At 60.9% G+C, this 56775-nt stretch carries 53 protein-coding genes and 2 rRNA genes (1 of these 55 only partly in view); 38 read left to right on the plus strand and 17 right to left on the minus strand.

Annotation, left to right across the window (positions count from 1 at the left end; translation table 11 throughout):
• Both ACW5XD_RS11495 and rrf read left to right on the plus strand, forming a co-directional pair.
• A 23S ribosomal RNA gene (locus tag ACW5XD_RS11495) occupies positions 1-156 on the plus strand; the annotation flags it as partial.
• Between the two features lie 123 nt (positions 157-279).
• A 5S ribosomal RNA gene (rrf, locus tag ACW5XD_RS11500) occupies positions 280-394 on the plus strand.
• A 1114-nt stretch (positions 395-1508) separates the two neighbouring features.
• Here the strand turns inward: rrf and ACW5XD_RS11505 are convergent.
• The 5 genes from ACW5XD_RS11505 to ACW5XD_RS11525 all read right to left on the minus strand — a co-directional run bounded on the left by ACW5XD_RS11505 (position 1509) and on the right by ACW5XD_RS11525 (position 6601).
• Complete coding sequence (locus ACW5XD_RS11505) at positions 1509-2495, minus strand: helix-turn-helix transcriptional regulator (RefSeq protein WP_456494996.1); 987 nt, start codon at positions 2493-2495, stop codon at positions 1509-1511.
• A gap of 295 nt (positions 2496-2790) precedes the next feature.
• Positions 2791-3177, minus strand: a complete 387-nt coding sequence (locus ACW5XD_RS11510) for a SirB2 family protein (protein WP_456494997.1) — start codon at positions 3175-3177, stop codon at positions 2791-2793.
• The gene (locus tag ACW5XD_RS11515) at positions 3174-5030 is read right to left on the minus strand and encodes a monovalent cation:proton antiporter-2 (CPA2) family protein (protein ID WP_456494998.1); all 1857 of its coding nucleotides are present in this window, start codon (positions 5028-5030) and stop codon (positions 3174-3176) included. The genes ACW5XD_RS11510 and ACW5XD_RS11515 overlap by 4 nt, the downstream gene beginning before the upstream one ends.
• A gap of 64 nt (positions 5031-5094) precedes the next feature.
• Complete coding sequence (gene kefF / locus ACW5XD_RS11520) at positions 5095-5694, minus strand: glutathione-regulated potassium-efflux system oxidoreductase KefF (RefSeq protein ID WP_456494999.1); 600 nt, start codon at positions 5692-5694, stop codon at positions 5095-5097.
• 64 nt (positions 5695-5758) lie between these two features.
• Positions 5759-6601: a LysR family transcriptional regulator gene (locus ACW5XD_RS11525; protein ID WP_456495000.1), complete on the minus strand. Its 843-nt coding sequence runs from the start codon at positions 6599-6601 to the stop codon at positions 5759-5761.
• Positions 6602-6743: 142 nt separating this feature from the next.
• On the opposite strand from ACW5XD_RS11525, the gene ACW5XD_RS11530 reads away from it, so the two are divergent.
• From ACW5XD_RS11530 to ACW5XD_RS11555, 6 genes are all read left to right on the plus strand, one after another.
• Complete coding sequence (locus ACW5XD_RS11530; RefSeq protein ID WP_456495001.1) at positions 6744-7466, plus strand: SDR family oxidoreductase; 723 nt, start codon at positions 6744-6746, stop codon at positions 7464-7466.
• 85 nt (positions 7467-7551) lie between these two features.
• Positions 7552-7875 carry a hypothetical protein gene (locus ACW5XD_RS11535; RefSeq protein WP_456495002.1) on the plus strand — a complete coding sequence of 108 codons (324 nt, stop codon included), beginning with the start codon at positions 7552-7554 and terminating at the stop codon, positions 7873-7875.
• Positions 7876-7923: 48 nt separating this feature from the next.
• Positions 7924-8355, plus strand: coding sequence for a DUF411 domain-containing protein (locus ACW5XD_RS11540; RefSeq protein WP_456495003.1), 432 nt, complete (start codon positions 7924-7926; stop codon positions 8353-8355).
• 236 nt (positions 8356-8591) lie between these two features.
• Entirely contained in the window at positions 8592-10745 is a 2154-nt protein-coding gene (locus ACW5XD_RS11545) for a S9 family peptidase (protein WP_456495004.1), read from the plus strand.
• Between the two features lie 415 nt (positions 10746-11160).
• Positions 11161-12132: a TAXI family TRAP transporter solute-binding subunit gene (locus tag ACW5XD_RS11550; protein WP_456495005.1), complete on the plus strand. Its 972-nt coding sequence runs from the start codon at positions 11161-11163 to the stop codon at positions 12130-12132.
• Positions 12133-12238: 106 nt separating this feature from the next.
• Positions 12239-14791: a TRAP transporter permease gene (locus ACW5XD_RS11555; RefSeq protein WP_456495006.1), complete on the plus strand. Its 2553-nt coding sequence runs from the start codon at positions 12239-12241 to the stop codon at positions 14789-14791.
• Positions 14792-15093: 302 nt separating this feature from the next.
• Here the strand turns inward: ACW5XD_RS11555 and ACW5XD_RS11560 are convergent, their stop codons facing one another.
• Entirely contained in the window at positions 15094-15234 is a 141-nt protein-coding gene (locus tag ACW5XD_RS11560; protein WP_456495122.1) for a hypothetical protein, read from the minus strand.
• A 188-nt stretch (positions 15235-15422) separates the two neighbouring features.
• On the opposite strand from ACW5XD_RS11560, the gene ACW5XD_RS11565 reads away from it, so the two are divergent.
• Positions 15423-16049: a lysoplasmalogenase gene (locus ACW5XD_RS11565; protein WP_042868534.1), complete on the plus strand. Its 627-nt coding sequence runs from the start codon at positions 15423-15425 to the stop codon at positions 16047-16049.
• A 120-nt stretch (positions 16050-16169) separates the two neighbouring features.
• Here the strand turns inward: ACW5XD_RS11565 and ACW5XD_RS11570 are convergent, their stop codons facing one another.
• Entirely contained in the window at positions 16170-17723 is a 1554-nt protein-coding gene (locus ACW5XD_RS11570) for a DHA2 family efflux MFS transporter permease subunit (protein ID WP_456495007.1), read from the minus strand.
• Entirely contained in the window at positions 17723-18775 is a 1053-nt protein-coding gene (locus tag ACW5XD_RS11575; RefSeq protein ID WP_456495008.1) for an HlyD family secretion protein, read from the minus strand. Before ACW5XD_RS11575 ends, ACW5XD_RS11570 begins: the two co-directional genes overlap by 1 nt.
• A 99-nt stretch (positions 18776-18874) precedes the next feature.
• Between ACW5XD_RS11575 and ACW5XD_RS11580 the strand changes: the two genes are divergently transcribed.
• Together ACW5XD_RS11580 and ACW5XD_RS11585 are read left to right on the plus strand one after the other, a co-directional pair.
• Positions 18875-19777, plus strand: a complete 903-nt coding sequence (locus ACW5XD_RS11580) for a LysR substrate-binding domain-containing protein (RefSeq protein WP_456495009.1) — start codon at positions 18875-18877, stop codon at positions 19775-19777.
• 119 nt (positions 19778-19896) lie between these two features.
• Positions 19897-20211, plus strand: a complete 315-nt coding sequence (locus tag ACW5XD_RS11585; RefSeq protein WP_043557072.1) for a putative signal transducing protein — start codon at positions 19897-19899, stop codon at positions 20209-20211.
• A gap of 14 nt (positions 20212-20225) precedes the next feature.
• Here ACW5XD_RS11585 and ACW5XD_RS11590 read toward each other — a convergent pair whose 3' ends face one another.
• Positions 20226-21509 (minus strand): dicarboxylate/amino acid:cation symporter, encoded by a 1284-nt coding sequence (locus ACW5XD_RS11590; RefSeq protein WP_456495010.1) that lies wholly within the window; start codon positions 21507-21509, stop codon positions 20226-20228.
• Positions 21510-21717: 208 nt separating this feature from the next.
• On the opposite strand from ACW5XD_RS11590, the gene ACW5XD_RS11595 reads away from it, so the two are divergent.
• Positions 21718-21963, plus strand: coding sequence for a YecH family metal-binding protein (locus ACW5XD_RS11595; RefSeq protein WP_042868543.1), 246 nt, complete (start codon positions 21718-21720; stop codon positions 21961-21963).
• A 101-nt stretch (positions 21964-22064) separates the two neighbouring features.
• A complete protein-coding gene (locus ACW5XD_RS11600; protein ID WP_456495011.1) occupies positions 22065-22664 on the plus strand; it encodes a YhgN family NAAT transporter in 600 nt (199 codons plus the stop codon).
• Between the two features lie 75 nt (positions 22665-22739).
• On the opposite strand, the gene ACW5XD_RS11605 is transcribed toward ACW5XD_RS11600, so the two are convergent.
• Entirely contained in the window at positions 22740-23708 is a 969-nt protein-coding gene (locus ACW5XD_RS11605) for a LysR substrate-binding domain-containing protein (protein ID WP_456495012.1), read from the minus strand.
• 274 nt (positions 23709-23982) lie between these two features.
• On the opposite strand from ACW5XD_RS11605, the gene tatA reads away from it, so the two are divergent.
• The 3 genes from tatA (at position 23983) to ACW5XD_RS11620 (ending at position 26013) form a co-directional block, all read left to right on the plus strand.
• Complete coding sequence (tatA, locus tag ACW5XD_RS11610; protein ID WP_043141356.1) at positions 23983-24144, plus strand: twin-arginine translocase TatA/TatE family subunit; 162 nt, start codon at positions 23983-23985, stop codon at positions 24142-24144.
• A gap of 14 nt (positions 24145-24158) precedes the next feature.
• Positions 24159-24461 carry a YfcZ/YiiS family protein gene (locus tag ACW5XD_RS11615; protein ID WP_042868550.1) on the plus strand — a complete coding sequence of 101 codons (303 nt, stop codon included), beginning with the start codon at positions 24159-24161 and terminating at the stop codon, positions 24459-24461.
• A 127-nt stretch (positions 24462-24588) separates the two neighbouring features.
• Positions 24589-26013 (plus strand): transglycosylase SLT domain-containing protein, encoded by a 1425-nt coding sequence (locus tag ACW5XD_RS11620; RefSeq protein ID WP_456495013.1) that lies wholly within the window; start codon positions 24589-24591, stop codon positions 26011-26013.
• Positions 26014-26028: 15 nt separating this feature from the next.
• On the opposite strand, the gene ACW5XD_RS11625 is transcribed toward ACW5XD_RS11620, so the two are convergent.
• On the minus strand, positions 26029-26175 hold the full coding sequence (locus ACW5XD_RS11625; RefSeq protein ID WP_456495014.1) for a hypothetical protein: 147 nt from the start codon (positions 26173-26175) through the stop codon (positions 26029-26031).
• A 78-nt stretch (positions 26176-26253) separates the two neighbouring features.
• On the opposite strand from ACW5XD_RS11625, the gene ACW5XD_RS11630 reads away from it, so the two are divergent.
• Positions 26254-27507 (plus strand): phospholipase D family protein, encoded by a 1254-nt coding sequence (locus ACW5XD_RS11630; RefSeq protein WP_456495015.1) that lies wholly within the window; start codon positions 26254-26256, stop codon positions 27505-27507.
• A gap of 484 nt (positions 27508-27991) precedes the next feature.
• Here the strand turns inward: ACW5XD_RS11630 and ACW5XD_RS11635 are convergent, their stop codons facing one another.
• Complete coding sequence (locus ACW5XD_RS11635) at positions 27992-29110, minus strand: fatty acid desaturase (protein WP_456495016.1); 1119 nt, start codon at positions 29108-29110, stop codon at positions 27992-27994.
• Positions 29111-29259: 149 nt separating this feature from the next.
• Here ACW5XD_RS11635 and fabR point away from each other — a divergent pair, with 149 nt between their 5' ends.
• Together fabR and ACW5XD_RS11645 are read left to right on the plus strand one after the other, a co-directional pair.
• Positions 29260-29880 (plus strand): HTH-type transcriptional repressor FabR, encoded by a 621-nt coding sequence (gene fabR / locus ACW5XD_RS11640; protein WP_043139764.1) that lies wholly within the window; start codon positions 29260-29262, stop codon positions 29878-29880.
• 19 nt (positions 29881-29899) lie between these two features.
• The gene (locus ACW5XD_RS11645; RefSeq protein WP_456495017.1) at positions 29900-30265 is read left to right on the plus strand and encodes a YijD family membrane protein; all 366 of its coding nucleotides are present in this window, start codon (positions 29900-29902) and stop codon (positions 30263-30265) included.
• 38 nt (positions 30266-30303) lie between these two features.
• On the opposite strand, the gene ACW5XD_RS11650 is transcribed toward ACW5XD_RS11645, so the two are convergent.
• Both ACW5XD_RS11650 and rsmD read right to left on the minus strand, forming a co-directional pair.
• Positions 30304-30615, minus strand: a complete 312-nt coding sequence (locus tag ACW5XD_RS11650; RefSeq protein ID WP_456495018.1) for a DUF1145 domain-containing protein — start codon at positions 30613-30615, stop codon at positions 30304-30306.
• Positions 30616-30722: 107 nt separating this feature from the next.
• Complete coding sequence (gene rsmD, locus ACW5XD_RS11655; protein ID WP_456495019.1) at positions 30723-31352, minus strand: 16S rRNA (guanine(966)-N(2))-methyltransferase RsmD; 630 nt, start codon at positions 31350-31352, stop codon at positions 30723-30725.
• A 111-nt stretch (positions 31353-31463) separates the two neighbouring features.
• Between rsmD and ftsY the strand changes: the two genes are divergently transcribed.
• From ftsY to hutH, 10 genes are all read left to right on the plus strand, one after another.
• Positions 31464-33263, plus strand: coding sequence for a signal recognition particle-docking protein FtsY (gene ftsY / locus ACW5XD_RS11660; protein WP_456495020.1), 1800 nt, complete (start codon positions 31464-31466; stop codon positions 33261-33263).
• Between the two features lie 69 nt (positions 33264-33332).
• A complete protein-coding gene (ftsE, locus tag ACW5XD_RS11665; protein ID WP_043139753.1) occupies positions 33333-34001 on the plus strand; it encodes a cell division ATP-binding protein FtsE in 669 nt (222 codons plus the stop codon).
• Positions 34001-34954, plus strand: coding sequence for a permease-like cell division protein FtsX (gene ftsX, locus ACW5XD_RS11670; RefSeq protein WP_042868569.1), 954 nt, complete (start codon positions 34001-34003; stop codon positions 34952-34954). The genes ftsE and ftsX overlap by 1 nt, the downstream gene beginning before the upstream one ends.
• Before the next feature lie 452 nt (positions 34955-35406).
• On the plus strand, positions 35407-36261 hold the full coding sequence (rpoH, locus tag ACW5XD_RS11675; RefSeq protein ID WP_456495021.1) for an RNA polymerase sigma factor RpoH: 855 nt from the start codon (positions 35407-35409) through the stop codon (positions 36259-36261).
• Positions 36262-36386: 125 nt separating this feature from the next.
• The gene (gene can, locus ACW5XD_RS11680; protein WP_042868573.1) at positions 36387-37046 is read left to right on the plus strand and encodes a carbonate dehydratase; all 660 of its coding nucleotides are present in this window, start codon (positions 36387-36389) and stop codon (positions 37044-37046) included.
• Between the two features lie 11 nt (positions 37047-37057).
• Positions 37058-37762, plus strand: coding sequence for a histidine utilization repressor (gene hutC / locus ACW5XD_RS11685; protein WP_456495022.1), 705 nt, complete (start codon positions 37058-37060; stop codon positions 37760-37762).
• Between the two features lie 155 nt (positions 37763-37917).
• The gene (gene hutI, locus ACW5XD_RS11690) at positions 37918-39153 is read left to right on the plus strand and encodes an imidazolonepropionase (protein WP_456495023.1); all 1236 of its coding nucleotides are present in this window, start codon (positions 37918-37920) and stop codon (positions 39151-39153) included.
• On the plus strand, positions 39146-40090 hold the full coding sequence (gene hutG / locus ACW5XD_RS11695) for a formimidoylglutamase (protein ID WP_456495024.1): 945 nt from the start codon (positions 39146-39148) through the stop codon (positions 40088-40090). Before hutI ends, hutG begins: the two co-directional genes overlap by 8 nt.
• Positions 40091-40145: 55 nt before the next feature.
• Complete coding sequence (hutU, locus tag ACW5XD_RS11700; RefSeq protein ID WP_456495025.1) at positions 40146-41849, plus strand: urocanate hydratase; 1704 nt, start codon at positions 40146-40148, stop codon at positions 41847-41849.
• 1 nt (position 41850) lies between these two features.
• A complete protein-coding gene (hutH, locus tag ACW5XD_RS11705) occupies positions 41851-43383 on the plus strand; it encodes a histidine ammonia-lyase (protein WP_456495026.1) in 1533 nt (510 codons plus the stop codon).
• A 136-nt stretch (positions 43384-43519) separates the two neighbouring features.
• On the opposite strand, the gene ACW5XD_RS11710 is transcribed toward hutH, so the two are convergent.
• Positions 43520-44617, minus strand: coding sequence for a calcium:proton antiporter (locus tag ACW5XD_RS11710; RefSeq protein ID WP_456495027.1), 1098 nt, complete (start codon positions 44615-44617; stop codon positions 43520-43522).
• Between the two features lie 150 nt (positions 44618-44767).
• The gene (locus tag ACW5XD_RS11715; RefSeq protein WP_456495028.1) at positions 44768-46297 is read right to left on the minus strand and encodes an EAL domain-containing protein; all 1530 of its coding nucleotides are present in this window, start codon (positions 46295-46297) and stop codon (positions 44768-44770) included.
• Between the two features lie 543 nt (positions 46298-46840).
• Here ACW5XD_RS11715 and ACW5XD_RS11720 point away from each other — a divergent pair.
• The gene (locus ACW5XD_RS11720; RefSeq protein ID WP_456495029.1) at positions 46841-48769 is read left to right on the plus strand and encodes an EAL domain-containing protein; all 1929 of its coding nucleotides are present in this window, start codon (positions 46841-46843) and stop codon (positions 48767-48769) included.
• 22 nt (positions 48770-48791) lie between these two features.
• On the opposite strand, the gene ACW5XD_RS11725 is transcribed toward ACW5XD_RS11720, so the two are convergent.
• Complete coding sequence (locus tag ACW5XD_RS11725) at positions 48792-49736, minus strand: 1-aminocyclopropane-1-carboxylate deaminase/D-cysteine desulfhydrase (protein ID WP_456495030.1); 945 nt, start codon at positions 49734-49736, stop codon at positions 48792-48794.
• A gap of 72 nt (positions 49737-49808) precedes the next feature.
• Between ACW5XD_RS11725 and ACW5XD_RS11730 the strand changes: the two genes are divergently transcribed.
• From ACW5XD_RS11730 to mshE, 8 genes are all read left to right on the plus strand, one after another.
• Positions 49809-50672, plus strand: coding sequence for an MSHA biogenesis protein MshI (locus tag ACW5XD_RS11730; RefSeq protein WP_456495031.1), 864 nt, complete (start codon positions 49809-49811; stop codon positions 50670-50672).
• Positions 50672-51265: a PilN domain-containing protein gene (locus ACW5XD_RS11735; RefSeq protein WP_456495032.1), complete on the plus strand. Its 594-nt coding sequence runs from the start codon at positions 50672-50674 to the stop codon at positions 51263-51265. Before ACW5XD_RS11730 ends, ACW5XD_RS11735 begins: the two co-directional genes overlap by 1 nt.
• Positions 51265-51912, plus strand: a complete 648-nt coding sequence (gene pilO, locus ACW5XD_RS11740) for a type 4a pilus biogenesis protein PilO (protein ID WP_456495033.1) — start codon at positions 51265-51267, stop codon at positions 51910-51912. The genes ACW5XD_RS11735 and pilO overlap by 1 nt, the downstream gene beginning before the upstream one ends.
• Entirely contained in the window at positions 51905-52225 is a 321-nt protein-coding gene (locus ACW5XD_RS11745) for a SctD/MshK family protein (protein ID WP_456495034.1), read from the plus strand. Before pilO ends, ACW5XD_RS11745 begins: the two co-directional genes overlap by 8 nt.
• A 70-nt stretch (positions 52226-52295) precedes the next feature.
• Positions 52296-53969, plus strand: coding sequence for a pilus (MSHA type) biogenesis protein MshL (gene mshL, locus ACW5XD_RS11750; protein ID WP_456495035.1), 1674 nt, complete (start codon positions 52296-52298; stop codon positions 53967-53969).
• Positions 53970-54052: 83 nt separating this feature from the next.
• Complete coding sequence (locus tag ACW5XD_RS11755; RefSeq protein WP_456495036.1) at positions 54053-54943, plus strand: ExeA family protein; 891 nt, start codon at positions 54053-54055, stop codon at positions 54941-54943.
• Positions 54940-56034 (plus strand): tetratricopeptide repeat protein, encoded by a 1095-nt coding sequence (locus ACW5XD_RS11760; RefSeq protein ID WP_456495037.1) that lies wholly within the window; start codon positions 54940-54942, stop codon positions 56032-56034. Before ACW5XD_RS11755 ends, ACW5XD_RS11760 begins: the two co-directional genes overlap by 4 nt.
• Positions 56035-56066: 32 nt before the next feature.
• Positions 56067-56775 carry the 5' portion of an MSHA fimbrial ATPase MshE gene (gene mshE / locus ACW5XD_RS11765; RefSeq protein WP_456495038.1) on the plus strand. Its footprint extends 1001 nt past the window's final position, so the window shows 709 of its 1710 coding nt (coding positions 1-709); it begins with the start codon at positions 56067-56069; the stop codon falls past the right edge of the window.

Genomic DNA, 56775 nt, shown 5'->3' on the forward strand with positions numbered 1-56775 from the left:
AAGCATCTAAGCGGGAAGCGAGCCCTGAGATGAGTCATCCCTGACCCCTTGAGGGTCCTAAAGGGCCGTTGGAGACCACAACGTTGATAGGCGGGGTGTGTAAGTGCAGCGATGCATTGAGCTAACCCGTACTAATTACCCGTGAGGCTTAACCATACAACACCCAAGAAGTGTTCTGGGCCTTGTAGCAAGTGCGAGACTACTTACAAATTCAGTGATAGTGACAAGCCAAGCGCAACATCATTATTCACGTCAGCTTTCCGAGATTGAAGTTATTTGCCTGGCGGCCATAGCGCCGTGGAACCACCTGATCCCATGCCGAACTCAGAAGTGAAACGCGGTAGCGCCGATGGTAGTGTGGCATTCGCCATGCGAGAGTAGGACACTGCCAGGCACCCAACATTGAAAGCCCGCTCACCTGAGCGGGCTTTTTTATTGTCTGAAATCAGCTAGTTATAAGCGATAAACTGCTAAGTCTCTTCTCTTGTGTCGTCGGATGGGAGTCATTCATGGGCTGGTGCTGTGAGCTCATACTGAGCAATGCGGCGTTGGCATAAGGTGTAAGTCACGGGCAGAAGGGGCAACAGGTGTTGCAAGACTGGGGTGTCCATGAGCCACCAAGGTGATGGTCTACTTCAAGATTAGCCTTTCAACACATAGTCAAAACAACGCTCAAAGAAAGAGGGACGGCAGTTGCCGTCCCCCAAGTCATCTCGTCCAGTCTATGAACGGCAATGCTCCCTGCAATCCTTGACTTTATCCTGATCCTTCGGAATATCCCCTTCCCAATCCGTTGAGGTGTCCTGTGGCCATCCTAGCCTGGCAATCGATCCTGATTGCTGCACTCTCTCCATCCTGGAGGTGTCCGTTACCACATCCCGTGGTGTTCCTTGCGTCGTCCTGACAGATAACCATCCGGGCTATCTCGCTTCATCCTGAAGCTGTCCTGCTCGCATCCGGCGAGGTCCTTTCTTCCTGAAGAGCTGCAATCCGTACCGCTCAGCCTCATCCCGAGGTGTCCACAACCACATCCTGTGGCGTCCGGTTCAATCCGTTTGATAACCTTCCCGGCTACCTGCCTCATCCTGAGGTGTCCCTGGCCACGTCCTGTGGATTATTCCCTGTTTATGCGCTGTTCCTGCATCCTACCGGACCAGCTCCGTCCTTGTGAGACCCATATTAAGGGAACCGCATAGCGGAACAAGGGCGGTTGAGCAGTTATCGGCATGAGCCAGCTTGGTCCAACCCAAGCATTAACAAGATAAATCTATATTAATCATGGTCTTACTTTGTTTCATTGGAAAGCGTATGGATTCAAAGATGGCTTCACGTACGGCTCAGCACAGTGGCCTCTTACAACGGCGATAGCTGATCTCTCACACACAAAAGCAGGGAGAAAACGATGGTACAAAGGGGTTCAATTCAGCGGGTAAGAGTTAAAAATTAGTTGAATAAATATGCTCAAAAAGAATACAAAAAAGCCGAGGCTGGGCTCGGCTTTTTTGAGATTAGCTGACTCGGCTGCCTGGCGTGGGATATGCCTTGCGCAGTGACTCCGGCGCCAACACTTCCAAGTTGTCACTCATGTTGTTCAACCAAGTGCGAAATTCAGGGGTGTCCTGTACTTCGGTCTCCACGACCACACTGCGTTTATCGTAGCGGGTCATGCGAGGGTTGTGGCCCGGGATCTGTCCATCGACCAGGGTCGGGCAGTTGGCATCGATGCGGCCGACGAAGCGGATCGGGCCGCTGACGTCTTGGTAGCCCTGATCGCGGATCAGCTTCTGAATATTGAAGTCCTTCGGTTGAGTCGCGCTGAAGTTGGTCAATTCCACGCCCTTGATGTGATCGAAGGGGATGCCGTACACCTTGGGATCCAGCTCGGACAGGGTACAAAGCAGGGTCGGACCGTCGGCCTGATTCAGGATGCCGAGGGGATTGATGCGGTCATAGCAGAGCCATACGGTACGCTCCTTGATGACACGCTGGATCTCGGCACTGAACTTGCGACCACGCCAGAGCGCATCGCGGATCAGGGTGCTGCGACGGATTTCCGGGTTGCCGGCAAACGGACGCGGTGACTGATGTACGCTTTCGAGCCAGCGTTCGGCCAGTTCACTCTGGCTGTCGCGGATCACCTGACTGGCTTTGTCGACTAGCGGGTTCAATTCGGTCAGCACACTTGCCGGCAGCAGTTGACTCGCCTGATCGCTCCAGGTTTTCAGGGCGACCGCCAGCGACAGCGGCATTATGTTGGCAAAGTCGTTGAGGCCATGGCGCTCAAAGCACCAGCCGTGGGGTTTGCTGCGTTCATCCGAAGTGAGGTCGAACAACCCCATGCCGGACATCTCCTCCAGGTCCCGTTGCACGGTACGCAGACTGACGTGTATGCCTTCCTCTTCCAGTTTGACCTGGAGTTGGCTGGCGGTCAGCTTGTAAGGGCGGTGCGGGATGCAACGCGCCAAGGTCAGTTGTCGTAACAGCTTCTTACTCATGGTGCATGCCTTCACTGGTTTAGCGTTGAGTGTATCCTAGCCACCAGTTGCGACAATATGTGTCGCAAGTTTTGCTGCGACAACTGTCGCCATTTTCATACAAATGGGATTAACTACATGATATTAAAACGAATACATGTTTTTGCGGGTATCAATCGAGGCTTTTAATTGATGAAAAAATCGCAAATGAAAGTGCTGTCTTGCGGTTTTTGGGAGAGGAAAAAATAAAAATAGCAGGAAGAGGCAGAAGATGATGTGGAGGGGCTTGGCCCCTCCACCAGATGGCTCCCTGTGATCAGGCGAGCCAGGACCAGGCTGATTTGGTGATGGCGGCGCCCACCATGTAGCCGAAGACGGCCAGCGCGGCAGCACCGGCCACCAGCTTCTGGTTGCGAGCCGGTCGCTTGAGTGCCATGACGCCGAGGCCTATGTAGACCACTAGCGCGATCAGCTTGGCCATCAGCCAGGGTTGCTGGCCGGGGCTCATCTGCAGGGTCACCGCCAGCAGCACGCCAAACAGCAACAGTAAGGTGTCGTTGACATGGGGTAGGATCTTCAGCCACTTCTGCTGCAGGCGGGCACTGCCCCCCAGGGCCAGCATCCAGCGATAGACAAACAGCAGCAGGCTGACGATGGCCAGGGTCATGTGCAGATGTTTGAGCATGGGGTAATAGGCAATCATATTGCTTCCTTGTCGTTGTCGGGCAGACCGCTGTTCCAGTTGTGAGCGTGAATGCGCTCCTGTCCTTCCTGATCGTCTTGCAACAGATCAGAGAGGATATCCCGGTATTGCAGGCTCTTGTTGATATAGGTGTGTTCGTCGTCCAGATAATTGACCTGTTCGCGCAGCAACCAGTTGTCGTGCTGTTTGAAGGTCTGCCCGGCTCGCCAGGCCTGGTTGGCCCGGAATCCCAGCTGGGTCAGGGCTTCCACCCCCAGATCCACGGCGGAACCCAGTGTTTCCCGATACACGCTGCCCACGCCCTGACGCAGGATTTCGTGAGCGTGGGGTCTGTCCTGGGCTCGCGCCAGTATCTTAAGGTGCGGGAAGTGTTTCTTCACCATTTCAATTACTTCGAGCGAGGTGGCCGGGTCGTTGATGGAGAGCACCAGCAATTTGGCCTTGTGAGCGCCGGCGGCATGCAACAGGTCGAGCCGGCTGGCATCGCCGTAGAACACCTGATAACCATATTTTCGCAGCGTCTCTATCTGGCTGGCATCCTGCTCGAGAATGGTGGTGCCTATGCCGTGGCCGTGCAGCAGACGCCCCACTATCTGGCCGAACCGGCCGAAGCCGGCGATGATGACGGGGTGCTCCACCAGCTCCGGCTGTTCGTGCTGTGGTACGTCGTTGTGGGTACGGTAATCGAACCAGGGCTGGATCACCCGATCGTTGAGGATCAGCAAGAGCGGCGTCAGCGCCATGGAGAGCGCCACCACTAGGGTGAGCAGCGAGATGGTGTCGCCGGGCAGCACCTTGTTCTGGGCGGCGAACGAGAATAGCACGAAGGCAAACTCCCCCCCCTGGGCCAGCGCTAGCCCAAAGGTCCAGCGTTGGCTCGGCGAGATGCGAATGACAAAGCCGAGCGCCATCAGCACCAGCCACTTGAGCGCCATCAGGCCGACCACCAGGGTCGGGATGAGCAAGGGGTGTTCGGCAAACAGGCTGAAGTTGATGCCGGCGCCTACCGACATGAAGAAGAGCCCGAGCAGCAACCCCTTGAACGGCTCTATGTCAGCCTCCAGCTCGTGGCGATATTCGCTGTCGGCCAGCACCACACCGGCGAGGAAGGAGCCAAGGGCGGGGGAGAGCCCCACCGATTCCATCAACACAGCGATGGCGATCACCAGCAACAGGGCGGCGGCGACGAAGATCTCCCGCATGTGGGATTGGGCTATGGCCCGGAACACCGGGCGCATCAGGTAGTGGCCACCCAGTACGATGCCGGAGATGGCCGCCACCACCAACAGCCCGTGCTGCCAGCCGGCCAGCTCGGAGCTGCCATTGCTGGCCACCGGTGCGATGGCGAGCAGTGGCAGGATCGCCAGTATGGGAATGACGGCGATATCCTGGAACAGCAGCACCGCAAAGGCGGAGCGGCCGCTCTCGCTCTGCATCAGCTTGCGCTCCTGCAGGCTCTGCAGCACGATGGCGGTGGACGATAGCGCCAGGATGAGACCTATGGCCAGCCCCTGTTGCCAGGGCAGGCCGATGAGATGAGCCACCCCGGTCAGGGCCCCCGTGGTGAGCAGCACCTGCAGGCCACCGGTGCCGAGGATGGGCCCCTTCAGTTGCCACAGCAGGGCAGGGCGCAGCTCCAGCCCGACCAGAAACAGCATCAGCACCACCCCGAACTCGGCGAAGTGCATCACATCCTTCTGCTCTCCCACCAGCCCCAGCAGGAAGGGACCTATGATGATGCCCGCCAGCAGGTAGCCGAGCACGGAACCCAGCCCCCAGCGCTTGGCCAGCGGCACGGCGATCACCGCCGCCGAGAGGTAGATAAGCGCATCAAACAGTAATCCGTGACCCATCAGCCGGCCCTCCGTTCACATGTCTGGCCCGACTCACAGGGGTGGCCAAATGATTGACAGTGTTTCATGAGAGCACCTCCAGCAGATCCCGCAGATAGGGGCTGCCGCCGAGCTGGGCAGGGGTCAGCTGTTCGTCGCGCAGGGCGCATAACAATTGGCGATAATCCTGGCCGCAGCGGCGCAGCGCCTCCGGATCCCTGATCTTGTGAAAGGAGTGCAGCACGAACGGCGGCAGCCAGCGCATGCCGCATAGCTGCGCCGTTTGCTGGAACGGCAGCAGGAAGTCGAGCAGCGGTCGGCTGTTGTAGCCTTCGCTGCAATAGGAGTCGGGGGCGCCACCCGTGGTGATGGCACTCAGCCACTGCTTGCCGTTGAGGGCGTGGGCCTCGGGGCCGTAGGCGTAACCGTACTCCAGCACCAGATCCATCCACTCCTTCATGATGGCGGGGCAGGAGTACCAGTAGAAGGGGTGCTGAAAGACGATGATGTCGTGTTCCGACAGCAGGGCCTGCTCCCGCTTCACATTGATGAACATGTCCGGGTAGTGCTGGTAGAGGTCGTGTACCGTGACCCCTTCCAGGTCGGAGACAGCCTGCAGCAGCTGCTTGTTGGCCCGGGAGCTCTGCAGGGCCGGGTGTGAAAAGATAACCAGAATGCGTTTCATGGGGTCATAACCTGAAGATGAGCCTGATACCGGTGAAAAGAAGATGTATTGAGTTGCGACGTTATCAAGAAGCGCAATAGCCCGCCAGTTCCGGGATCAGATCCCGCAGCGCCGGATTCAGGGTCTGATGGGCGGGGTAGCAGAGTCCGATGCGCCGAAACATCCGCGGCCCGCTCACTGCGACCGTGCACAGGCCAGGTTCGTCGTCCACCAGGCCGTCTGGCAGGAAGCTGATGCCGACACCCGCCAGCACCAAGGCCATCACCAGCCCCTTGCTCTCTGCCTTGGCCACCAGGTTGAGGGTGAGCCGGTCACAGGCAAGCAATCCTATGGTCTGCTGATGGGCCTCACAGGGTGGGCATTCAATAAAATCATAATGTTGCAACTCAACCAGATCTATCCGAGTGCGGCTTGCGAGGGGGTGATCGGTGCGTACGCACAGCACATAGTCTTCTTCCCACAGGGGGAGGAAGATCTCGTCCTCCCGGCGCAGCGCATCCAGGGTCAGCCGACAGTCGGCGGGACTGGTGTAGTCGGAGAGGGTGAGATCCAGCTCGGGCAGCACACCCTGCACCCGCTGTAGCAAGCCGGCCAGCCGGTGGCGGCTCAGATCCGGCATGATGGCCATGTTGAGCCGCGCGCGCGTCGCCTTCTGGCGGAACAGCTCCGGCAGGCGGCGTGCCTCTTCCACCAGCTTGACGGCATGGGGATAGAGGTAGTGGGCCGGATCCCTGGCCTCAACCCCCTTCTTGCCCCGGATGAAGAGGCTGTCGCCGAGCGCCTCTTCCAGCTGGCGCAGGCCGGCCGACAGCGAGGGTTGGCTGACGTGGCAGCGCAGTGCCGCCGTTGTGATGTTTCTCTCTTCATAGATAGCGATGAAGAAGCGCAGCAATCTCAGATCCAGCATGAGTACAACCATAGTTTTTTCAGATGATAACCAGTGGAAAACAATATTTATCACTGATGGATGTAGCGACTATAGTGACTGAGTTCCGTGCTGGCCAGCCGCTGTTTGCTCAAACCGACTCTTGAATCAGAAGGAAAACATCATGTCCAAGCCTCTCGTCGTGATCACCGGTGCCTCCGCCGGGATCGGTGCCGCCATCGCCCGTGCTTTCTCCGCTGCCGGTCATCCGCTCTTGCTGCTGGCCCGCCGGGTCGAGCCCATGCAGGCGCTGGGGTTACCCAACGCGCTGTGCGTCAGCGTCGATGTAACCGACACGGCTGCCATGAAGGCTGCTGTCCAGCAGGCAGAGACCCGGTTCGGCCCTGTGGGTTGCCTGGTCAACAACGCCGGCGTCATGTTGCTGGGGCAGGCCGACGTGCAGGATCCTGCCGAGTGGCAGCAGATGCTCAACATCAATGTGATGGGGGTGCTGAACGGCGTTCATGCCGTGCTGGCCGGGATGAAGGCTCGGCGTAGCGGCACCATTGTCAACATCAGCTCCATCGCCGGTCGCAAGACCTTCCCGAACCATGCGGCCTACTGCGCCACCAAGTTTGCGGTGCACGCCCTGACCGAGAATATCCGGGAAGAGGTGGCCGACGTCGGCGTGCGCATGGTGACCATAGCCCCAGGCGCGGTGGAGACAGAGTTGCTCAGCCACACCACGGACGAGAGCATCAAGGCCGGCTATCACGACTGGAAGGATCAGATGGGCGGCGTGATCGCGCCCGAGGTGATCGCCGAGGCTGTGCTCTATGCCTGGAATCAGCCCGCCAACGTCTGCATACGCGAAATCGTGCTGGCTGCCACCCGTCAGCAACCCTGATCCGGACAGGCCATGAGGGGGAGGGCTTGACCCTCCCCCTGGGCCAAGGGTTACCATAGGGCTCCTCTGATCAATGAGTCATGTCATGGTTCTGACCCGTCGCCAACTCGCTCGCGCCCGCCGCTGGCTCCCCTTGTGGAGTCTGCTGATGGTGCTGATGTCGTTTGGCAGCCGGGCGGCGACCGATCTCTGTACCCTGACACCCCATTGCAGCCAGAGCGAGCGAACCCTGGAAAAAGCCATGCCCTGCGGCAGCTTCACCTCGGCGCTCGCCATGACGGTGATCATCAGCGACAGTCTGACGGTGGCCGTGCTGGAGCCTGACATGCCACAGTTCCTCTCCCCCTCCCTGTTCACGCCGGAGGCACCGTTCGAGCGGCTGGAGCGTCCGCCTCGCCACCTCGGTTGAGTTAAGTTTCCCCGTTTTTTGGGTATTTCTTCTTATCTGAGGTGAGTTATGTACAAGTCCCTGTTACTGGCCCTGCTGGCCGGTACCGTCAGCTTCTCCGCCCTGGCCGCGGAGCAGATGACCGTCTACAAGTCCCAGTATTGCGGCTGTTGCAAGACCTGGATCAAGCACATGGAAGAGAACGGTTTTGAGGTCAAGGTCGTCGAAACCGAGCAGCTCGATCCCATCAAGCAGCAGTACGGCATCACACCACAGCTGGCCTCCTGCCATACCGGGGTGGTGAACGGTTATGTGGTGGAGGGACATGTACCTGCCGCCGACGTGCAGAAGCTGCTCAAGGAAAAACCGGCGATCCGCGGCCTGACCATTCCGGGCATGCCCCAGAGTGCGCCAGGCATGGATATTCCGGGTCAGCCCTATCAGGTGCTGAGCATCAGTGATGGGGGCGCGACCAAGGTCTGGTCGAGCTACTCCGGCTGACGCAAACTGGCCATGAGCAGGCACGACTCCATCATGTGAGGCACACCTGAGCGAACCTGTGTCGCTCATGGTCAGGTTTGAGGGCCGCTGTCGCGAGATAGCGGCCCTTTTACCTGTTCTTGCGGGTTTTGCGGGGTGATAACTTGCAACTGGGGGCGACAAGGGGCAGATTGATCCCCTATCCAAGGAGCCAAGGCTCAGGTCTGCTAACCCTTTTAAAGCGCAAAGGATGCGACATGTTCACCTTTCCCCGAGGGCTTCTGCTGCTGGCTTGCCTGGCTGCCGTTCCCTGTTCATATGCCAATGATGAGTCCGCCATGCCCACAAGCGACACCCTTATCCAGCCTCCCGTGGCCACCAAACACCCTTACACCATCAAAAAACACGGAGATACCCGGGTCGACAACTACTACTGGCTGCGCGATGACGAGCGCCAGAAACCCGAGGTGCTGGCCTATCTGGAGGCGGAGAACGCCTATACCGAGGCCATGCTCAAGCCGACCCAGCCGCTGCGTGACCAGCTCTACCAGGAGATGGTGGCCCGCATTCCCCAGCAGGATGAGTCCGTACCCTATGTGAAGAATGGCTACCGTTACCAGACTCGCTATGAGCCGGGCAAGGAGTACGGCATCTATTCGCGCAGCAAGGTGGAAGGGCCGCAGGAGCTCGAACTGATGCTGGACAGCAACCAGCGTGCAGAGGGGCACGAGTTCTACGCCCTGGGCGCTCTGGAGGTGAGCCGCAACAACCGCTGGCTGGCGGTGGCGGAAGATTTCCTCTCTCGCCGTCAGTACCAGATCCAGTTCCTCGATCTGGAGAGTGGCAAGTGGGCTGCCGACAAGCTCGAGAACACCTCGGGCAATCTGGTGTGGGCCAACGACAGCAAGACGGTGTTCTACGTGCGCAAGCACCCCAAGACTCTGTTGCCCTATCAGGTCTATCGCCATGAGCTTGGCTCGGATCCGGCGAAAGATACCCTGGTGTATGAGGAGAAGGACGACACCTTCTACGTCAGCCTCTACGCCACTACCTCGGAAGATTTCATCGTCATCGCCCTCTCCAGTACCACCACGGGCGAGGCGCGCCTCATCGACGCCAATGTGCCAACCCAGGCGCCACGGCTGTTCCTGCCGCGCCAGGTGGATCACGAATACAGCCTGGATCACTACCGCGGTCGCTTCTATGTGCGCTCCAACAAGGACGGCAAGAACTTCGGTCTGTACGAGACCAAGGAGAGCCCGGTCGAGCGCTGGAAGGCGGTGATCGCTCCCAATCCGGATGTGTTGCTGGAGAGCTATGCCCTGTTCAAGGAGTGGCTGGTGCTGGAGGAGCGCAACCAGGGGCTGACCCGGCTGCGCCAGATCAACTGGCAGAGCGGCGAGCAGAAAGAGATCGCCTTCGACGACCCCGCCTATGTTACCTGGCTTGCCTACAATCCGGAGCCGGAGACCAGCCAGCTGCGCTACGGCTACTCCTCCATGACCACCCCCTCGTCTACCTACGAGCTGGATATGGCGAGTGGCAAGCGCACCCTGCTCAAGCAGCAGGCGGTAGCGGGCTTCAAGCCGGAGCTGTACGCCAGCGAGCGCCTCTGGGTGACCGCCCGCGATGGGGTGGCCGTGCCGGTGTCGCTGGTCTATCGAAAGGATCTGTTCAAGAAAGATGCCGGGTCGCAGAAAAATCCGTTGCTGATCTACGGCTATGGCTCCTACGGTGCCAGCATGGATCCCGATTTCAGCACGGCTCGCCTGAGCCTGCTTGATCGGGGCTTCGTCTATGCCATTGCCCACATTCGGGGCGGCGAGGAGCTGGGCCGCCACTGGTATGAGGATGGCAAGCTGCTGAAAAAGCAGAATACCTTCAATGATTTCATCGACGTGACCGAGGCGCTGGTGGCGCAGGGCTATGGCGCCAAGGATCAGGTCTACGCCATGGGTGGCAGCGCCGGCGGCCTGCTGATGGGGGCAGTCATCAATCAGGCTCCCCAGCTCTATCGCGGCGTGGTGGCCCAGGTGCCGTTCGTCGACGTGGTCACTACCATGCTGGACGAGTCCATCCCCCTTACCACGGGGGAGTACGACGAGTGGGGCAACCCGAACCAGAAGCGTTACTACGACTACATGAAGGCCTACAGTCCCTACGATCAGGTCAAGGCGCAGGCCTACCCCAATATGCTGGTTACCACGGGTCTGCATGATTCCCAGGTACAGTATTGGGAGCCCGCCAAGTGGGTGGCCAAACTGCGTGAGCTGAAGACGGATGATAACAAGTTGTTGCTGAATACCGACATGGATGCCGGCCATGGCGGCAAGTCGGGTCGCTTCAAGGCTTACGAGGATATCGCTCTGGAGTTTGCGTTTATCCTGGATTTGGCCCAGCCGAAAGCATAAGTCACCACAGTTGCGGCCCTTGCCAGTCAAGGGCCGCAAAAGAATCTCTCCTCTCTTTCCTCGTTTGCCCGTCACTAGCACACCGAATTAATCTCCGAGCAGTAAATTAATGACCGGCTTCAAATTTCTCGTCATCCATATCCATCATTTTGTATTTTTGTTTGATTTATGTTGGCGCCATGTGCTTAATCGAAACCGTTATGACTCTTTAATTGGCCCCCGCAGAGCCAATTATCTTCGGTTGGCATGAAGCCGGCTGTCTCACCACAGGATGCTGGTGGCTTTTTGGGGAACGCTTGCCGTTCACCCAATTCCTCATATCGAGGTCATGGATGACCACCGACGCAGAACGGTGGTTTGTCCGGCATTCGCCCGCGGAAAGGGCGAGCTGAATCAATCAAAAAGGATGAACAACATGAAAGGATTATCCCTGGCGTGTGCCTTGTCGGCTGCCTTGGTCGGTGTTTCGTTTGGTGGTCCGCTGCAGGCGCAGGAACGCTTCGTGACCATAGGCACAGGCGGTCAAACCGGCGTTTACTATGTCGCTGGCCAGTCCATCTGCCGCTTTCTCAATCGCGGTGTCGCCGATCACCAGATCAAGTGCAATGCCCCTGCCAGCGGTGGCGGTGTGGCCAACGTCAATGGCATCCGCAGTGGCGAATTCAACTTCGGCATCATGCAGTCCGACCATCAGTTCAAGGCGATGAAGGGGTTGCCACCGTTTCAGGCCGAAGGAGCCATGGCTGACATGCGGGCCGTCTTCTCCCTGCAGAGCGAAGTGTTCACCATACTGGCGCGCAAGGATGCCAAGATCGCCAGCTTTGACGATCTCAAGGGCAAGCGGGTCAACATCGGCAACCCGGGCTCGGGCCAGCGTGACACCTTCGAGGAGATCATGGCGGTCAAGGGCTGGAAGAAGAGCGATTTCGGTCTGGTCTCCGAACTCAAACCTGCCGAGCAGGCCTCCGCGCTCGGCGACAACAACATAGACGCCATGAGTTACTTCGTCGGCCACCCGAACGGCGCCATCCAGGAAGCCTCCACCACCACAGATGCCGTGCTGGTACCGGTGACCGGCGCCGACATCGACAAGCTGCTGGCACAGAAGAGCTACTACACCAAGGCCGAGATCCCGGGTGGCCTTTACAAGGGTAGTGATCAGCCCACTCAGTCCATCGGTGGCAAGGCGGTGCTCTCCACCAGCGCCAAGACCGATCCGGAAGTGGTCTATCAGTTGGTGAAGTCGGTGTTCGACAATCTGGATCGCTTCAAGCGTCTGCACCCGGCCTTCGCCGATCTGAAAGAGACCGACATGATCAAGGTGGGGCTCTCGGCGCCGCTGCATGAAGGGGCTGTGCGCTACTACAAGGAGCGCGGCTGGCTCTGATTGAAGGCCCAAGGGCCCAAGTCACTCTCTTCGACACCCGTCAGCCGCTGCTCAGTTGCGGGGGCGGGTGTCGCTTTTGTTGTACTCGTTGGCACAAATTAACCCTATGCAAGATAAACAACTTTCTACCGAGGAACTGATCGCTCAGGATGTGGGCGCTCGCATGCCGCTGGGTGCCATGGGCTGGCTTATCACCAGCCTGGCGCTGGTCTGGTCACTGTTCCAGCTCTGGATTGCCTCGCCGTTGCCCTTCATGTTGGGTATCGGCGTGCTCAATGATACCGAAACCCGTGCCATTCACCTCGCCTTTGCCCTGTTGCTGGCCTATCTGGTATTCCCGGCATTTCGCTCGTCACCACGTGATCGGGTGCCACTCAGCGATATTGCTCTGGGTCTCGTCGCCGCCAGTGCGGCCTCCTACCTGTTCGTCATGTACGAGGCGCTGGCTCAGCGGCCGGGCAACCTCACCACCTCTGATCTGGTCACCGCTTGTATCGGCATTCCGCTGCTGCTGGAAGCCGCCCGCCGCGCTCTGGGGCCGGCGCTGGCGGTCATCGCTCTGGTATTTCTTGCTTACAGTCTGGCGGGGCCCTGGATGCCGGGACTGCTGGCTCACCGCGGGGTGAGCTTCACCGCGCTGGCCAACCACCAGTGGATCACCACCGAAGGGGTGTTCGGGATTGCCCTCGGCGTCTCCACCAGTTTCGTGTTCCTGTTCGTGCTGTTTGGCGCCCTGCTGGAACGGGCCGGTGCCGGTCACTACTTCATCCAGCTTGCCTTCAGTCTGCTCGGCCACCTGCGCGGCGGCCCAGCCAAGGCGGCAGTGGTGGCCTCCGGCCTGACCGGCCTCATCTCAGGCTCCTCCATCGCCAACGTGGTGACCACGGGCACCTTCACCATTCCCATGATGAAGAAGGTGGGCTTCAGCGCCGAGAAGGCGGGGGCAGTGGAAGTGGCCTCCTCGGTCAACGGCCAGATCATGCCCCCTGTGATGGGTGCGGCCGCCTTCCTGATGGTGGAGTACGTGGGTATTCCCTATGTCGAGATTATCAAGCACGCTTTCTTGCCGGCCGCCATCTCCTACATAGCGCTGCTCTATATCGTCCATCTGGAGGCGCTGAAACTGGGCATGCAGCCCATCGGCGATCACCAGCCCAAACCCTGGCTGTATCGCCTGACCGGCTTTGCCTTCGGCGCCACCCTTATCAGCGGCCTGTCACTGGCGGTCTACTATGGCCTTGGCTGGCTCAAACCGGCGCTGGGCGAGCACGCCCTGGCGGGGATCGGTCTGCTGCTGGCACTGGTTTATGTGGGTCTGCTCAAGATAGCCGCGAGCAATGAGCCACTGGCAGCGGAAGATCCGGACAAGCCACTCACCGAGCTGCCCAACACTCGCGCCGTGCTGCTCTCAGGCCTCCACTTCCTGCTGCCGGTGGTGGTACTGGTATGGTGCCTGATGGTGGAACGCCTCTCGCCCGGGCTGTCGGCTTTCTGGGGTACCGTCATGCTGGTGATTATACTGCTGACCCAGCGACCGCTGCTCAACTGGTTGCGCAAGGACGGCAAGCACGACTACGGCACCGTCGCAGACGGTATGGTTGATCTACGGGAGGGGCTGGTGGCCGGTGCCCGCAATATGATTGGTATCGGCATCGCCACAGCGACCGCCGGCATCATAGTGGGCGCGGTCTCCCAGACCGGGGTTGGCCTGGTGCTGGCGGATCTGGTGGAGTTCCTCTCCATGGGCAATCTGTTGTTGATGCTGCTGCTCACCGCCCTGCTCAGCCTGATCCTTGGCATGGGGCTGCCCACCACCGCCAATTACATAGTGGTATCCAGCCTGCTGGCGCCGGTGGTGGTGACGCTGGGGCAGCAGAACGGATTGATAGTCCCGCTCATCGCGGTGCACCTGTTCGTCTTCTACTTTGGCATCATGGCGGACGTGACCCCGCCGGTGGGGCTGGCCTCGTTCGCGGCGGCGGCCGTCTCCAAGGGCGATCCCATCAAGACCGGCATCACCGCCTTCTACTACAGCCTGCGCACTGCCGCGCTGCCCTTCCTGTTCATCTTCAACACGGACCTGCTGCTGATCAACGTGGACTTTGCCCACGGGGTCTTGATCTTCATCGTTGCCACCCTCGCCATGTTGATCTTTGCCGCCGCGACCCAGGGCTATTTCCTGGTGAAGAGCCGCTGGTACGAGAGCCTGCTGCTGCTGTTGGTGGCCTTCACCCTGTTCCGCCCCGGTTTCTGGATGGACATGGTGCAGGATCCTTTCCGCGAGATGCCGCCGGCCCAACTGGCCCAAACTCTGGGAGAAGCGGAGGCGAAGAGCACCCTGCGGTTGCAGATCCAGGGCGAGGATGCGGTGGGCAAGCTGCGCCAGTCGACCGTGTTGATCGCGGTACCGGCGGGGGAGGATGGTGAGACTCGTCTCGCCAACCTGGGGCTGACGCTCTATGAGCAGGATGGCAAGACCCTGATCGACAGCGTCACCTTCGGCAGTCCGGCAGCGGCGGCCGGCATGGAGTTCGATCAGGAGATCCTCTCCGTCAAGGCGCCCACCGAGCGCTGGCGCAAGGAGCTGATGTGGTTGCCCGGCTTCCTGCTGTTTGCGCTGATTGTCGGGCTGCAACGGCGCCGAGCGGTGCGAGCATAAAAAACGGTCAATTAAAAACGGCGCCATCAAGGCGCCGTTTTTATGTCCCCATCGGGGCTGGTTCTTGTGGATCCTGCTTCAACAGCAGGCTCGGACCAAGTTATTCGCATGTTCACAGGCCTGCTCGAAGCTGATCCCCAGATGGCGTATCATGATATCCATATCGGGAGGGCTAGTTTGATTGAGCCTGTTGTTGCAACTTATCCAGCGCTTTTTGCTCCTGCAGGCTCAGGCCAAGTTGTTCACAGGCCTGCTCGAAGCAGATCCCCAGATGGCGCATCATGATATCCATATCGGGAGGGCTAGTTTGATTGAGCCTGTTGTTGCAACTTATCCAGCGCTTTTTGCTCCTGCGGGCTCAGGCCAAGTTGTTCACAGGCCTGCTCGAAGCTGATCCCCAGATGGCACATCATGATATCGATGGCGGGCAGATAGTTTTTCATTGCATCTTCCATGGTGATCCTCCAGACCCGTTCCTTATGCCCCAGCCAGGAGGACGGTGCAATTAGACTTTAGGCGTAGACTGCTCGTTTGTTGAGTGCCCCTGCCACTGAACGGGGGAATTTGTTACTCTGCTTGTCAGTAAGAAGATGTTGCCGTATGACTGCGAGCAACACGTGAGGAGCAGGGCATGTTATTGAGTTTCTTGATCATCGCATCGGGCTGGTGGCATATTCGTGCGGCCTACGGCTCAGACTCCCGTCAGTTTTACATCAGCAAGCCGTTGACCATGCTGCTCATCATAGCGCTGGCGTTCGGTTATCAGGGTTATGACCACGACGGCTCCCACGCCTGGATCCTGCTCGGTCTCTGCTTGTCGCTGGCCGGTGACGTGCTGCTGATGCTGCCAAGCGATCGTTTCATTCAGGGGCTGGCGGCATTTTTTGTCGCGCACCTCTGCTACATAGTCGGTTTTGCCCAGGGGCCGCTGGTGTTGAACCTGGTGGATGGCCTGCTGCTGTTGCTGGTGGCGGGCATGGTGTTCGGCCTGCTGTGGGGCAAGCTCGGCGAGATGAAGATCCCCGTGCTCTGCTACATGCTGGTGATCATCGGCATGGCCTGGGTGGCCGCTGGTGCTTGGCACGCCTCCTTGACCGCAGGCAGTGCCGCGGCCCTGGTGGGGGCGCTGATGTTCCTTTTCTCCGACAGTATGTTGGCGCTGGACCGCTTCCGCCGTCCCTTTCCCCATGCCACGGCCTGGGTGATGAGCAGCTACTTTGCCGCCCAGTTCCTGATCGCCGCCTCGCTGGCGGGGTGAAGAAAAGCCGGTGTTTTTCATTGCTCTTACCTGAATGTTGATCCTCGCCGGCGAGTGAAGATCGCCGACAAGAAGAATGGGCCAACAGGCCCATTTTTCTTGTCTGTTTTCAGCGCTTTGCTATGCCTCGAGCGGTTCGGCGTCGGCGGCTCTGGGGGCCGGCTGCTTGAGTAGCAGCATCAGGGCGCTGGCGATCAGCAGGAAGATGCCCATCACGTAGAACACCTGGTTGTAGGCCATGATGGCCGCCTCGCGGCTGATTGTGTTCGACAACATGGCCTGGGCCTGCTGCTGGGCCAGTTCGGGACCCGAGCCCTGCGCCATCATGTTCTGGGCCAGCTGCAGCAGGTAGCTCTGCCCCTCTATGCTGCTGGCGGCCAGGGTGCTGCTGATCTGGCTGACATGGACGCGGGTGTCGTTGTCGATCAGGGTCGCTATGATGGCGATGCCGAAGGCCCCCCCCAGGTTGCGCAGCACGTTGAGCAGGGTCGAGGAGGAGGGGATCTCGTCATGGGTCAGGCTGGCGGTCGCCACCAGCGACAGCGGCACCATGATGAAGGGCTGGCCCAGCGCCCGGACTATCAGCGACTGGATCAGCTGGGGGCCGGCGTAGTCGGCGCTCATGTTCATGTTCATGAAGCAGCTGATGGCAAATACCAGGAAGCCGAAACTCACCAGGTAGCGCGGATCTATCTTGTGGGTCAGTTTGGGCACCAGCGGTAACACCAACAGCTGTGGCAGCCCCATCCACATCAGCACTTCACCGATTTCCAGCGCGTTGTAGTTGTGGATCTGCGCCATGTAGAGCGGCAGCACATAGATGGAGCCCATCAGCGCCATGCCGAGCACCAGATAGGCGAAGCAGGCCAGCGCGAAGCGCGGATTGTGCAGCAGCCGCAGGTTGACCAGCGGATGGCGTCTGAGCAACTGGCTGATGACGAAGAACACCAGGGCCACTACCGAGATGACGGTGAGCCGGACTATGAAGCTGGAACCGAACCAGTCCTCCCGATTGCCCTCTTCCAGCACTACCTCCAGCAGGCCCAGCCCCATCGCCATGGTGACTATGCCGATGAGATCCACCCGCTTGATCACCTCCCAGTCCACCGGCTTCCTGTCCAGCCCGTGGGCCAGCATGGCCATCACCAGCAGTCCCGGTGGCACGTTCAGATAGAAGATGTAGTGCCAGGAGAGCTGCTCCGTCAGCCAGCCGCCCAGGGTCGGACCTATGGCGGGGGCGAAGGTGGCACAGAGGCCGAACAGCGCCATGCCGGTGGCCCGCTTGTGCAGCGGCAGCAGGCTGACGATGAGGGAGAAGGCCATCGGGATCAGCGCGCCGCCGGTGAAGCCCTGCAACGCCCGGAAGACGATCATGCTGGTGAGGTTCCAGCTGAACGAGCAGAGCACGGAGGCGATGATGAAGGCCCCCGTAGTCCACAGCAGGTAGCGGCGCACGCTCAGGCCCCGGCTGAGCCAGCCGCTCAGGGGGATGGCGATCATCTCCGCCACCAGATAGGAGGTGGATATCCAGGAGCTCTCGCTCAGGGTGGCCGACAGGGCCCCCTGAATGTCCTTCAGGGAGGCGTTGGTGATCTGGATGTCGAGGATGGCCATGAAGGCGCCGATGAGGCCCCCCATGACCGCAATCCAGTTGCGACGTGGGATGGGTTCCATCAGTGGGCGGCGACCAGGGGTTCAGGATCCCGGGTATCCACTATCACCTCGGTGGAGAGGCCCGGCAGCAGCTTGCCAGCCAGGGTGCCCGGCTCGGGGATGCGGATCTTGACCGGTACCCGCTGCACTATCTTGGTGAAGTTGCCGGTGGCGTTCTCCGGTGGCAGCAGGGCGAATCTGGCGCCGGTGGCGGGGGCCAGGCTGTCGATGATCCCCTCGACCGGCTGATCCGGATAGGCATCCAGGATCACCTTCACCTTCTGGCCCGGCTGCATATGCAGCAGCTGGGTCTCTTTGAAGTTGGCCTCGACCCACACCTGTTGCAGCGGCACCAGGCTGGCGACCTGCATACCGGACTGGACGTAGAGCCCCGCCCGCAGGCTGCGCTTGCCTATGATGCCGTCGGCCGGTGCCCGCAACTCGGTATAGGTCAACTCCAGCTTGGCCTGTTCCAGCTGAGCGGAGCTCAATGCCAGTCTGGCCTTGTTCTGCTTGGCTTCGGCATCCAGCACCAGTAGCCGTTCACGGGCGGCTTGCCGGGCGGCTTTGGCTTCCTGTTCCTGTGCCAGATTGACCTGCAGTCCGGCCCGCACCTCGTCCAGACTGTCTTGCGAGCTGTAGTGGCGCTGGTTGAGCTGGCTGACGCGCTGCACCTGTTGCTGGGCGCGCACCTGCTCGGCATTGGCAGAGCTGACCTTGGCCTCGGCCTGACGGATCAGACTCAGCTGCTGGGTGCGGGTCGCGGCCAGATTCTCCGCCGTCGCCTGGTTGAGGCGCAGGTCGGCTTCGGCCTCGGCTACCTTGGTCCTGTACTCCCGATCGTCCAAGCGGGCGATCAGCTGACCAGCCTTCACCGCCTGGTTGTCGGTGACCAGTACCTCGCTGATGTAGCCTGGCAGCTTGGAGCCGATCCCGGTCACCTCGCTCTGCAGGTAAGCGTTGTCGGTACTCTCGAAATAGCGGCCATGCAGATACCAGTAGGCGGCGAACAGCAGACCGAGCAGGGCCAGCACCATGGCGGCCAGCAGGGGGATCTTCTTGTGTTGACTCATTTTTTGGGGGATTCCTGAACTTAAGAGACGCAGGCTAACACTGGCCAACTGTTTCGATTAGTATCCATTTATGAGATATACAGTTTCACTGGTGCAACAATGGATCTGAACGCTGCATTGATTTTAGTGCGGATCGTCGACAAGGGCTCCTTCACCGCGGCCGCTCAGGAGCTGGGCATGACCAAGGCGACCGTGAGTCGCCGCATCGCCGAGCTGGAGCAGCGCCTCGGCGTGCGGCTGCTCTACCGCTCCACCCGGCAGCTCACCCTGACCGAGGCCGGCGAGCAGTATTACCTGCGCTGCAGCAAGGCGGTGGACGAGCTGGCCCAGGCCGAGCTGATGGTGAGTGCCAGCCAGCAGGAGGTGACAGGCACCCTCAAGCTGGCGGTGCCTATCGAGACGGGGCAACTGGTGGTCGGCCGGCTGGTGGCCAAATTCTTGCAGGTCTATCCGGGCCTGCAGGTGGAGCTGGAGCTGACCAATCGCATCGTGGATCCCATCAACGAGGGACTGGATGCGATCGTGCGCATCGGCGACATGAGCGACTCCAACCTGGCGGCGCGGCGCCTGTGGAGCACGGAGCGGCTGCTGTGTGCCAGCCCGGACTACCTGGCGCGCAGCCCCGCCATCACGCGGCCGGAAGATCTGGTTTTACATGAGCGGGTGGCGGTGAGCAGCGGTTTTTTGGCCTCTCACTGGTGTTTCGAGCGTGAAGGCAGAGAGGTGCTGGTTGACCCTCCCTCCCGCTTTCGGGTTAATAATATAACCTGCGCCAGGGAAGCGGCGAAGGCGGGGCTGGGACTGGCCTCTCTGCCCGCCATGCTCTGCCATGAGGAGCTGGCCAGTGGGGCGCTGGTGGCCTTGCTGCCGGAGTGGCAGCAGCCCAAGGTCCCGATTTATCTGCTGTTTCCGGAGCGGCGACTGATGCCGCGCAAGTTGCGGACCTTTATTGATTTCATGGTGGCGCAGGGGGCCGATTACGGCATCGACAACCTGTTGTGACAGACGGGTTTGAGGACGAGGGAGGACTGGATCATGGGATCCCGGTTCGATCCTGAGGATGGAAGAGGGGCATGGTGCCGGTTACAGGTGGCATCGACAACCGGTTGCAGGGGGAAGGCATGGATCAATGGATCAATCTTTATCGGGCTTCCCATTCGCTGGAGGCCCATGCCCTGAAGGGGGCGCTGGAAGTGGAAGGGGTACTGGTACGGCTCAACGGGGAGGCGCTGTCCGGCGCCCTGGGTGAGCTGCCGGTGGATCTGTTGCAGGTGACCCTGATGGTGCGCGAGCAGGATCGCAGCAAGGCGGGGCGCGTCATAGAGCGCTATCAGCAGCGCCAGGGCAATGGCTGGCTCTGCGGACAATGCGGGGAGGAGAACGGCGCCAACTTCGAGGTCTGCTGGCGCTGTCATCACGATCCCCACGATAATTAATCGCTCACCCTGCCTCAGCGCAGGGTGAAGTCGATATCCTCTCCCGCGCTGGCGTCGTGATAGGTCGCTAGGTCCAGCTCTTTCTCGCTGCGGGCGATCAGCACGGATACCAGAATATCGCCGGAGACGTTGACAGTGGTGCGCGCCATGTCGAGGATCCGGTCGATCCCGGCGATGAGCGCCACCCCTTCCAGCGGCAATCCCACCGCGGTCAGCGTCAGCGTCAGCAACATCAATCCGGTGCCCGGCGTGCCCGCCGTGCCGATACTGGCCAGGGTGGCGATGCTGATGATGGTCAGGTAATCCACCATGTGCAGATCCACCCCGAAGGCCTGCGCCACGAACAGGGCGGTCACCCCCTGATAGAGGGCCGTGCCATCCATGTTGATGGTGGCGCCTATGGGCAGCACCTTGGCGGTGATGGCGGGGGAGACCCCGAGCCGACGCTCGGCGCAGGCCAGGCTGATGGGCAGTGTGCTGCTGCTGGAGCTGCTAGTGAAGGCCACGGCCTGGGCATCGACGATGCTCTTGAAGTAGTGCAGCGGGTTGAGCCGGGCCAGCAGGATCAGCAGGCTGCTGTAAACGCCGAGCACGTGTAGCAGGCAGCCGAGATAGACGGCGCCGATCACCTTGAGCAGCGGCAGCAGCAGACTCACTCCGTATTTGCCCGTCATCCAGGCCATCAGGGCGCAGACGCCGTAGGGCGCCAGTGCCATCACCATCTGGGTCAGCTTGAACATCCCTTCCGCCAGCGAGGTGAAGAAGAGGATGGCGGGGCGGCCGCGCCGGCCGGTGGCGTTGAGGGCGAGGGCGAGGGCCACCGCGAATACGATCACCTGCAGTATCTTGCCATCCACCATGGCCTGCACCGGGTTGCTCGGTACCAGATGGCTCAGTACGCTGGCCAGGGTCGGCTGCTCCAGCATGCCGACGCGCTCATAGGGCCCCATATTGGCGCCCATGCCGGGTTCCAGCAGCCAGCCCATCATCAGGCCGATGCAGATGGCGATGGCGGTGGAAAAGAGATAGAGACCGATGGCCTTGCTGCCGATCCGATCCAGGCTCTTGCCCTTGAGCAATGAGGTGAGGCCGGCGATGACCGAGCAGAAGATGAGGGGCACCATCAGCATCTGTATGGTGTTGACGAACAGCACGCCAATGGGTTTGAGTTGCAACGCCTGCTCACTGAAACCGAGTCCCAGTCCGATCCCCGTCAGCATGCCGATCAGGGTCTTCAACCAGAGGGGACGGCGGGTCCAGATCCGCCAGGGCTTGAAAGCCAATCCATGGAACAGCATGACGCCAATGTCCTTATAGTCGGTCTGCGATGGCAAAAAGGGGCGTTAGTGTAGCCATCCCCTTGTCAGGTTGCCACATTATCGACAAAGCACTCCTTACAACCAGCTCGGCCTGAGGGAAATCAGCAATTTATTGGCCTATATCAAGGTCGTCAGCGGCGGCGCGGGATTTAATGGACATTAAATATGTTCATTAATGAGGTTTGCAATGACTCAATCGGTACACGGTCACGAGGTGATGGAGATGATGCTGGCGCAGGGTGGCCAATTTACCCGGGCCAGCCTCAAGCAGGCGATCGATGAGCGTTTCGGTGCCGACGCCCGTTTTCATACCTGCAGCGCCAGCGAGATGGATGCTGATGCGTTGATCGCCTTCCTGGCCCAGCGCGGCAAGTTCATCGAATCGGAGCAGGGTTTCCAGACCCACGCCGACAAGATCTGCAATCACGGGTGATCCCCTGCGGCGAGCGGCCTGTGACGCTCGCCGAATCCCGCCGCCTTTGTTATATTTCGCCCTCTTTCCCCTCCTTGTTGAAGGCTTAGCCTGGGCGTTGTATGGACACTTTCTCCGCTGCCGTCATGTTGTTTCTGATCATGGATCCGCTGGGTAACCTGCCGGTCTTCCTGTCGATCCTGCGTCATATCGATCCCAAGCGGCGGCGCAAGGTGATGATGCGGGAGCTGCTGTTCTCCCTGGCCATCATGATGGCCTTCCTGTTCGCCGGTCAGCAGATCCTCAATTTCCTCAATCTGCGCCAGGAAGCGGTCAGCATAGCCGGTGGCATCATCTTGTTCCTCATCGCCATCAAGATGATCTTCCCGAGTGAAGGCGGGGTGACCGGGCTGGCGGCGGGCGAGGAGCCCTTCCTGGTGCCCATGGCCATTCCCATGATCGCCGGCCCCTCCATTCTCGCCTCCCTGTTGTTGCTGGCCAACCAGGAGCCGACCCGGATGGCGGACTGGTCGCTGGCCCTGCTGATGGCTTGGGGCGCCAGTGCGGTGATCCTGATGTTCTACGAGGTCTTCAACAAGTTGCTGGGTGAGCGAGGGCTCACCGCGGTGGAGCGTCTGATGGGTATGCTGCTGGTGATGATCTCGGTGCAGATGCTGCTGGACGGCGTGCACCACTATCTGGCAGTGACCGGCCAGAACTGACCTAGCCTGTTCACCCGAATGCAACGGGGTTCGGTGAGCCCCGTTTTTTTGCCTGTGACGCTATGGTTTCTTGAGTCAAGCGCGCTCGATTGCCGAGGGCTCCAGCTTGCTCATGATGAGGGCGAGCAGGGTTTCCCGCAGCCAGCGGTGGCCAGGATCCTCCTCGTGGCGCTGATGCCAGATCAGCAGGTGGGAGATGCTGTCTAGCGCTATGGGCAGCGGCAGCGGCACCAGCGGATAGACCTGGGTGGCGTGACGGGCATAGAGCCTAGACAGGGTCACTATCATGTCCGAGTGCATGCCCATGCGCAGCGCCGCCTCGAACGAGGGCACGGTCGCCTCGATCCGGCGGTAGAGATCCATCCCCGCCAGCTTGTGATCCAGCATCCAGCGGTCCCGCCCCTCGCAATAGGTCTGCACATGGGGATAGGCTAGGTAGCGGGCGAGATCCCACTCGGGCTCGTGCAGGGCCGGATGATCGTGCTGCACCAGACAGGTGAGGTCATCGATGGCGAGCAAGCGCTGGCAGATGGCGTTGGGCAGGGTGTCGAGCCGAAAATCCGAGCTGATGCAGTTCTCCCGCACCGTGAAGGCGATGTCCACCTGGCCCTGGCTCATCTCGGTCAGGCTGTTCTCGGTCCACTCCTCGTAGCGCAGCCGTATGCCCGGCGCCTGCCGTTTCAGCTCGCTCAGGTAGAGCGGGGCGAACAGGGTGAAGGCGCTGTCCATGCTGGCGATGACGAATTCCCGCTCGGTATTGGCCGGATCGAAATCCGGCGGCTGGATCAGGTTGTCCAGCGACAGCAGTATGGGCTGCAGTTGTTGTTGCAGACTGAGGGCGCGGGCGGTGGGCTCCAGCCCGTAGGCAGAGCGCACGAACAGGGGGTCATCGAAAGTTTCCCGCAGGCGGCCAAGGGCCTTGCTGACGGCAGACTGGCTCAGGTGCAGGCGGCGAGCCGCCCGGCTGCCGTTCCGCTCTTCCAGTAAAACTTGCAGGATTATCAATAGATTGAGGTCGATACGCCCCAGCTGTTCCAGCAACATGATATGAATCCTCTTCAATTCTTAGATGAATTTATACCATTTGTTTTCATATCTAGGCGAACTTATGCTCGAAACGTCTCTCGCCTTCAATGGCGGCTGGTACAGGATGTAGTGGTTGAGGGGACAAGTAGCATCAAGTGATACGGCGACCCTGGGTCGCCGTATTTTTTTGGGTGATTTATTTGCAAACTTGCACCTGTCTTGATTTTGCCCAACAATCTTTGCGCCTTCTTTTGATACAAACAATCGGTATCTATCAGTCAGGAGTATCCCTATGGGACTCGGTGGAATTCATATCTGGCATTTGTTGATCCTGCTCGTGGTCGTGGTCGTGGTGTTTGGCAGCAAACGCCTGGCCGGCGCCGGTGAGGATCTGGGCACCGCCATCAAGGATTTTCGTAAAGCCTTGCGTGACGATGAAGTACAGCCGAAATAAGTGGGAGTTGAGTGATGTCTGTAGACGAGAAAGTCGAATTGAATGAAACCTGTGACAGCTGCGGCTGTTTCGCCGAGATCGGCACCATCATAGGTGAAGGTGACGATGTAATGGATCTGGTGATCGAGGCGGCGGCAGAAGCCGATGCCCGCGCCAAGCTGGCCGCTTATGAGGCACTGGCCAAACAGGTGACTGCCGAAGCCAGCATCAGCAGCGAACTGAGCCAGGGCGCCAACGGCGTGATCCTGAAAGCCCGTCTGCAATTTACCTGCACCGCCGAAAAACTGATTTTCGAGATGCGTGCCCGCTCTATCTGAGCCCAGTGATGACACGGCGGGCTCGCCTGCCGTGTTGACCCTTCTGCTGTGGGTCTGCGTTCTATAGTTAGTTATCCCACAGACGGCTTTGCCCGACGCGAGTCGGCCAACAGAAGGCGACCACATAATGAGGCTGCGATGGATATGGGGCCTGCTGGCCCTCTGGTGTCTTCCTCTGCTGGCGGCTGATCTCAAGCCACAGCGCCTGCCCCAACCCGGGGACCTCGAACATATTCTGCAAAAGAAAGAACTCAGGGCTCTGGTGGTCTATGAGCGGGGCTTCTTTTTCTTCGACAAGGGGACTCAGCATGGCATCCTGGTCAATCAGCTGCAGGGGTTCGAGCGCTGGCTGAACCAGACCTATCTCGCCAAGGAGAAGATCAAGCTCAAGATCATCTACATACCCGTACGCCAGGACAAGCTGCTGGACTACCTCGCAGAGGGGCGTGGCGACCTGGTGGCGGCCAACATGACGGTGACGCCGACCCGGCGTGAGCAGGTGACCTTTTCCGATCCGGTGATCGCCCCCATCGAAGAGTGGGTGGTGAGCCAGCATTCCCTGCCGACCTTCAACCGCATCACCCAGCTCTCCGGCCGACGGATCTGGGTGCGGGCCAGCTCCAGTTATTACGAGAGCCTGCGCCAGCTCAACTGGCTGTTTCGCGAGCTGGGGTTGCCGCCCATCTACATAGAGACGGTGCCCGAATACCTGCAGGACGGGGATCTGCTGGAGATGGTGGCGGCCGGCATCATTCCGCTCACGGTTACCGACAGCTTCAAGGGCCGCATCTGGCTTGGCATGATCAGCGGCCTGAGAGCTCACAAGTTGATCCCGCTGCGGGACAAGGGCCGCAGTGCCTGGGCGCTGCGCAACAACAGCCCCGAGCTGCTCAAGGCGGTCAACGGTTATCTGGCCGATGCGGGCAAGCGCACTCTCTACAGCGACATGACCCTGCGCCGCCTGCTGGCCCGCAGTGATCAGATGAGCAATATTCTGGCGCCGGATCCTCTGGGGCGACTGTCGACCATTCGCAAGGTGCTGGAGCAGCAGGCCGACAAGTACCGGCTGGACTGGCTGATGCTGGCGGCGCTGGCCTACAAGGAGTCGGGCCTCAATGCCAGTGTGCGTTCAGAGCGGGGGGCTGTGGGGATCATGCAGTTGTTGCCGAGTACGGGGGGGGAGGTGGGCATTCGTGGTGCCAGGCTCGCCAGCCTGGAGGGCAATGTGGAGGCGGCCTGCCGCTACATGCGGCTGATCCTGGATACCTACTTCGACGATCCCGGGCTGGATGTGCTCAACCGCCACCTGTTTGCGCTGGCGGCCTACAATGCCGGCCCGAACCGGGTGCAGGCGCTCAGGGCCAAGGCCAAGGCCGCCGGGCTGGATCCGAATGTCTGGTTTGGCAACGTGGAGCAGCTGGTGGCCAACGAGGTTGGCCAGGGGCCCATCAACTACGTCAGCACCATCTACAAGTACTACGTGGCTTATCGTTTCAGCCTGCCGCAGCTGGAGGGCAAGGCAGCCGCCATCGAGGCGGTGGCCCAGCCCTGATGTTTTCTCGCCCGTCTAGACAGGTTGGGCGGGTGGGACAAAGAGTTCCCAACCCTGATCCCTGTGCTGCAGATACCAGGGAGCCAGCTGGCCGGTCGGCGAGGGATCCGGCTGACTGGCTTGCGGTCGATGGCTGATGGCGGGGCGATCCGTGAGTTCCATGGTAAATTCCTTCATCCATATTCCAACGAGGCCTGTAGCCAGCGTTATGCCATTTCCCCATGACAGGCAGATGACGCCATGATCCCCGGCGAATTTGCACTGATTGACCAACCCGAGCTGGCGCTCAAGGTACGCTGCCAGCTGATCCGCAACGCCCGCTGCCGGATCCAGGCCCAATACTACAGCTGGGAGGAGGACAGCAGCGGCAAGCTGCTGTTGTCCGAGTTGCTGCATGCGGCCCGGCGCGGGGTGCGGGTACAGCTGCTCATCGACGACCTCTATGCCGGCGACAACCGTTTCCTGGAGATGGTGGCCCATCAACCCGGCATAGAGGTGCGGCTGTTCAACCCCTTCTGGTTGCGGGGTTGGCGTCCGCTGACCCTGCTGCTGGAGGGGATGTTCAGTTTTCGCCGCATCAATCACCGCATGCACAACAAGCTGTTGCTGGTGGATGGCAGCCAGGCGGTGATCGGTGGCCGCAACATAGGTGACCGCTACTTCGGGCTGGGCGGTCCGCCCCAGTTCGTCGATCTGGATCTCGCCTGCCGTGGCCCGCTCTGCCAGCAGGCAGAACAGGGCTTCGATCAATTTTGGCGCAGCCGCTGGAGCCACCCGATCCGCCGCCTGCTGCGTCGGCCCTTGCTGCGAGCCGAGGTGACGGCGGTGAACGACTTTCTGCTCACCCTGACCGAGCCGCAGGTGGCGGCCGTCTATGACCTGCCCGCCAGCCTGTTTGACGCCGAGCCTGCCTCCCTGAACTGGCATCCGGGACAGGCCGAAGTGTGGTTCGACCGGCCCGGCAAGGGGCTGGTGTCGCGGCCGACCACGGCTCCCCTGCTCTGGCGCAAGCTGGCCGACAATCTGGGGAGTCTGAAGTTGGTGAGTCCTTACCTGATCCTGACCCGGGGGTTGCGCCGCCGGCTCAGGCAGCAGCGTCAGGCGGGGGTGAACATAGAGATTCTTACCAACTCCCTGGCCAGCACGGACGTGCCACTGGTGTATGGCGCCTATCGGCGTCATCGCCCCTGGCTGATACGGCAGGGGATAGCGTTGTCCGAGCTGGAGGGGGAGGCTCTCAGCCTGCACGCCAAGCTGATCCTGATCGGGGAAGGGGAGGCGCTACTCGGCAGCTTCAATCTGGATCCCCGCTCCCTGATGCTCAATACGGAGCTGATGTTGCACCTGGAGTGCCCCGCGCTCTGTGCCGAGTTGCAACTGTGGCTGACGGGGTGGCAGCAGCGGTCGTCCCATTCCGTTGCCGCACCACAATCAACCCTGCGCCGGCTGCTGGCCAAGGTGAGCGACTGGTTGCCGTTGCAGCGCTGGTTGTGAGCGGGTTATTTCTTGTGCGAGATCTCGCAAAGCCTTGTGCGCCTTCGAGGATAACGTTTGCCATCCAAAGGCGATGATTTTTTTTATCGTATTGTTTTTAATCAGTTTGTTTAGATGCAGGAATCCTGAGAGCACCCCATCACTTGCATACGCCAATGAATAAAACGGTTTTTTATTTTATTTAACTGCGTAATATTTCAGTTGCAAGGACAAACACGGTGGCTTGCCTGCCGTGCGGAAGAGGGTCGTGAAGGGTACTGGCCGACTGGATTGCTCCAGCAGGCGCCTGCTTCAGATGGGTAGCGGAAACTCAGGAAACAGGGCAGGCACCCGACAGGGCCGGATTCCAATATGGAACATGCTATTTGCGAGGGGGTGACATGGAAATGTCACCCCATTTTTTTATGGCCCGCTGGCTGAGTGGCACCCAGAAAAAAACCGCCGGTTGGCGGTCTTTTTCTCTGTTCAGCCCGACGGCCTATGGTCAGGCGATGCCAGCCAGCAGCCGGCTCCAGTTGCGCTTGCTGGCAACGAAGCCATCGTGCAGGTTGCGATACTCCAGCTGCAGCTTCAACTTGTCATAGCGGGCCAGTGCCTTGCGCTTGCGTTGTTCCAGCAAGCGCTTGCGGCTGGCGTAGTAGTGTTGCAACTGCTGGCTCAGCTTGTCGTACTCCTCCTGCAACAGCGCCTGCCACAGCTCCCTGTCTTCCTGCTTGCGCAACTTGGCCTGCGCCCGCTTGAGCTGCATCTCCAGCCTGGCCTGTTCGATCCGCTCTTCCGGACAGGATCTCAGGTCCCGGGTCAGCCCGCACCAGGAGGCGCTGCGGATCAGCCACTTGGTGGGATCGAACTGCCACCAGTGGATGCCGTTGCGATAGTCATTCTCGAACAGGTGGTGAAAGTTGTGATAGCCCTCACCGAAGGTGAAGAAGGCCAGGATGCCGTTGTCCCGCGCCGTGTTGCGGTCGGTAAACGGCTGGCTGCCCCAGATGTGAGCCAGGGAGTTGATGAAGAAGGTGGTGTGGTGGGTCATCACCATGCGCAGCACCCCGGCCAGCAGCAGCATGCCGAGCAGATCGCCGTGGACGAGCCCCAGCAGCAGCGGTATCCCTAGGTTGGTGGCCAGGGTCAGCGCCAGATAGTGTTTGTGCTGGAAGACGACGACGGGGTTGTTCTGCAGATCCCGCACGTTGCTGTAATCGTTGTAGATATCGCGCTGGTACTCGCGCAGCATCCAGCCGATGTGGGAGTACCAGAAGCCGCGACCCGCGCTGTAGGGATCCTTCAGGTTGTCATCCACATGGCGATGGTGGCGGCGGTGATCGGAAGACCAGTGCTGGGCCGAGTTTTGCAAGGCGAGGGCACCGCCGATGGCGAAGATCCACTGCAGGATAGGGTGGGCCTTGTATGCCTTGTGCGACCAGAGGCGGTGGTAGCCGGCCGTGATGGAGATGCCGCTGTAACAGAACAGCAGCAGGAAGCAGCTCCACTGCCAGAGGTCATAGCCATGGGTCATGCCGTACCAGGGCACGGCGATCAGTGCGGTCAGCCCGGAGAGGGCAAACAGCAGGGTATTGGTCATGATGATCGGGGGGCGTTCCATCTCACTCGGTTCCTTTCAGCGAACAGCTGTGCGCTATTCTCCACGCAGCCAGAATTCGGGTCAATGGTAAAAAAGTAGGAGACAAACCTGATCCCGGCTCGGCCTTCGGGTTATCATTTGGCCTCGATAACCTGAAGGTGACTGTTTTCGTGGGTATTCGCGCGCAACAAAAAGAAAAAACCCGGCGTACTCTGATCGATGCGGCGTTCAGCCAACTGTGCGCCAATCGCAGCTTTTCCAACCTCAGCCTGCGGGAAGTTGCGCGGGAGGCGGGCATAGCGCCGACCTCTTTCTATCGCCATTTTCGCGACATGGAGGAGCTGGGGCTGACCCTGGTGGATGAAGGTGGCCTGACCCTGCGCCAGCTGATGCGCCAGGCGCGCCAGCGCATCGCTGGCGGTGGCAGCGTCATCAGCACCTCGGTGCAGACCTTCATGGAGTTCGTCGAGAACAATCCGAATATCTTCCGGCTGTTGCTGCGTGAGCGTTCTGGCACCTCGGCGGCATTTCGGCAGGCGGTGGCGCGGGAGATACAGCACTTCATTGCCGAGCTGACCGATTACCTCGAAGCCACCACGGGGGCGCCGAGGGAAGAGGCCTATATCCAGGCCGAAGCCATGGTGACTATCGTCTTCAGCGCCGGCGCCGATGCCCTCGACATGACCAGCGAAGAGTGCCGGGCTCTGTCCGATCGCACCATCAGCCAGCTGCGCATGATCGCCATGGGCGCCGAGGTTCAGAACCAGAAGCGCCGCCAACCTCTTTCTTAAATCAAGGATGGACAGTTCCATGCATGATCAGAATCCGATCCCGAAGAAACCTCTGCTGCTGGCCTTGCTCATCGGCATCTGTGGCGATGCCTCTCTGACGGTATTGTCAGAGTCGGTGGTGCCCTTCTCCTTCTTCCCCATGATCGCCTTCGTGCTGGCCGCTTATCAGCTCTACCAGCACTACCGCCATGTGTCGCTGGAGGGCAACACCCCGCTCTGCATGCTGCTCTGCTTCTTTATCGGTGGCTTCGGTCACTCGGCGCTGGTCAAGGTGCAGTATCCCGAACTTGGCAGCAACTTCTTCTCGCTTATCATGATGCTGCTGCTGCTGGCCGTGCTCTCCATCAAGCTCGGCATCAGCGTGGGGAAAAAAGAGAAGGAGTGACCAGCACTCCTTCTAGGTAAATCATGACAGAGCCGGGATCACCCGGCTTTGTTGTCTGTGCCGCGCTGCTTGGCGCCCACTATGGCCTGCAGTCGGGCCCGGATCTCCACCATGCCAAACACGCCGAACACCAGCACCTGGACGAATTCGAGCCGGCTCACCGCGAAGTAGGGCTTGCAGGCGGCCTTGACCATGCTGGCCTGGACCCAGTGCATCAGGATCACGATCACGCCGCAGACCGGCAGAAAACCGTTCAATTTGCCTGGCAGGGGGGCGAGCAGACTGACCAGCACGCCGAACCAGAAGAACAGGATCAGCCCCATCGCCAACAGATTAAATACCCGCTTCATCGTTTACCTCCCGCAGATAGAGTTGATAGCAGACCTGACCGGCCTGTTTGTCGTTGAGCTGTTGCCCAGATTGACGGGGGGCACAGCACCCATCTCCCCCTCGGCATTTAAACCGCAGCGTCATTCTTGGTGTCCCGCAGATAGAGTTGATAGCAGACCTGGCCTGCCTGCTTGTCCTTGAGCAGTTGCCAGCTGGCAGGGAGTGCCAGATCGGCCATCTCCTTCTCCCGCTCCAGATAGATGAGGGCATCCGGTGCCAGCCAGCCGCGTTGCTCCAGCAGCTCGCATATCTGGGGCAGCAGCTCGCGCCGAAACGGCGGATCGAGGAACACCAGATCGAACGGCGTGGCCGGGCCTTGCAGCCAGCTGACGGCATCGGACTGGATCACCTGGCCCTGATTGCTGCCGAGGGCGGCCAGATTCTTCTTGATCTGGTCGGCGGCGCTCTTGTCCATTTCGATCAGGGTCACCTGCTCGGCATAGCGCGACAGCGCCTCCAGCCCCAGGCCGCCGCTGCCGGCGAACAGATCCAGACAGCGGGTGCCACGGACATGGGGGGCCAGCCAGTTGAAGATGGTCTCCTTGACGCGATCCGTGGTGGGTCTGAGCCCCTCCACATCCTTGACCGGCAATTTGCGGCCCTTCCACTGGCCGCTGATGATTCTGACAAAGCCCGATTTCCCCTGCGGGGCCGGGCTCTTGTTCGGGATGTTACGGCTGGGTTTCACTCTGGGCATCGCGTTTCGTCGTCAGAAAATAAAGTGGTAGTATAAGGCGGTTCATTTTTATGCCGACCCGCCGAGGGACGGCTATCTTAGCAGTCAGCCAACGAAGTGAGTATTTTTTAGATGGCAAAAGGTTTGTTTTCCTGGCTGGGTTTCGGCCGCAAGAAAGAAGAGGCTGAGGCTGTCCAACCACAGACACCCCAAGCCACCCCCATTATCGTTGAGCCTGAGGTCGTAGCTCACTCCGCTCCCGTTTCCGATACTACGCCGGTAGTGCCCACTGAATTGCCCGTCAGCGCACAGAATGATCTCCTGCCCGCTGGCGCTGCGCACGATGACGATTGCTGTGCCCCCACCGATCTGGACGCGGGTCCGCTGGTGGTGGAAGAGTGTGCCTCCGAGCTGGAGCCCGTCATCGTCAATGAACTGCTGATCGAGCAGGAGAGTGCCGAGGCGCAGGCTACCGAAGCCGCCCGTATCGTTGCCGAGGCGCAGGCTACCGAAGCCGCCCGTATCGCCGCCGAGGCGCAGGCTGCCGAAGCTGCTCGTATCGCCGCCGAGGCAGAGGCTACCGAAGCCGCCCGTATCGCCGCCGAGGCGCAGGCTGCCGAAGCCGCTCGTATTGTCGCCGAGGCGCAGGCTGCCGAAGCTGCTCGTATCGCCGCCGAGGCAGAGGCTGCCGAAGCCGCCCGTGTTGCCGCCGAGGCAGAGGTTGCCGAAGCCGCCCGTGTTGCCGCCGAGGCGCAGGCTGTCGAAGCCGCTCGTATCGCTGCCGAGGCACAGGCTGTGGAAGAAGCCCGTATCGCTGCCGAGGCGCAGGCTGCGGAAGACGCCCGCATCGTCGCCGAAGCCCAGGCCGCCGAAGAGGCTCGTATCGCCAAAGAGGCCCAGAGAGCGGAAGATCTTCGCCTGGTCGCCGAGATGGAGGCTGAAGCCGCCGCACTGGCTGCCTTGCCGCTGGCCGCCAAGGTGGATGACGATACCCAGGACAAGCCGCAGCGGGAGGGCTTCTTTGCCCGCCTCAAGCGCAGTCTGGTGCGCACCAAGGAGAATATTGGCTCCGGTTTCTTCGGCCTGTTCAGTGGCAAGAAGATCGACGATGAGTTGTTTGAAGAGCTGGAGACCCAGCTGCTGACCGCCGATCTGGGCGTCGATACCACACGCCGCATCATAGATGGCCTTGTACAGCATGCGGATCGCAAGCAGCTCAAGGATGCCGAGGCGCTCTACGGCCTGCTCAAGCAGGACATGGGCGCCATGCTGGCCCAGGTCGAGCAGCCGCTGGTGATCGACACCAGCAAGAAGCCCTACGTGATCCTGATGGTTGGTGTGAACGGCGTCGGCAAGACCACCACCATCGGCAAGCTGGCCAAGCAGTTCCAGGCCGAAGGCAAGAGCGTCATGCTGGCCGCCGGCGATACCTTCCGCGCCGCTGCGGTCGAGCAGCTGCAGGTATGGGGTCAGCGCAACAACATCCCTGTGATCGCCCAGCATACCGGCGCCGACTCCGCCTCCGTCATCTATGACGCCATCGAGGCTGCCCGTTCGCGCGGGGCCGACGTGCTGATCGCCGACACTGCCGGCCGCCTGCAAAACAAGAGCAACCTGATGGAAGAGCTCAAGAAAGTGGTGCGGGTGATGAAGAAGCTGGATGAAGAGGCGCCCCACGAGGTCATGCTTACCCTGGATGCGGGCACAGGCCAGAACGCCCTTAGCCAGGCCAAGCTGTTCAGCGAGGCGGTGGGGCTGGACGGTATCGTCCTCACCAAGCTGGACGGGACTGCCAAGGGCGGCGTCATCTTCGCGGTGGCGGACAAGTTCCAGATCCCGATCCGCTATATCGGGGTGGGCGAGGGGATCGACGATCTGCGCCCCTTCGTCGCCAACGACTTTATCGAGGCACTGTTCAGTCGCGATGAGTAAGCTCAGGCGTGATGGTAAGCGCCACATGCCCCGACTCAGGTCGGGGTTTGTCAATGTCAGGGATCCGTTATGATTCGTTTCGATAAGGTCAGCAAGGTATACAGCGGCGGCCATCAGGCGTTGCAGAAGGTCAGCTTTCACCTGCGCAAGGGGGAGATGGCCTTCCTGACCGGGCACTCAGGGGCTGGCAAGAGTACCCTCTTGAAGCTTATTAGTGTGATGGAGCGGCCGACCGACGGGCGCGTCTTCTTCCACGGCGATGATGTCAGTCATATCAAGCGGGGCGATATCCCCTATGTGCGGCGCCAGATCGGCATGATCTTTCAGGATCACCGGCTGCTGATGGACAGAACCGTGTTCGACAACGTGGCGCTGCCGCTGGTGATCGACGGCTACAGCCATGCCGACATCAACAAGCGGGTGGCGGCGGCGCTGGACAAGGTGGGACTGCTTGGCAAGGAGCGCTACCAGCCGCGCATGCTCTCCGGTGGTGAACAGCAGCGGGTCGGCATCGCCCGCGCCATCGTCAACAAGCCACCGTTGCTGCTGGCGGATGAACCGACCGGCAACCTGGATCCCCAGCTCTCCATGGACATCATGCGGCTGTTCGAGGAGTTCAACCGCTTCGGCGTTTCCGTGCTGATTGCCACCCACGATCTGGGGCTGATCGCCCGCATGCGCTATCGCACCCTGACCCTCAAGGCGGGGCGCATGTATTCGGCAGGGGAGGAGCTCTGATGGCTATCGTTCGTCATAAACAACCGCCGCTGCGCCGGTTCATGATGTACTGGGTCGACCACGCCCGTCAGGCTTTCTCCAGTCTGGGTGAGCTGTGGCGCAATCCGCTGGCTTCTCTGATGACGTTGGCGGTGCTGGGCGTCAGCCTGGCGCTGCCCTCCTGCTTCCACGTGTTGCTGAAAAACGCCGAGGTGGTGGAAGGGAGCTGGCAGACCAGTTCCCAGATCTCCCTCTATCTGCGCAAGGATCTGCCCGAGCAGAGCATTCTCGACATGAAGCAGCGGATCCTGCTCTATCCCGAGGTGGAATCCGTCACCTACATGAGCCGGGATGAGGCGCTCAAGGAGTTTCGCGAGATCTCCGGTTTCGGCGATGCGCTCGATTACCTCGACAGCAACCCGCTGCCGCCTGTACTGAGCGTTATTCCCGATCCCCGCTGGCAGAATCCGGAAGGGGCCGCCGAGCTGCTCAACAAGCTGAACAACGAGGATGGCGTCGAGCAGGGCAAGCTGGATCTGCAGTGGCTGACCCGGCTGCAGGGGATCATGAACCTGCTGCGCCACACAATTACCGGCATAGCAGTGCTGTTGCTATCCGCCGTGCTGCTGATCGTCGGCAATACGCTCCGGCTGAATATCCTCAATCAGCGATCCGAGATCGAAGTGCTCAAGCTGGTGGGGGCGACCGATGCCTTCATTCACCGTCCCTTCCTTTATACCGGCATCTGGTTTGGGGTCATCGGCGGCATGCTGGCCTGGTGGCTGACCGAGGTGATGGTGATCTGGAGCGAGGGGGTGGTGAAGGAGTTGGCCGGCCTCTACAACAGTAATTTCCGGCTGGTGGGCATGGGGGCGGTGGATGGGATTAATCTGATTCTGCTGGGGGCTCTACTGGGGCTGATCGCCTCCTGGTTCTCGGTCCATCGCCACATTCGCGACATAGAACCATCCTGATTAATTTATCAGCGTTTTAAAGCGCTGGATTTTGAGACACGGATCAAGTAAAAGAGTGGCCGTTTCTGGCACGGCCGCCGTTCTGGGAGTAATCTGATCGATACCGATCTTCAGGATCTTCTCTGGATCCTGTGAACCTTCTGATTTATAAGCAGTCTACAAGTGCTGAAGAACTTATACGGGTGTGGCCCCTCTGCCTTGCTCGTCTGACTTGGCAAGCATGTGAAGGTTGCGAGCTCCGCAACAATGGACTTAGCATGCTACTTTTCGGGGGTCCTTGATTGTGACCCCCTTTTTTTGACTGTTCATTCATGATTCATCCTGCCGGCCTAAGATAACTCCGGTTCAGACATGCTCGCTATGTTTGATACAGGCCGCAGAATGGCGTCCAGTCAGTAGACAGACCCTCTCAGGGTGTTAGACTGATTTGATTGAAAAGAAAGAGGTAGAACATGGGAACTTCATTGCAGCGCACTATGGCTCTGATTCCGCAAGGTAGTCTGGAAGGCTATATCCAGGCAGTTAACTCCATTCCTGTGCTGACCGCAGAGGAAGAGCGTGAGCTGGCTGAGCGTTTGCAGCAGAGCGGCGATCTCGAGGCTGCTCGTCAGCTGGTTATGTCGCACCTGCGTTTTGTCGTTCACGTCGCCAAAAGTTATGCCGGTTACGGGCTGCCCCAGGCTGACCTGGTTCAGGAAGGCAATATCGGCCTGATGAAGGCCGTCAAGCGTTTCGACCCGACCGTCGGGGTGCGACTGGTCTCTTTCGCCGTGCACTGGATCAAGGCCGAGATCCACGAATATGTCCTGCGCAACTGGCGCATGGTCAAGGTGGCGACCACCAAGGCCCAGCGCAAGCTGTTCTTCAACCTGCGTAAATCCAAAAAGCGTCTGGGCTGGTTCAGCCATGATGAAGTGCAGGCCGTCGCCGCCGAGTTGGGGGTCTCCCCGACCGATGTGACCGAGATGGAAGCACGCATGAGCAACTACGATCAGGCATTTGATCTGGTCGGTGATGATGAAGACGAAGGCGGCTTCGCCCCGGTTCATTATCTGGAAGACAAATCATCCGATCTGGCGGCCACCATAGAGAATGACAACTGGGATGACCATGCGACCCGTCGCCTGAGCTCGGCCCTTGCCACTCTGGATGAGCGCAGCCAGCACATCATCCGTGCCCGCTGGCTCGACGATGACAGCAAGACCACCCTGCAGGAGCTGGCCGACACCTATGGTGTCTCTGCCGAGCGGGTGCGTCAGCTTGAGAAAAACGCACTCAAGAAGCTGAAAGACGCCATGGAGGCCTGATGCCTCCCTCACAAAAACAGGGCCTGATGGCCCTGTTTTTGTTTCACGGGCATCTGGTCGGCCTTGCCTTGGTTACCCTTGTCTATGTTATGTTGCCGCCACTGCCACAGTAGGGAGAGCAGATAGTGAAACTGTTGAACGACCTGTTTACCAACAACCGCGAGTGGGCGGAACGGATCAAGGCCGAGGACCCGAATTTCTTCGCTACCCTCTCCGCCCAGCAGGCCCCCGAATACCTCTGGATAGGCTGCTCCGACAGCCGGGTTCCCGCCAACCAGCTGATGGGTTTGCTGCCGGGGGATGTCTTCGTCCACCGCAACGTCGCCAATCTGGTGGTGCATACCGACTTCAACTGCCTCTCCGTGCTGCAATACGCGGTCGAGGTGCTCAAGGTGAAGCACATCATCATCTGCGGTCACTATGGTTGCGGTGGCGTCAAGGCGGCGATGCAGAACCAGGAACTGGGGCTCATCGACAACTGGCTGCGCAACATCAAGGATGTCTACTTCAAGTATCGCGAACAGCTGGATGCCATCGAAGATGAGCATGAGCGTTTCGATTACCTGTGCGAGCTGAACGTGGCCGAGCAGGTGGCCAACGTCTGCCACACCACCATCATCCAGAATGCCTGGCGCAAAGGGCAGGAGCTGGCGGTGCACGGCTGGATCTATGGCATCAAGGATGGCCTGCTGCACGATCTGGATCTCTGCATCAGCGGGCCGGATCAGATCCCCGATGTTTACCGCGCTTGGCCGGACATGCGTCCGCCCCACCGCCGTCGCTGAGGAGCCTGCCGTTGGCGCCAGCCCTCTATCTGCAGATCAAGCAGCACATCCTGGACGGGATCCGTGAACGCCACTATCAGGCGGGGGACAGGATCCCGACCGAGGCCGCCCTGTGCGAGCAGTTCACCGTGAGCCGGATGACGGTCAACAAGGCGCTGCGCGAACTGGTGGCCGAGGGCTGGCTGGTGCGTACCGCCGGTTCCGGCAGCTTCGTGGCGGACAGGCGCACCGAGTCACCGCTGCTGGCCATTCGCAATATCGCCGACGAGATTGCCGAGCGTGGCAGCGAATACAGTGCCCGGGTGATCCGGCTGCAACGCCAGGCCGCCGACGAGAAGGTGGCGGTCCAGCTCGGGCTGCGGGTCGGCGCTCCCATCTTCCACAGCCTCATCGTCCATCAGGCCGATGGGGAGCCGCTGCAACTGGAGGAGCGCTTCATCGATGCCGAGCGCCTGCCGGACTACGGCGAGCAGGACTTCACCCGACAGACGCCAAACCGCTACCTGATGGAGGTCTGCCCCCTCTCCGAGATGGAGCACGTAGTAGAAGCCGTGCTGCCGAGCGCCGGTGAGGCCGGTCTGCTGCAGGTGCGGGTCGATACCCCCTGCCTGCTGCTGCACCGCCGTACCTGGTCGGAAGGTTATCTGGTCTCCTACGCCCGTCTGCTCTCGCCGGGCTCCCGCTACAAGCTGAGTTCCAAGACCAGTTTGAATTAATTGTATATACATATTCTTTTAACAGGGCCCACCTCATGGTGGGCTTTTTTGTGCTTAAACTCTAATCACAGCGCTGTTATCAAGATGTGAACTTGATCCTTTCTTTCCCGTCAGAGATCGGATATAAGTTAATGTATATACATTTAGAGGTCGGTATGAACAAGGAACTGTTGAACTGCGAGCGGGTCTGGCTCAACGTGACACCCGCCACCCTGCGCCCCGATCTGGCGGACTACGGTCTGCTGGAACCCCACGCTCTCGGCGTTCATGAAGGCAAGATCCACGCCCTGGTGCCCATGCAGGATCTCAAGGGCCCTTATCCTGCCCACTGGCAGGACATGAAGGGCAGGCTGGTGACGCCGGGCCTCATCGACTGTCACACCCATCTCATCTTCGCCGGTAGCCGGGCCGAAGAGTTTGAACTGCGCCAGAAAGGGGTGCCCTATGCCGAGATCGCCCGCAAGGGCGGCGGCATTATCAGCACGGTACGGGCCACCCGTGCCGCCAGCGAGGAACAGTTGTTTGAGCTGGCACTGCCGCGGATCAAGTCGCTGATCCGGGAAGGGGTCACCACTGTGGAGATCAAATCCGGCTACGGCCTCACGCTGGATGACGAGCTCAAGATGTTGCGGGTCGCCCGCCGCCTGGGGGAGGCACAGCCCATTCGGGTCAAGACCACCTTGCTGGCCGCCCATGCGGTGCCGCCCGAATATCGCGACGATCCCGACTCCTGGGTCGAGACCATCTGCCAGGAGATCATTCCGGCCGCCGCGCAGGCGGGCCTGGCCGATGCGGTGGACGTCTTCTGCGAGCACATCGGCTTCTCGCTGGCCCAGACCGAGCAGGTCTATCTGGCTGCGGATCAATACGGTCTGGCGGTGAAGGGCCACATGGATCAGCTATCCAATCTTGGGGGCAGTGCGCTGGCCGCCAACTTTGGCGCCCTCTCGGTGGATCATCTGGAACATCTGGATCAGGAAGGGATCCAGGCGCTGGCCCATCGTGGCGTGGTCGCTACCCTGCTGCCGACCGCCTTCTATTTCCTGAAGGAGACCAAGCTGCCACCGGTCGCCGCCCTGCGCAAGGCCCATGTACCCATGGCGGTCTCCTCCGACATCAACCCGGGCACGGCCCCCATAGTGTCGCTGCGCATGGCCATGAACATGGCCTGCACCCTGTTCGGTCTGACCCCGGTCGAGGCCATGGTCGGGGTGACCCGCAACGCCGCCCGCGCGCTCGGCGAGCAGGAGCGTTTGGGGCAGTTGAGAGTGGGCATGCTGGCGGACTTCCTGGTCTGGAACTGTGCGCACCCGGCGGAGCTCAGTTACCTCATTGGCGTCGATCAGCTGGTGAGCCGTATCGTCAACGGCGAGGAGACGCTGCATGGATAAGTTCAGCCAGCCCCATATGTCGGTCTGGCAGGGGCGCCAGGATCCGGAAGATGGTGAACTGGCCCTGCGCTGGCATGACAAGGTTCAACCCTGGCCGCAAGCTGGCACTGCCGCCCCCGGTGTCGTCCTGGTGGGCTTTGCCTGCGACGAGGGTGTGCGCCGCAACAAGGGGAGGGTGGGGGCGGCCGACGCACCGCTGGCGATCCGCAAGCTGCTGGCCAACAGTGCCTGGCATCTGAGCAAACCTGTCTATGACGGCGGCGATCTGGTCTGCGACGACGGCGATCTCGATGCTGCCCACGACCGGTTGGCCGAGCGGGTGGCGAGCCTGCTGGATGAGGGCCACTTCCCGCTGGTGCTGGGAGGCGGTCACGAGGTGGCGTTTGGCAGCTGGAGCGGCCTCAACCGCCATCTGGCCGGTCAGGGTCGGGTCGGCATCATCAACTTCGATGCCCACTTCGATCTGCGTCGCAAGGTGGATCAGGCCAGCTCGGGCACCCCCTTCTTCCAGATCGCCGAGCAGTGCACCGCCCAGGGCACAGCGTTTCATTACGCCTGCCTCGGGGTAGCCGAGACCGCCAATACCCAGGCGCTGTTCGCACGCGCCGATGAACTGGGGGTCTGGTATGCGCTGGATGAGGCCATGACCCAAGCCGCACTACCCGAGCTTCTGAACGGGCTGGATGGCTTTATCGCCCGCTGTGATCACCTTTATCTGACTATCGATCTGGACGTGCTGCCCGGCGCCGTCATGCCGGGGGTGAGTGCCCCCGCCGCCCGCGGCGTCGAGCTGGCCATCATCGAACCCCTGATCGCCCATATCCGGGCCAGCGGCAAGCTGCGGCTCGCCGATCTGGCCGAGTACAACCCGAACCTGGATCAGGATAACCGCAGCGCCCGCGTGGCCGCCCGGCTGGTCCATCAGTTAACCAAGTAGCGGCCTGCCGAGGGCAGGTCGCCATGCTGCTGCATTGATAAAACAAGGAGTGTGTATGTCTGAGCAACACCTGGATCCCCGTCAGGATCCGAGCCGGGTCATCCGTGCCCCCCGTGGTACCGAACTGACCGCGAAAAGCTGGCTCACAGAGGCGCCGCTGCGGATGCTGATGAACAACCTGGATCCGGAAGTAGCCGAGCATCCCCAATCTCTGGTGGTGTATGGCGGTATCGGCCGCGCCGCCCGCAACTGGGCCTGCTACGACAAAATAGTCGAGGTGCTGACCCGGCTTGAGGAAGATCAGACTCTGCTGGTGCAATCCGGCAAGCCGGTCGGGGTGTTCCAGACCCACAAGGATGCGCCTCGGGTGCTGATCGCCAACTCCAACCTGGTGCCCCACTGGGCCAACTGGGAGCACTTCAACGAGCTCGATAAGAAGGGCCTCATGATGTACGGCCAGATGACGGCCGGCTCCTGGATCTACATCGGTACCCAGGGGATAGTACAGGGCACTTACGAGACCTTCTTCGCGGTGGCCAACCAGCACTTCAATGGCGAGCCCGCGGGCCGCTGGATCCTGACCGGTGGTCTGGGTGGCATGGGCGGCGCCCAGCCGCTGGCCGCCACCATGGCCGGTTTTTCCATGATCGCCGTCGAGTGCGACGAGACCCGCATCGATTTTCGCCTCAAGACCCGCTACGTCGACAAGAAGGCCCACAGCCTGGATGAGGCGCTGGCCATGGTCGAGGAAGCCAAACACAGCGGCACCGCCGTCTCCGTCGGCCTGCTCGGCAACGCTGCCGATGTCTTTGCCGAACTGGTGGCCCGCAGCATCACCCCGGACGTGGTGACCGACCAGACCTCGGCCCACGATCCCATCCACGGTTACCTGCCCCAGGGCTGGAGCGTGGCCCAGTGGCGCGCGCTGCAAAAATCCGCGCCTCAGGAGGTGAACCAGGCCGCTCGTCACTCCATGGCCCGCCAGGTGGAAGCCATGCTGACCCTGCAATCCCGTGGCGCCGCCACGCTGGATTACGGCAACAACATCCGTCAGATGGCGCTGGAGGAGGGGGTCAAGAATGCGTTCGACTTCCCCGGCTTCGTGCCCGCCTATATCCGCCCGCTGTTCTGCGAGGGGATTGGCCCCTTCCGCTGGGTGGCGCTGTCCGGCGATCCGGAAGACATCTACAAGACCGATCAGAAGGTCAAGGAGCTGATCCCGGACGATCCCCACCTGCACAACTGGCTCGACATGGCCCGCGAGCGCATCGCCTTCCAGGGCCTGCCAGCGCGGATCTGCTGGGTCGGGGTCAAGGATCGGGTACGCCTGGGTCTGGCTTTCAACGAGATGGTGAAAAATGGCGAGCTGAAGGCGCCCGTGGTCATAGGTCGCGATCACCTGGACTCCGGCTCGGTGGCCAGCCCGAACCGCGAGACGGAGTCCATGATGGATGGCTCCGATGCCGTTTCCGACTGGCCGTTGCTCAACGCCTTGCTCAACACCGCCGGCGGCGCGACCTGGGTGTCGCTGCACCACGGTGGCGGTGTGGGCATGGGCTTCTCCCAGCACTCGGGTGTGGTGATCGTCTGTGACGGCTCCGATGACGCCGCCAGACGCGTTGGCCGCGTGCTGCGCAACGATCCGGCCACCGGTGTGATGCGTCACGCCGACGCCGGTTACGAGATTGCCATCAACTGCGCCCATGAGGCGAAACTGGATCTGCCGATGCTGACCGCAACGGGCAAAGGGGTTAAATAAGATGTTTGAACTCAATCTGTTACCGGGCAAGCTCTGCCTCAATACCCTGCGCCGCGTCAGCCGCGAGCCGGTTCATATCAGTCTGGATCCGGCCGCGCTGCCGGGGATCCACGCCTCCGCTGCCGTGGTCACCAAGGTGATCGAGCAGAATCGCGTGGTGTATGGCATCAACACCGGCTTTGGCCTGCTGGCCAACACCCGCATCCCGGTGGAGCAGCTGGACGAATTGCAGCGCTCCATCGTGCTCTCCCACGCGGCCGGCATCGGCACCTACATGGATGACGCCACCGTGCGGCTGATGATGGTGCTCAAGGTCAACTCGCTCGCCCGGGGCTTCTCCGGCATCCGCTTGACTGTGCTTGAGGCGCTGATGACCCTGATCAACGCCGAAGTCTATCCGGTGGTGCCTAAGAAGGGCTCCGTCGGCGCCTCCGGCGATCTGGCGCCGCTGGCCCACATGAGCTGTCTGCTGATCGGTGAGGGCAAGGCCCGCCACAAGGGCGAGCTGATGGACGCCGCCACGGCGCTGAAGATCGCGGGCCTCGAGCCCATCTCTCTGGCACCGAAGGAGGGACTGGCCCTTCTCAACGGCACCCAGGCCAGCACGGCATTTGCGCTGGAAGGCCTGTTCCACGCCGAGGATCTGTTCGCCGGCGCCATCACCATAGGCGCCATGAGCGTGGAGGCGGCGCTGGGCAGTCGTCGTCCGTTCGATGCCCGCATCCATGAGGTGCGCGGTCAGCTCGGCCAGATCGATGCTGCCGCCTGCTACCGCCAGCTGCTGGTGGACGGCAGCGAGATCGGCATGTCCCACCACAATTGCGAGAAGGTGCAGGATCCCTACTCGTTGCGCTGCCAGCCCCAGGTGATGGGGGCCTGCCTGACCCAGATCCGTCAGTCTGCCGAGGTGCTGGTGTGCGAGGCCAACGCGGTCTCCGACAACCCGCTGGTGTTTGCCGAGGATGAAGAGATCCTCTCCGGCGGCAACTTCCACGCCGAGCCGGTGGCCTTCGCCGCCGACAACCTGGCGCTGGCCATCGCCGAAATCGGGTCGCTGTCCGAGCGTCGCATGGCGCTGCTGATCGATTCGCGCATGTCGGGTCTGCCCGCCTTCCTGGTCAATAATGGTGGGGTGAATTCCGGTTTCATGATCGCTCAGGTCACCTCGGCGGCGCTCGCATCCGAGAACAAGAGCCTGGCCCACCCGGCCTCGGTGGACAGCCTGCCCACCTCCGCCAACCAGGAGGATCACGTCTCCATGGCCACTTTCGCCGCTCGCCGACTGGCGGACATGGCGGAGAACACCCGTGGCATACTGGCGGTCGAGCTGCTGGCGGCGGCGCAGGGGCTGGATTTCCGTGCTCCGCTGCGCACCACAGAGCTGCTGGAGCTGGCCAAGGGTCGGCTGCGCAGCAAAGTCAGCTTCTATGACAAGGACAGGTACTTCTCGCCGGACATCGAGGCGGCCGCTGAGCTGCTGGCCCAGGCGGGCTACAACGACCTGATCCCGGCCGGTGTGCTGCCCAGCCTCTAAGCCCTGTTTGGCTCATAGCAAAAGACCGCCCATTGGGCGGTCTTTTCACATCTGGCGCAGGCCAAAACCGGTTACTCGTGCGCGAACATCAGAAACAGGCAGACCATGAACAGCATCAGCTGAGAGCTGGCGCCGTTTACTCGTGCTCGAACATCAGGAACAGGTAGACCACGAACAGCACCAGGTGGGTAGCACCGTGCAGTACATTGGTGCGGCCGCTGCTGAAAGTGACCTTGCAGACCATGAGGGTGGTGACGAGCAGCACCATGTCGGCGGCGGAGAGGCCGAGGCGCACCTCCTGGTCCAGCATGGCGCCGATGAAGAGCACGGCGGGTACTGTGAGGGCTATGGTGGCCAGTACAGAGCCGAAGTAGAGGTTCATGGCGCGCTGCAGCTGGTTGTTGAAGGCTGCCTTGATGGCGCCCACGGCTTCCGGTGCGAGCACGATACAGGCCACGATGAAGCCACCCAGTGCAGGCGGCGCCGCCATGATTTTCACACCGAAGTTGATGGGAACGGCCAGGGTCTTGGCCAGCAGGATCACCACCACCAGATAGGCGAGCAGCAGCAGGGTGTGGTAGAGGTTGCTCTGCAGCGGGCCGTGGTGCTCCTCGTAATCCTCGTGGTCGCTGTCGACGAAGAAGTGGCTGTGGCTGCGGGTCTGGATCAGCAGGAAGATACCGTAGAGCAGGATGGAGATGATGATCAGCATCCAGGACATGGGGCTCGACATGCTGCCAATGGTGCCGCCCCGGGTGAAATTGGGCAGCACCAGACAGAGCAGGGCCAGCGGTATGATGGCCACCAGATAGGATTTGACCCCGTCCAGATTGAAGCTCTGGGTGTGGTAGCGCCAGCCGCCAAACAGCAGGGTGAAGCCCACCAGGCCGTTGGTCACCAGCATCACCACGGCAAACATGGTGTCGCGGGCCATCACCGGATTGGGTTCGCCGGTCAGCATGACGGAGGAGATCATCACCACTTCCAGCGAGATGACCGACAGGGTCAGGATAAGGGTACCGAAGGGTTCACCCAGCTTGATGGCGAGGGCGTCCGAGTGGCGTACCACAGAGAAGATGGCCCAAGTGACGATGGCAAGCAGCGCCGCCGAGACAGGAAGATAAATCCCGAGCGGAGTGGCCTCTGTCAGCAGGTCGCTGCCCAGCGTCTTGAAAAACAGCAGGGTCAGCAGGCCAACGGGCAGGGCAATCTCTTGCCGGATAAATGACTTCATAGGCAATGGTTCTCATCTCGGGGCGGCTTGGGCCGCCGGGGTGTGGAGGCGAACGGCGCCGCCACGGGTGTGGCGGGCCTGCTAATGATAAAGGGAGTTGTACTGCCTGGGGAAAATCATTTTGTTACAAGATATGAGCGATCCGGCCCATCAGTGCTCGCCAGCGTGGTTCTGGTTCCAGGCCAGCAACCAGATCTTCAGCCTGGTCAGGGCCATGGGCTTGGCATACACATAGCCCTGGATCAGATATACGCCGTGCTGGCCAAGATAGTCGACCTGTTCTCCGGTTTCGACCCCTTCTGCGATCATCTCCATGCCGGATTCATGGCCGAAGGCGATAATGGAATCCAGAAGTGTCCTTTTTAGGTCATCTGTACCTATGGTGTCGACGAACATCTTGTCGATCTTGATCTGACGGATACCGAGTCGCTGCAGGTAGGCAAAGCCACCGTAGCCGGTGCCAAAATCATCCAGCTTGAAGTGATAACCCTGTTGCTGCAGCGCCGTGATCTCGTCGGTTGCCGCCTTGATGTCGGTGATCGGTTTGCGCTCGGTCAGCTCGAAAGTGAGCCGGGTTGGTGAGGGCCAGTGGTGCCGCTGCAACAGGGTACGCAGATGAGGGTGTTCAATGTGGGCAGCCACTATGTTGACGCTGACCCATTGAGCCGGTTCGAGCCGGGCGAGATCCGCAAGCACCTTGTCCAGCAACTGCTCGGTCATCGGCAGGATCAGATCCTGCTCTTCCGCATAGTCGATAAAGGCGCCAGGCGGCACCAGATCACCGCCTCGCTGCCAGCGTAGCAGTGCTTCGAAACCGATCACTGTTTGGCTGCGGCTATCCACGATCGGCTGATAGAAGGGCACGAACTCCTGTCGTGCCAGGCCTGCTTGCAACAAGCCCTTGAGAGAGCGCCGATAGTTGCGCAGCACCCAATAGGTGCCAACCAGCAGGGCCCCCAGTGCGCCGCCATACCAGAACCCATTGTGTCTGGCCTGTTGCTGGGCATAGTGTTCCAGCGCCTTGCCTGCCCACAGGGTCTGCTTGATGTGATTGTTGGGATCAAAGAAGCTCAGGCTCTGGCTCCCCCCTTCTTCCTTGATGGACTTGCTGCCGCGGGGGAAAACCGGTGTTGCTCCGTCCGGGGTCTGCTGGTGGAATTCGAGGTAGAAACAGTCGGTGCAGGGATATTGCAACAGCGCATGGCTCCAGCTGTTGTTCAGTACCCAGTAGGCGGTATTGTTCCCCACCCGGAAATAGGCGACCAGCTCCTGCTCCGTGTTGAAGCGGGCCTTGGTGGCCGCGAGGCCGAACAGCTCCTGGCTGGGATAGGGAGGAAGCTCGGCGGTGGTGAAGGGAAGATCCTCACCCAAGCTGGAGCAGCCAGCACCCGAGGCGAGCTTGAGCCCCTGGATCCGGATGTGACGGCTGTAGAAGCGGGGATCCCGCAACAGCGCCATGTCCTGCTGACCACAGTCAAACGTGAACTGGGCCAGTTGAGCGCGAATGCTCTCGTCCAAATCCTGGCGTCGCTCCACCAGAGCGGCCTCAATCTCCTCTTTTTTCTCCTGCAGCAACTGGTGTGCCAGCTGTTTGCTGAGCAGTTGACTGAGGGGCAGGCTTGCCAGCAGAGGCAGGCAGAACAACAACAAACTGATCCAGAGTGGGGAAATTCGTCGCAAGGTACACCTGCCTGATATGGAGATGAGATGCATATGAGTGGCAATATCATAGTGCATTAGTTACATCGATTTGAGCGAGGATGATCACTCTTCCACCAAAAAAACTAATGCACTGATAAATAGGCATTTTGTAAAGCAACATGATGAAGATTCAATCGCTGACCTGTCATAAGTGACAATTGTCCAGCTTATCTGAAATGGCTAGAGTAGCCGTGCGGTTTGACTCACCGTGTGTTCAATACTCCTGTATCTGTTTTTTTGTCAGTAGCACAGAGTGTTAGTTTTGATATGAGTGTTTCTTTTGGTCCCCTTAGTGGGACCATTTTTCTGCCTGACAATCCCTGCTCCCGCTGCCCACCTCCCGTTTTTCCGCCCTGTGGCCCTTTTTCGTGGCCAGCTTGCCGTCAGGCTTGGTGTTCGGGTGCCCATTTGGTTATGCTCGCCCGCTGAATTCCAGAAGCGGGATCTTCGTCCATAGGCGCGCTTCGGCGTTGGCTGATACGATGAAGCCACATGGATGTTGTCGGGCATACGGAAAGGCACATGAAACTGACCACTCAGCTTGTCTCGTTTATTACCCTGTGCGTGATCGCCGCCATGGCCATGGTGCTGCTCGGCGGGGTATTCAGCTTTCGTGAGCTGGGCATGGAGCTGCAGCAGAAGAAGGTCAACTCCCTGGTCGAGATCATCGACAAGCAACTGGAGGTGGCCGACGACCATCAGGATCTCACCCGCTGGCTGCCGACCCTGCTGCGTGCAGCCCATGTGGTGGAGCTGGAGATCCGTCAGGGCAAGCAGCGGATCTACTGGTTTCGCGACGTGCAGCAGCAGACCGACGAGAGCCTGCTGATCTCCTATAGCCAACCCATCTCCCATCAGACCGGCATGCAGGCCGACTTCAAACTGGAGCGGCCGTTCAAGGAGTTTGAATACTCCATGCAGGCCATGTCCGGCATCTCCCTCGGCGTCTTCATCGTCATCTTCGGACTCTGGTACTCCATTCGCTGGTTGCGGTTGCAACTGCGGGGCGCCGAGCTGCTGGCCGAGCGCGCCCAGCTGATCCTCGACAACAAGCTCACCAAGCTGGCGCACGATCCGGCCGATGAGTGGCCCGTCTCCGCCAGCCAAGCCCTTGACTACCTGCTGGCCGAGCTGGCGGATGCCCGCAAGGAGCGCAGCCGTTTTGACAACTTCATCCGCAGCAACGCCTTTGTCGACAAGATGACCGGTATCGGCAACCGCCTGTTCTTCGACAACCGGCTGGAGAGCGCCATCATGGAGGCGAGCGTGATGAGCGGCGGTGTGCTGCTGATCGAACTCGCCGGTCTGGAGGAGTTGGATCCTGAGCTGAATGGGCGTCAGAGCCAAGATTTATTGATGGAAGCGAGCGCCTCCATCGCCGCCTTCGTGCGCAAGCACAACGGCGCTCTGCAGGCCCGCTATGCCGGCCAGGTGTTCGCCGTGCTGCTGCCCAATATGTCCGAGAGCGAGATGGTGGACGGTGCGGGTCAGCTTCACAAGAGCCTGCAACGACTGCACTGGCCCGAGGCGGTCAACGTCGAAACCGCCGTCTACCTCGGCGCCGTCTGCTATCAGGCACAGGATTCGCTGCTCAAGGTGCAGGAAGAGGCCGAGCTGGCGCTCAAGAGCGCGCGGCTGCAGGGTCACACCGGCTGGTTCCTCTACGAGAAGCAGCTGGATGAGGAGCAGAGCAGCAAGGGCACGGTACGCTGGCGCACCCTGATCGGTCGTCGAATCGAGGAGCACGGCATCGACTTTTACGTCCAGCCGGTGCAGCAGGAGCGGGATCAGGTGGTGTTGCAACAGGACTTGCTGATCCGCATTCACGACGAGCAGGGGAGGGAGTTGCAGGCCGGTGTTTTCATGCCGATGGCCGAGAAGGCGGGGCTGTTGTTGCCGCTGGATCGACTGGTGGCGGAGCAGACCCTGCGGCTGCTGCGTCAGCGCTCAGAGCAGAGCTGCCCCATCAGCCTGACCCTCTGTGCCCAGAGCCTGCTGCACCGCGAGTTTCAGCGCTGGCTGTTCTTCGATCTGTTCCAGCTGCCGCGCAGCACCAACGAGCGGCTGATCCTGCAACTCTCCGAGGCCCAGGTGACCCGCCACTACGAGGCGCTCAAGCGGCCGCTGCGGGCGCTGCGCATGCTGGGTTGCCAGCTGGCCATCGATCATGCCGGCCAGGATGTGGTGAGCACCCAATACATCAAGGAGTTCGAGATCAACTTTCTCAAGCTCCACCCCAGCCTGGTGCGGGAGATCCACACCCGTCAGGTCAACCAGATGGCGGTGCGCAGCCTGGTGGGAGGCTGTGCCAACACCCGCACCCGGGTCATCGCCGTGGGGGTGGAGAGCGGCGACGAGTGGAAGATGCTGCGCCACCTCGGCGTCCATGCGGGGCAGGGGCCCTGGTTCGCCGAACCGGAGCGGCTGGTGATGGAACCGGCCGGCGCCTGATAAGATGAGCGCAGGGCTGCCTTCATATCCGGCCCTGCTCTTGCAAACCCGCGAGTCCCTGCATGCCCCCCGTGTGGACGAAGAGTATCTTGCTGCCGCGTGGGATGTGCCCGGCGACCAGTTCGCGAAACAGGCCCCACATGGCCTTGCCGCTGTAGATGGGCTCCAGCGGCAGGCCCGTCTCGGTACTGAAGGCCTGCACCCACTGCCAGAGGGCCGGGCTGAATTTGGCATAGCCACCATCGTGGTGATCCAGTGCTATACGCCAGCCGGGAGTGGTGGCCGCAGCCGGGTGAAGGCGGCGCACCTCGTCAGCGATGAAGCTTGCGCCTTTCAGTACCGCGATGGCGAGGATCCGCTCCTGCTCCCGTTTGCCGGCGATGAGGCCCGCCAGGGTGCCGCCGCTGGCGCAGGGCAGCACCCAGAGATCCGGCGAGAAGGGCACCTCGCCGACCAGCTCGGCCACCCCGGGAATGGCGAGCGGGCTGCTGCCCCCTTCCGGCACTATCAGGGTATCGGGTGCCGCGAACTGGGCCAGCCAGTCCGGATCCTGTCGCCGCCGATAGTTCTGGCGGTCGACAAAAATAAGATCCATGCCCCAGCCTTTTGCCGCGCTCAGGGTGGAATTGCTGGCAGCCTCCGGTTCACCGCGTATGATGCCGGTGGTACTAAGGCCAGATTGGCACCCTGCCGCCGCCAGTGCATGGATGTGGTTGGAGTAGGCACCACCAAACGAGATCAGGTGCTGTATGCCCTGCGCCCGGGCGTGTTGCAGCTGGTACTTGAGCTTGCGCCACTTGTTGCCCGAGATGGTCGGGTGGATCAGGTCATCCCGTTTGCACCAGAGTGTTACGCCATGCTCGGTCAGCAGAGGGTGCGAGATGGCCTGGAGCGGCGAGGGAAGCAGGGTTGGCTGCAGGGTAAACGCCTGCGAGCGGGTCGAGTTGGGTGACAATGAGTGATCCATCATTTATCTGGAGGCTAATACCCTGTTTATGCTAAGGTTTAATCCGTTTTATGCAGCCAGGTGCGGGTTTCAATGAAACAACTTTTCAGACGTTCGACCCCGAGCCGTCAGGTAGGGATCCTGCTGGCCAGCGATCGTATCATGCTGGCCTCGCTGGGACCCCAGCCAGTGTTCGCTACCCGCGCCATCAATGGTCCGCAGGAGTGGTCGCTTGCCATGAGCGAGCTGTTCAGCCGTCATGGCCTCGCCAAGTCTAAGGTGCGGGTCGCCCTCGCCGCCAGCCTTTATCAGCAAGTCCAGATCGACAAGCCCGCCGTGCCCGAGGCCGAAATGGCCGGTGCCCTGCCCTGGGCGGTCAAGGATTACGTCAATGAACCCGTGTTGCAGCTCGCGATGGATTACGTGGATCTGCCTACGCCGCCGGCTGGCCGGCCGCGCATCAATGTGATCTGCGTGCCCAAGATGCGGGTGCAGCAGCTGGCGGATGCGGTCAACGGCATTGCCAGCCTGGATGCCATCGTCAGCGACGAGCTGGCCATGACAGCGCTCTATGAGGCCGATAACGCGGTGCGCATGCTGCTGTGGCAGCCCAGGGGGCAGGATCTGCAACTGCTGGTATTCCATCAGGGGGGCCTCTGCTTCTCCCGCCAGCTGCGCGGCTTCACCGCCCTTACCGGTGAGCATGAGCCGGACAGCATGCTGCTTGATTCGCTGGCACTGGAAATCCAGCGCTCCCTCGACTATCTGGTCGGTCAGCTCAAGCTGCCGGAGCTGAGCCAGATGCAGCTTGCCATCGCCTCCTCCTTCATCGGCACTCTGGTGCGCCACATGGAACAGACCTTCGGCTTCGCCGTCTCCGCAATGGCCAACAAAGCTGTGTTAGCCGGGGTTGAATATCTCTCGGCCTATGCTGCCGCCATTGGGGAGGATGCCTGATGAAACGTCAGATCAACCTCTATGGCGCCGAATTTCGCCCCAGACGCCAGTGGGCCAGTCTCAACCAGATGGCGCTGGTGTGGGGGGGCTGCGTGGTATTGCTGCTCTGCATGGCCGCCTTCTACGGCTGGCAGCAGCAAGGGGTCGGCCGTGAGCTGGCGCAGGTGCGTGCGACGCTGGAGGTCAAGCGTGGCGAGGCCCAACGGCTGGATGCCGAGTTGGCCCGCCACCAGGCCAATGCCTTGTTGCAACAGCAGCTGGTCAGCAAGCAGGAAGAACTGACCGCCAAACAGGGGTTGATGCATCAGCTGGGCAGTTTGGCGTTGCAAAAATCCCAGGGCTACGCCGGCCTGATGGCCGATCTCTCCCGCATTCGGGACAAGCAGCTCTCCTTGCAGCGGATCGAGATCGCCGAGGGACGGATCAATCTGTCCGGTTTTGCCGGTCGCAGCCAGGATGTGCCTGCCTGGGTAAACCGTTTCAAGCAGACCCCGTCCTTGGCGGGCAAGCAGTTTGGTGGATTGACCCTGAGCCGTGACAAGGAGGGCCGGCTGGCCTTCCAGCTCAGCGGCATCGAGCGGGAGAAGCCCTGATGAGCCTGAAAGCACAATGGCAGGCATGGGCGGACAAGATTGCCGCCCTCAGCCAGCGCGAGCGGATATTGATCCTGTTGACCGGTCTGGTGCTGGTTTGTGCCGGCGCCATCTACGGCTGGCTGGATGGCGCCGCCCTGCGGCTGGATCAGGACAGGGCGGCCTTGACCACGGCCCAGCGGGATCTGGAGATCATGGATCTCGAGAACCTGGGCAAACAGGCAAGGCTGGCGCGGGATCCCGATCAGAACGTGCGCGATCAGCTGGCGCGGGTCGAGGGGGATATCGGCAAGCTGGATGCCGAGCTCAAGGCCCAGACGGTGGACCTGATCCAGGCCCAGGAGATGCCGGCCGTGCTGGAGGCCCTGTTGTCACGCTCCGCCAATTTGCACATGCTGGCGCTGACCTCTCTCGCCCCCCAGCCGCTGATGGCAGGGGATCAGCGCATCAACCTGTTCAAGCATGGTATTCGCCTCAAGCTGGAGGGCGGCTACTTCGATGTCTATCAGTACCTGAAGGCGCTGGAGGCGCTGCCCCGTCACTTCTACTGGAAGCAGTTTGACTATCAGGTGCAGGAACATCCCAAGGCCGTGGTGGAGATGGAAATCTACACCCTGAGCACCAGCAAGGAGTTTATTCGTGGTTAGATGGCTGACGCTATTGTGTTGTCTGCTGGGCTCGGTGGCACAGGCCGAGGTGCTGCAGGATCCCACGGCACCGCTGGACGGGATGAACAGCCAGGCGGGGGCCACCGCCAGCCAGAATGCAGGTTTGCCAACATTGCAGAGCGTGATGCTGGGCAATGGCCCGGCACTGGCGGTGCTCAACGGGAAAAGTTACCGGGTGGGCCAGCAGGTCGAGGGATATCGACTGGTGGCCATCAGTGCAGATGCAGTGGTGCTGGAGAAGGGGGGCAAACGCCAGTCGCTGACCCTGTTCGCCAGCAAGGTCCGCATCTGAACGCGCCCCGCCCGGGATGGGTGGGGCAAGGTTTGTCGAGTTTAATTGCAAGTCAGGGTGCACTCATAACATGAAAAAAAATCATCTCTGCCTGATCTCTGTGGCCGTGCTGGCGGCAGGCTGTACCAGCTACCGGCACCCCGAACCCGTGCAGGCCAAGGACGCACTGAAACACGCCATGACCGAGCAGAACAAGGTCGGGGCATTGGCGACCGTGCCCAAGTCGGTACAGAGCGAACTGCTGCAGATGAACCGCCCGCCCCAGGCCCTCAGCATGCCGGAACAGCGGCTGCGCATTGCTGCCCACGATGTGGATGCGGTGGAGTTCTTCGGTTCCCTGTTCAAGGGTTCCCGCTACAGCGTGGCCGTGCATCCCGGCGTGGCCGGCGAGATCTCCGTCGAGCTCAAGGACGTGACCCTGCCCGAGGTGCTGGCGGTGGTCGGTGACATGTATGGCTTCGACGTGCAGCGCAAGGGCAATGTGTTCCACGTCTATCCTGCTGGACTGCGCACCGAAACCATACCGGTCAACTACCTGATGATGTCCCGTCGTGGTCTGTCCCGCACGTCGGTCAGCACGGGCGGGGTGACGGCCAACGATAACAACAGCAATAACAGCAGCTTCGACAACGCCAACAGCAGCAGTAACAACAGCAATAACAACAATGCCTCCAGCGGCAATGCCAGCACGGACAACAGCAACGGTACCCGTATCGAAACGGATACCAACAGCGACTACTGGACCGATCTGCGCGCCTCGCTGGAGATGCTGATCGGCAACGGTGACGGCCGCGCCGTCATCACCAGCCCGCAGGCGGGTCTGGTGACCATTCGTGCCTATCCTAAAGAGCTGAAAGCAGTGCGTGAATTCCTCAGCCAGTCCGAGACCCACCTCAAGCGCCAGGTGGTGCTGGAGGCGCGTATTCTGGAAGTGGCCCTCAACGAGGGCTACGAGCAGGGGGTGGACTGGAGCGGCCTCTCCGCCAGCTGGGATGGCAACAAGGGCATCACGGGCGGCGGCTCCCTCGCCAATACCCAGCTACCCTCGACTCCCAACCAGATCTTCAGCGCGCTGGGCGGCGGGGCCGGCTTCAAGATCTCCGACGGCAACTTCAACGTGGCGGTCAACCTGCTCAAGACCCAGGGCGATGTGAACACCCTCTCCAGCCCGCGCGTCACCGCCACCAACAACCAGAAGGCGGTGATCAAGGTGGGGACCGACGAGTACTACGTCACCAACGCCTCCACCACCATCACCACGACTTCCACGGGGACCGACAAGACGCCGAACGTGGAACTGACCCCCTTCTTTTCCGGTATTGCGCTGGACGTGACGCCGCAAATCGACGAAGAGGGCAAGGTGCTGCTGCACATTCACCCCTCCGTCATCGACACCGAAGAGCAGAACAAGGTGATCGACATGGGCACCTCGGGGGGCAGGCTGGAATTGCCGCTCGCCAAGAGTTCGATCCGCGAGTCCGATACCGTGGTGCAGGCCAACAATGGCGACATCATCGTCATCGGCGGCCTGATGAAAACCGACAAGCAGGAGATTGTCAGCAAGGTGCCGTTGCTGGGGGACATTCCCTGGGTCGGCGAGGCGTTTACCAACCGGCGCGAGAGCACCAAGAAGGTGGAGCTGGTGATCCTGCTCAAACCGACCGTGGTGGAGAAGGACACCTGGCAGAACGAACTGCAGCGCTCTTCCGACCTGCTCGACAAGTGGTATCCACCCAAGGGCTGAGTCATGACCCAACATGCGGTTGGCCTTGTTCCATGCAGCCAGTGGCCTGTTGCCACAGCAGACTTCCAGGCTGGTGACAATTCATGTACCTGAAGCATTTCGGCTTGCAGGAGGCGCCGTTCGGCCTCACCCCCAACACGGTTTTTTACTATGGGCTGCCGCCCCACGAGGAGGCGCTGCAGGTGCTTCATTGGGCCTTGATTCAGGGGGAGGGCTTTATCAAGGTGACCGGCGAGGTCGGCACCGGCAAGACCCTGCTCTGTCGCAAGCTGTTGAGCGAGCTGGGCTCGGAGGCGTGCCCGGTGCGCCTCGCCTGGTTACCGAATCCCCATCTGACTCCTGCCGAGCTGCGCATCGCGCTGGCCCTAGAGCTGGGTCTGCCGGTACGGGATCAGAGCGAGCTGGATCTGACCGATCGCATTCATCGCCACCTCATCAGTCTGCATCGGCAGGGGAGCCGGGTGGTGGTGCTGATCGACGAGGCGCAGGCCTTGCCGGACGAGACGCTGGAGGCGATCCGGCTGTTCGGCAACCTGGAAACCGAGTCTAGCAAGCTGCTGCAAATCGTACTGTTCGGTCAACCCGAGCTGGACGCCAGGCTGGCCAAGCCCCACCTGCGCCAGTTGCGCCAGCGGATCGGTTTTTCCTACTGCCTGCGGCCGCTGCGCTTTGACGAGACCCGCGCCTATCTGGAGCACAGATTGCAGGTTTCTGGTTATCGCGGGGCCCCGCTGTTCGGTGGTCGCGCCATGCGTCTGTTGTGGCGCGCCTCCCGGGGCATCCCGCGGCTCATCAACATATTGGCGCAGAAGTGTCTGATGCTGGCCTATGGTCGGGGTGAGCGCCAGATCGATGCCGGTCTGGTGCTCCGCGCCATTCGCGATACCGACGATGCCAGCCGCCCCGTGCGAGGTCGCTGGTGGCCACTGTTACTACTGCTGGGGTGTGCCCTGGCCTATGGAGTCTGGCCATGAGTGTGATCAACCAGATGCTCAAGGATCTGGAACAGCGTCAGCAGGGGAGCGAGGGGGCCGTTTATGTGCCCCCCGTGCGGCAACAGGGCTGGTGGATGCTGGCGTTGACCCTGATCTGTGGCCTGGCCCTCGGCATTCTGGGCTGGCGTACCTGGATCTACTGGCAACAGAGCCAGCGGGTCGCACCGCAGAATCTGGCGCAGGCGACCAGCGAGCCGCGGCCTGATGCCGTTGCCCGCGCCGTGCCCGTCACGCCAACGGATGAGGAGCAGGAGCCGGTGGATCAGGTGGTTGCCCTGCCGACACCGCGGGCCAAACCGGCCACCGAGCCGCAGCAGGCGCTGGCGGTGCAGGAGAATGCCACCGACTATGTTGCCGATGGTACTGTCGAAGAGGAGGGGCCGAGCGATGAGGAGTTGCAGCCCGACCTCTATGCCGAGCTGGAAGCGGAACAAGAGGCTGTCGCCCCGCCGCCGCGCAAACCCGGGGTGCTGAAGATAGAGACGGTCAATCTCTCCGAGGCCGAGCTGGCCACCCTGGCTGAGCGCAAGGCCACCACCGCCATGGCCAGGGGGCAACTGCGCGATGCCCAGGACAACTACTATCAGGTACTGGCCCACGACCCGCACAATCAGGGCGCCCGCGAGCAACTGGCGGGCCTGCTCTATGGCGAAGGTCGACTGAGCGAGGCCAGCGAGCTGCTGGAAGAGGGGATCCGGCTCGATCCCGCGCAGGCGGATTTTCGGCTGTTGCTGGCTCGGCTCGCCATCAGTGGCGGCGATCAGCTCAAGGCACTCGGTTGGTTGACCGGCTATCAGCCGGATCTGGCTACCAATCTGGATTATTACGCCACCTGGGCCGGATTGACGCAGGAGCTGGGCCGCAATGCCGAAGCGGCGGATCTCTACGTGAAATTGCTGCGTCAGCAGCCGGATCAGGGCCGCTGGTGGCTTGGGCTTGGTGTGGCCGAAGATGGTCAGGGTCACAGTCAGCGCGCGCTCGATGCCTATCGCAATGCCCAGTTGCACGGCAACCTCGGCGAGGCATCGGCCAGCTGGATTGAACAGCGAATTGCCCAGCTCGCCCCCTGACGGGCGGGACGGTTAACTTTTTTGGAGTTTGCATGGCACAACCCAGACTGAAAATGCGCCTCGGCGACCTGCTGGTACAGGAACAGATCATCTCGGATGATCAGCTGCAGCTCGCCCTGCAGCAGCAGCGTCAGACCGGCCGCAAGCTGGGCACCACCCTGATCGATCTGGGCTTCATCAGCGAGGTACAGCTGCTGCAATTCCTTGCCCGCCAGCTGGACGTGCCCTTCTTCGATCTCAACAACCTCACCATCGATGCCTCGGCGGTGCCGCTGCTGCCCGAGGTGCAGGCGCGCCGCTACCGTGCGCTGGCGGTCAACCTCACCGACAACAAGGTGACGGTGGCCATGTCGGATCCGGCGGACTTGAGTGCCCTCGATGCCATCGCGGCGCTGCTTAGCCCGCGGGAAATGGGGCTGGCAGTGGCGCGGGAAGGTCAGCTGCTGGAGTATTTCGACCGCCTCTATCGCCGCACCCGCGAGATCGAGAGCTTTGCCGAGCAGCTGCACGAGGAGTATCAGGACTCCGGCTTCGAGCTCGGTTCCAGCAACCTGGGGGCTGGTGACGAGGGGGAGGCGACGGTGGCCAAGCTGCTGCGCTCTCTGTTCGAGGACGCGGTGCAGGTGGGGGCCTCCGATATCCATATCGAGCCGGACGAGAAGGTGCTGCGCATTCGCCAGCGGATCGACGGTATTTTGCACGAGAACATCCTCAACGAGGTGCGCATTGCCCAGGCGCTGG

It is taken from the genome of Aeromonas enterica, from assembly GCF_054052465.1.

Coding starts and splice junctions, on each gene's coding strand:
- ACW5XD_RS11505 (WP_456494996.1), bottom strand. CDS start 2,495: ATGAGTAAGAAGCTGTTACGACAACTGACCTTGGCGCGTTGCATCCCG.
- ACW5XD_RS11510 (WP_456494997.1), bottom strand. CDS start 3,177: ATGATTGCCTATTACCCCATGCTCAAACATCTGCACATGACCCTGGCC.
- ACW5XD_RS11515 (WP_456494998.1), bottom strand. CDS start 5,030: ATGGGTCACGGATTACTGTTTGATGCGCTTATCTACCTCTCGGCGGCG.
- kefF (WP_456494999.1), bottom strand. CDS start 5,694: ATGAAACGCATTCTGGTTATCTTTTCACACCCGGCCCTGCAGAGCTCC.
- ACW5XD_RS11525 (WP_456495000.1), bottom strand. CDS start 6,601: ATGCTGGATCTGAGATTGCTGCGCTTCTTCATCGCTATCTATGAAGAG.
- ACW5XD_RS11530 (WP_456495001.1), top strand. CDS start 6,744: ATGTCCAAGCCTCTCGTCGTGATCACCGGTGCCTCCGCCGGGATCGGT.
- ACW5XD_RS11535 (WP_456495002.1), top strand. CDS start 7,552: ATGGTTCTGACCCGTCGCCAACTCGCTCGCGCCCGCCGCTGGCTCCCC.
- ACW5XD_RS11540 (WP_456495003.1), top strand. CDS start 7,924: ATGTACAAGTCCCTGTTACTGGCCCTGCTGGCCGGTACCGTCAGCTTC.
- ACW5XD_RS11545 (WP_456495004.1), top strand. CDS start 8,592: ATGTTCACCTTTCCCCGAGGGCTTCTGCTGCTGGCTTGCCTGGCTGCC.
- ACW5XD_RS11550 (WP_456495005.1), top strand. CDS start 11,161: ATGAAAGGATTATCCCTGGCGTGTGCCTTGTCGGCTGCCTTGGTCGGT.
- ACW5XD_RS11555 (WP_456495006.1), top strand. CDS start 12,239: ATGCAAGATAAACAACTTTCTACCGAGGAACTGATCGCTCAGGATGTG.
- ACW5XD_RS11560 (WP_456495122.1), bottom strand. CDS start 15,234: ATGAAAAACTATCTGCCCGCCATCGATATCATGATGTGCCATCTGGGG.
- ACW5XD_RS11565 (WP_042868534.1), top strand. CDS start 15,423: ATGTTATTGAGTTTCTTGATCATCGCATCGGGCTGGTGGCATATTCGT.
- ACW5XD_RS11570 (WP_456495007.1), bottom strand. CDS start 17,723: ATGGAACCCATCCCACGTCGCAACTGGATTGCGGTCATGGGGGGCCTC.
- ACW5XD_RS11575 (WP_456495008.1), bottom strand. CDS start 18,775: ATGAGTCAACACAAGAAGATCCCCCTGCTGGCCGCCATGGTGCTGGCC.
- ACW5XD_RS11580 (WP_456495009.1), top strand. CDS start 18,875: ATGGATCTGAACGCTGCATTGATTTTAGTGCGGATCGTCGACAAGGGC.
- ACW5XD_RS11585 (WP_043557072.1), top strand. CDS start 19,897: ATGGATCAATGGATCAATCTTTATCGGGCTTCCCATTCGCTGGAGGCC.
- ACW5XD_RS11590 (WP_456495010.1), bottom strand. CDS start 21,509: ATGCTGTTCCATGGATTGGCTTTCAAGCCCTGGCGGATCTGGACCCGC.
- ACW5XD_RS11595 (WP_042868543.1), top strand. CDS start 21,718: ATGACTCAATCGGTACACGGTCACGAGGTGATGGAGATGATGCTGGCG.
- ACW5XD_RS11600 (WP_456495011.1), top strand. CDS start 22,065: ATGGACACTTTCTCCGCTGCCGTCATGTTGTTTCTGATCATGGATCCG.
- ACW5XD_RS11605 (WP_456495012.1), bottom strand. CDS start 23,708: ATGTTGCTGGAACAGCTGGGGCGTATCGACCTCAATCTATTGATAATC.
- tatA (WP_043141356.1), top strand. CDS start 23,983: ATGGGACTCGGTGGAATTCATATCTGGCATTTGTTGATCCTGCTCGTG.
- ACW5XD_RS11615 (WP_042868550.1), top strand. CDS start 24,159: ATGTCTGTAGACGAGAAAGTCGAATTGAATGAAACCTGTGACAGCTGC.
- ACW5XD_RS11620 (WP_456495013.1), top strand. CDS start 24,589: ATGAGGCTGCGATGGATATGGGGCCTGCTGGCCCTCTGGTGTCTTCCT.
- ACW5XD_RS11625 (WP_456495014.1), bottom strand. CDS start 26,175: ATGGAACTCACGGATCGCCCCGCCATCAGCCATCGACCGCAAGCCAGT.
- ACW5XD_RS11630 (WP_456495015.1), top strand. CDS start 26,254: ATGATCCCCGGCGAATTTGCACTGATTGACCAACCCGAGCTGGCGCTC.
- ACW5XD_RS11635 (WP_456495016.1), bottom strand. CDS start 29,110: ATGGAACGCCCCCCGATCATCATGACCAATACCCTGCTGTTTGCCCTC.
- ACW5XD_RS11645 (WP_456495017.1), top strand. CDS start 29,900: ATGCATGATCAGAATCCGATCCCGAAGAAACCTCTGCTGCTGGCCTTG.
- ACW5XD_RS11650 (WP_456495018.1), bottom strand. CDS start 30,615: ATGAAGCGGGTATTTAATCTGTTGGCGATGGGGCTGATCCTGTTCTTC.
- rsmD (WP_456495019.1), bottom strand. CDS start 31,352: ATGCCCAGAGTGAAACCCAGCCGTAACATCCCGAACAAGAGCCCGGCC.
- ftsY (WP_456495020.1), top strand. CDS start 31,464: ATGGCAAAAGGTTTGTTTTCCTGGCTGGGTTTCGGCCGCAAGAAAGAA.
- ftsE (WP_043139753.1), top strand. CDS start 33,333: ATGATTCGTTTCGATAAGGTCAGCAAGGTATACAGCGGCGGCCATCAG.
- ftsX (WP_042868569.1), top strand. CDS start 34,001: ATGGCTATCGTTCGTCATAAACAACCGCCGCTGCGCCGGTTCATGATG.
- rpoH (WP_456495021.1), top strand. CDS start 35,407: ATGGGAACTTCATTGCAGCGCACTATGGCTCTGATTCCGCAAGGTAGT.
- hutI (WP_456495023.1), top strand. CDS start 37,918: ATGAACAAGGAACTGTTGAACTGCGAGCGGGTCTGGCTCAACGTGACA.
- hutG (WP_456495024.1), top strand. CDS start 39,146: ATGGATAAGTTCAGCCAGCCCCATATGTCGGTCTGGCAGGGGCGCCAG.
- hutU (WP_456495025.1), top strand. CDS start 40,146: ATGTCTGAGCAACACCTGGATCCCCGTCAGGATCCGAGCCGGGTCATC.
- hutH (WP_456495026.1), top strand. CDS start 41,851: ATGTTTGAACTCAATCTGTTACCGGGCAAGCTCTGCCTCAATACCCTG.
- ACW5XD_RS11710 (WP_456495027.1), bottom strand. CDS start 44,617: ATGAAGTCATTTATCCGGCAAGAGATTGCCCTGCCCGTTGGCCTGCTG.
- ACW5XD_RS11720 (WP_456495029.1), top strand. CDS start 46,841: ATGAAACTGACCACTCAGCTTGTCTCGTTTATTACCCTGTGCGTGATC.
- ACW5XD_RS11725 (WP_456495030.1), bottom strand. CDS start 49,736: ATGGATCACTCATTGTCACCCAACTCGACCCGCTCGCAGGCGTTTACC.
- ACW5XD_RS11730 (WP_456495031.1), top strand. CDS start 49,809: ATGAAACAACTTTTCAGACGTTCGACCCCGAGCCGTCAGGTAGGGATC.
- ACW5XD_RS11735 (WP_456495032.1), top strand. CDS start 50,672: ATGAAACGTCAGATCAACCTCTATGGCGCCGAATTTCGCCCCAGACGC.
- pilO (WP_456495033.1), top strand. CDS start 51,265: ATGAGCCTGAAAGCACAATGGCAGGCATGGGCGGACAAGATTGCCGCC.
- mshL (WP_456495035.1), top strand. CDS start 52,296: ATGAAAAAAAATCATCTCTGCCTGATCTCTGTGGCCGTGCTGGCGGCA.
- ACW5XD_RS11755 (WP_456495036.1), top strand. CDS start 54,053: ATGTACCTGAAGCATTTCGGCTTGCAGGAGGCGCCGTTCGGCCTCACC.
- ACW5XD_RS11760 (WP_456495037.1), top strand. CDS start 54,940: ATGAGTGTGATCAACCAGATGCTCAAGGATCTGGAACAGCGTCAGCAG.